This window comes from Furfurilactobacillus sp. WILCCON 0119, assembly GCF_053471565.1.
Genome location: NZ_JBPCCV010000001.1, coordinates 25,505 through 83,175 on the forward strand (window position 1 = coordinate 25,505; position 57,671 = coordinate 83,175).

Consider the following 57,671-nt stretch of genomic DNA (forward strand, 5'->3'; position numbering starts at 1 on the left):
CGTCCGACGGCGCACCATGGTCAGATAATGGGACGGCAAAGAATGCGGGCTTACTTCCAATTAGTGAAAACTCAGACCAGTTTGCTTACGAAGTTGATTTGAATGGGAATACAACGGGAAAGACTGGTGCTGAGCTAATTGCCCAACTGAAGGCTAATGGAACGATGACTTACCATGCAACGGTTAAAATTTACGGCATGAAGGATGGAAAGCCAGACCTTACCGATTTAATTAGTACAAAGGAAGTGAACGTTACGATAAACGTTTCTGCTGATGGGAGAATCACTGAAGCAATGAAACCAGCGTCATCTGAATCGGCGTCCAGTATGGGTGAAAAAGCAACTGCTGGTGCGTCAGTGACAACAGCTATGGGTGTTGGTAGTGGTGAAATGAGCCAACCGATCTCGAGTGCTGCGACGATGACAGCTAAACATTCAGCAAAGACTCTGGCAGCGAAGAATAGCTCAATGTCTGTAGCCAATTATGAAGCAGCGAAGAAACATTCTGAGTTGCCACAAACAGGTGAAACGAATCAGAATGCTTCTAACTTGATTGGTGTATTATTGCTGTCAATGTTGACTGCACTTGGCAGTGTTCTTGGCTTCAGAAAAAGAAATTTAAAGCACTAATAAGGTCGCTTTCTTCATAGAAGTGGAATGTTCTAGGAATTAATTTTAAAATAGTCAGATTCTTAAGCAATTTAAGGATCTGACTATTTCTATTACATTTTACCTTTATAGTTTAGATGTTGTTTTAAAGTGGGCAAAGGAATATGGCAGTATTGTACAAATCGATTATTGAGAGTACACCCAAAACGACAGATTAACAACGAAAAAGTAATTAATTTTCCATTGTTGAGTATTTACAAAAATAAACCAGTAAGGTCTGATTTGGAGATACCAAATTCAATTTGTTGAGATGCATCACATATATGGATTATCTTTAATGCGAAATATATTATTTAATTAATCTTCATTACTGAGTGATTTATATGAAAGAGGTTTTTTATGAAAAGAGCGCGTTATGAATGTGAAAACGGATGTTCAGTTGAGTCGACCTTGCAATTAATCTCTGGACGTTGGAAGAGTGTATTGTTGTATCATCTTATTTTTGATGGTGATTTGCGTTTTAGTGAGCTACAGAAAAAAATCCCGGGATTATCAAGGAGAATGTTATCGCATCAACTCAAAGAACTAGAAGATGATCATCTAGTGAATCGGAATGTTCAACAAGAAAAACCGTTGATGGTTTCGTACAGTGTATCTCACCTAGGCATGAGTCTTCGCAACGTTATCGCAAGCATGTATGCTTGGGGAAATGAGTTCAACGATCATAATCCGTCAATAGAAGAGTTCAACCTGGAAATACCGCAGTAATCAATGTATGAATCCTGTGATGCATTGTTACTTAGAAATCATTGAGTAAACCATCACAAAATAACCATTAGGGAAAATAAATTCCCTAATGGTTATTTTTTTTGCATGGTGATATTTTACATACGAAGGTTAAGTTAATCGTACTTAGCCAGCTTATTAAGATTAACAAATTATGTGAACACAAACGGAGGTAAGACTAATGGATTTTCCAAAAAAAATGAATGCAATTGGTTTCTTTGAGAATTTATCAATTGACAATGAACAAAGTTTTATTGATGCTGTTTTGCCAACGCCTGAACCACAAGAAAACGACCTTTTAGTTGAAGTTAAAGGGATTTCAATTAATCCAGTAGATACTAAAATTCGTGAAACTCTGGGAGTCACGCCTACTTTGCCGCCCATTGCAGGGTATGACCCATTTCACGATAGTAAAGATATTAAAGTGATTGGATATGATGCCATCGGAATAGTCCGTGCAAAAGGAATGGAAGTTACAAAATTCAATATTGGTGATCGTGTTTATTATTCTGGAACTACAAAGCGACCAGGTAGTCATGAACAGTTTCAATTAGTAGATGAAAATTTAGCCGCCGTGGCTCCTGATAGCTTAACAGATGCTGAGGCTGCAAGTTTGCCATTAACTTCTTTAGCAGCTTATGAATTACTTTTTGAAAAGCTCGGAGTTTCAGCAGATCAAGATGCCAATAAAGGCAAAAAAATCTTAATTATTAACGGTGCTGGGGGTGTTGGATCCATTTTGACACAATTAGCATCTTGGGCAGGCTTAGAAGTATTTGCAACTGGAGGATCTGAAAGTGTTAATTGGCTAGAAAAGTTAGGTGCTGACCATGCCATTGATTATCATCATGACCTAAAAGATGAACTAATAAAAGCTGGAACCGATAGAGTTGACTATATTGCTGTTTTGTATGATATCGCACCATATTTTAAACAGTTAGTGCAGTTGATCAAACCATTTGGCCATATTGGGACCATTGTAGGGACTAAGTCCGAACTGCCAATGACGTTATTAAAAAATTTATCGGTTAGCTTTGATTGGGAATATATGTTTGCTAAGTCCGATTATTCGTTTAATATGGCCAGTCAAGGAGAAATCTTAAGTCGAATTGCCACATTGATTGATAGCAAAAAAATCTTCCCAACGGTTTCAAAAAGCTACGATTCCGGAATTAACGCTACAAATATCAAAGCAGCGACAAAGGATGTGTTAAGTGGGCATATGCAAGGAAAAGTGGTAATTACAGGTCCATTCAACGGCAATTAAGTTGGTCGTAAGGAATGTGCGTGAATTAATCTTTACTGTGCTCACTAATTGTTAGCGAAAATGATTGGAGGAACTGTATTATGACAAAGATGACTGCAGCTGTTGCACTTGCAAAAGTATTGGAAAGCTGGCAAGTGGATCATGTGTATGGGATTACCGCTGACTCAATTAATAATACTGTGGACGGTTTTTTACCAAGAACGTGAATCGATTAAGTATATTCAAGTGAGACATGAAGAAGTTGGAGCTTTGGCGGCTAATGCCGATGCCAAGCTCACTTCAAAGCCACAAGTATAAATGTGAAGGCCCACGGTCTCAAAGCGGTTAAAAAGTCGGAAGCTTCCAAAATCACCAATAAATTCAAAGTGTCTTTTTATGGCTTGAACAAACGTGGATTTGTGCGTATTTCAAGTAAGCACTATGACGACTCCAGCGTTAGATTTAATGTTAAAAATAATGGGAAACTAAGAAATGGCGATAAAGTAAGCATTGCCGTCCCTTCTGAGTTGTTTGATAAAGAAGGTGTGAACTATACTGGGTCTCATTCGATTACTGCTACTGTAAGTGGCTTGGTTGATTCGGCTTCGATAAGGAATGTCGATAAGGTTAACGAGTTGACCGATTCTATAATTAATGATCATTTCAAAAGTGATGATTTTTCTAAATATTCTAATTGGCTAGTAAATATCTTTTTGGCAGCCCCGAGTGATTCAGATAAAAGCAGCGGATACGGATCATGGGGTTCTTCGACATCAAATCAAAATGATTCAGACGTGACTCTTAATGCCAAATCTTCCAGTTATAATGATGGGTACAAGGTGATTGCTTTATACCGGGTCACGAAATCTTATGATAATAGTTCAGACGAAGATAACTCTGAATTACATGAAGTTGTTTTATCAGATTTAAAGTTATCAGGTGGTCAGCTTAATGTTGGTGATATTTCTACTAAAGATGATAGCAATGTTAATGATGTTAGTGATTTACAATCCGTCGAATTACATGACTTAAATGCAAATGGTATTCAATAAAAACACCATAGCGATAATATAAAAGAGGCCATAGCAGTCATGAGCTGCTATGGCCTCTTTTTAAACAAATGTCGCCTACTATACGTCAGGTTAGGAATAGCGTCTGGTGATTACGGAGAATATAAAAACCGTTATGGCAGAAAAGTTAACTCGTTGGTTTAATGCTGGCTAAATGAAATAAAAACTATATTAATTATGCCAAGTAACGAAACCGCACCATTATAAATTAAGTGTGTTGCAATATTTTGCCAAATGTTTTTATGCGCCATAAGATAAACAATCTGGAAGATTATACCAGCTAAGAAATAGAAAATTAATGATGAATAATTTCCACTAACGTTATTGAAGTGTACGAGAGCAAACAACAGATTTGAAAATATTGAGACAACAATGTATAGAATTCTGTGCTGACTGAATGGCTCAATTAAAGCATGGTGGTATACAATTTCTTCAGTAAATGGCTGTAATAATGGTATTAAAAATACGATTATGGTAGGTAACGTGGCGGATAAGAAATCTATACTTTGCGGTCCGCTGTTCATGTCATGGTTAAGGTAAAGGCTTAAATATCTAGAAAGTGGAATGATAAGTAAAGTCATTAAGATGCTAGTACCTATGGCGTAAAGAAAATTACGCCATAGGTGACGTCGCCAGTGAGGCCAATCTTGCTTTAAAATGCCATCTGACCAGTAAAAAACGGCAATCAAAAAAAGTGGTACATAGATGAGCGCTGCAATGGCTACAGCCGTCCATGTAGCAAGCCCATTTGTTGATTGAACTTGCCAATGGGGAAATAACTGATCTGGTAAAAAAACTAGTGCAGGAATTAAAAGAAGTGCACTGAGCCATTTGATAATCGGATTTTTCATCAAGTTCATCATTTGTAGCGTACCTCCAAGAATTTTTGTGTAATGTTTTCCGCCTGGGAAATGAGATGGTGTAGTTCTGCTGATTTTACACATATATTGCATAGATAAACAAAACGTGTATAAAATGCTACTAAGTGGTTTTTAAAGAGGTTCGACCTCCATCGGTGGCATCTTGGGCTCCTTAATGAAGTCTTTCTTGAGCCTTGAAAAAGGCTTACCAGTTACTAAGGCCGATGTAACAGCGCCTGTAATCGTTTGGTGAAACAGGGTTATAAAAGGATGTTCTGAACCTGCACACTACTTATTTGACTGATCAGTAATAATGGATCATTTACTGAGGAACTTACGGATTGTGGACGATATGTTGTTTAATGATGGAGAATTACAAGGAATTGACGGGCTAATAGATAATTGGCATGGGTGAATATATATCCAGATCGTCAATGGTTGTACTTTGTACTTACTTAATAGAAGCGTTTTTGTTGACGTAATTTAGCGACAATACTACAATAACAGGATCCATCATTGATGGGCATGTAAGTATCTTTGCTATGGTCACAATAGCTAAAGATCGCTGAGGCTAATTAGGTGCCGTCTTTGACGTATCAATGCGGTTTTCAGTGGTGCTACCTGGATTTATACAGGAGGAAAACGAATGAAAAATGATTTAAGTGTTGCATACAGAAATCTTAAGAGCCCAAATATTAAGACCAGAAAAAAGGCCCTTCAGATCATCAAAAATCTAAGAAAAACCGGAAAATAATGTCAGGTCTTTCTTAGATTTTGCGCCATTGAAGGTTCAACGAAATTGTTTTTTTAGATGTTAGGTCGTCACCCATGAGGGGTGACGACCTTTTTTTAATAAATAACATAATCGGGTGTGCACAGCATTCGGAGGAACTTTCGGAAGTAATGAAAAGGGTCATTTTTAAGTTGTAAGGGCCTACTCGCTTTTATTCCTATCTGGTTTCTTTTAATAAAGCACCAGTGTGTTTGCCATATGGTTATCTTTTTGCGCGGATTATCTTTGTCCAGAAAGTAGCATAAAGGGAAACTCCGGTAATCATTTTCGTTGATCACAACAAAACAATCATGTTGCTAATGCGCACATGGATAAAGTTTGGTAAAGTAATGATTCGAGTAACGAATTAAAATGCTTTTAAAAAGACATCTTAGGTGGAGACGTAATGACAGCTCGAAAAGGAAAACGAGTTAAACCAATCCTGGTAAGTATATTTAAAGGATCAATGATTGCTAGTCCAATAGTGATCGTTATTTGCTTAGTTGGTGGTCTTGTAATAGCAATTTTTGCGGGTGTACTTGGTGGCAACGTGAAACCTGAACATTATCCATCTGCTGAAGCATTTAGGTCAGCAGTTCGGGCTGATTATGAGCCAGAAAAAATGGGTTCTTATTACCCAGAAAACTATGTGATTCCGGGAGATTATGGGAGGCTTTCACTGCCACAACGTGAAGGGAAGAATCTAACAAAAAATCGCCTGTCGAAGACAAAAATATTAAAAATGAACCCAGATGAACAAGTTGAGACGGTCGAACTTGTTGGAAGTAAGGGCGCAAAACATTGGCATGTGGAACGAGGGGCAATTGGACCATTAATTGCTAAAGAAATTGCTGATCAACAAACGCTGGAACGAGACTATAAAAAACAACCGTTTTTGACTAATCTCGCAGCATTGCTTGGAAAGTTGACTGGGATTCTTTGTTTTGTTTTTGCGATTGAAGTCCTTGTCTACGTTGGAGTTCATTGCATTACTAAAATTGGCAAGGTTTTGAGCAAGAAGTAGCTTTTTTTCAGATGATGGCAAAATAAAACCGGCAGAAAGGTCTACCGGTTTGCGTAAATTATAACTGCCGCAACGTTGCGGTCTGTGTTGCCGTTAGCTGGGCTTTTTTAGCGTCAAGGGCAAGGTGGTGGGCATCGTTTAGTGCAATCACCCGGTCCACGAGGGGAGCGGTTTTAACGTAGTCGTGGCTTGAGATGATTAACGTTTTGTTGTGATCATGGAGGGTTTTAAACAACGCTGTGAGTTGCTCCTGGTAGCCAATGGAGAGACCGTTAAAGGGCTCATCCAGGATAATTGTTTGCGGGGACATGGTGAGCACGCTCCCAAGGGCGACCAATTTCTTTTCACCACCAGATAACTGGTAGGGGACGCGGTCGCGTAACGCGGCGATGTTCAGCAAAGCCAACGTATCTGAAACTCGCTGATCGACTTCTTCAGTTGCAAGCCCAAGTTGCGTTGGTCCGAAAGCAAGTTCTTGTGCGACCGTGTCGTTAAATAACTGAATGTCGCTGTTTTGAAACACCAGGCCGACCGACTGACGAATGACGTTTAAATCTGGCTCCTGGTGATCAAAGGTGTAATGACCGTTTGTCGGTTTCAGCAGGCCACATAAAATTTTAAAAAGGGTCGATTTTCCGGAACCATTTGGCCCCATGATTGCAACGGCCTCGCCTTGACTGATGGTAAACGTCAGGTCCACTAAACCTGGGGTGGCGTCGTAATCGTAATTAACGTGTTCGAAGTTAAACAAGGCGGCCTCCTTTACTTTGCTAAAAAAATGGCAATGCCAATAAAGCAACCGGTTTGCACCAAAAGCAACCAGTCAGTCGGAACGATTCTAAAGTGACGACGGGCTGGTTTTTCTGTGTAGCCTCGTAGTAGCATGGCTTCATATAATTCGGTCGCTTGTTTTCGACACTGAAGGTACAAACAGCCAACCAGATTTGTGTAGATCTGAATGGGATGATGGATGGTGCCACAGCTTCGTAACCACACAGCTTGTAACCGGTCATGAAGATCCTGGCTGAGGACATGGCTGTATTTAATGGTAATGTCGAGGGTCAAAATAAAGATGCTCGAAACGCCAAGCTGGCGAAGAGCAACCACAAGTTGTGACCAGCCGACGCGGTGACGAAAAATTTGCAGGCTGAAGATGATCAGTACTAATTTTGCCAACCAGAGCCACGCCATCTGATTGTGATTAAAGAGAACACTCGGCCACACAATGAGGGCTCCAATGAGGGCACCACGTAACGTTTGGAAAAATGTTTCGGTAATTACCTTCGCCGGCATGAAAAGTGCGAGAAGGAGCTGAAATAGCGTCAAAAACCAGAGCAAGAAGAGGCTCCGGCAGGTAATCGTAATTAGAACCAGCGTTAGAAATGACAGTAACTCTGCCCATGCGCTGGCAAACGGTTTTGCGACGTGTGACGTTTTGTTAAAATGGGCCAGCATATGAGTCAGTGCACGAACGTTAGTACTGATGAAACGGTTGGCGGTTGCTGGACGTTGGTAAACGGTGGTCTCATCAAGCCACGCTGGTAGGTTATTCATGGCGTCTGGCCCCGATAAGGCGAACCGCCAGTGCGATGACGATCAAACAGGTCCCTGCGGAGAGTAAGTACCCCATAACCGGTGATAGCCCCGTCACACCGTAATTAGCGAACACTGCGTGATACTTGATTCCGTGGCTCATGCCCGCTGGAACCTTTGCCAGCATGTGATCGCTGCGTAAGTGGGCCATGATTTCCTGGTTGTTCCATTCGCCCCAAGCACTGCCCGACGCCAATAAACCAAGCGGCGAGAGGAGAGCAAGGATTCCTAAAACGGGGAATGTGACACGTTCAAGCCGTGATGTTGTTGGCAATGAGTAGAGATCTTCTGGTGCATGACGACTGACAAATTGATAGACCAAAAGCGTCACGAACGCTTCGATCCAGCCAATAACTAGTGCGTGCGCGCCAACCATGGCGGGGACACTGATTGATAGTGGGTAGGGACAATAGAGCGGCTGATGATTGGCAGTGTGGAAGAGAAGTGGCTGAAGGCCTAGTTCAATGCCAGCTGCTAGTGCCGCAATGTTAATGCTAACGTACCCTGCAACGAAACTTCCGGCGCGGGGGTGGCCGAGTCGTTTGCCAATTGAAAAGAGCAGGTAACCGACAAAGGGCATAATGAAGCCCATGTTAAAAACGTTTGCGCCATACGCCAAAATGCCGCCGTCACCAAAGATAAATGCTTGAAGCAATAGTGCGACGGAAATGGCCAAACAGGCTGCCCACGGACCTAACAAGATGGCAAGAAGCGCACCGCCGACAGCATGTGCTGTTGTACCACCGGGAATGGGCACATTAAACATCATAAGGAGAAAAGCAAAGGCAGCACCAGTCCCGATGAGGGGAACGGTCTGCTTTTTTTCTTTGATCTGGGCATGGACCTTCTTGATGGAAATTGCCCAGATGGGTGCCATGGTGGTGAGTAACGTTAGACAAGTGGTGGGACTGAGATAATTATCTGGAATGTGCATAAAGGGCTCCCGATTAATGAGTCATTATGAATTAAATTAATCGGCAATGTTATCCAAAAGGTAGCTAACGTCCTTGATGAGAAATTTATGGTCCGTTATTTCAATGACGTGATGATCACGCAAGGATTTAAGCATGCGGTTAACGCTACTGCGTGTGCTGATGCCAGTAAAGCCAACGATGTCTTCATTTGTCACGACGAAATCAATGAGAATCCCATCGTTTGTGTGAACACCAAATAAATCAATCAAGCTATATAAAAAGGCGCATAACGCACCGTTTTTCCCATTCATGACCATCCGTTGTAAACGATAGATATTTTCAGAGAGTTTCTTCCGATAGTAGTTCTTCACGTACTCCTGGAGTTCAGGTGTTGAATTGACGTAGTTCCAGAACGTGACCCGGTCGATTTGATAGAAGGTTGCTTCCTCAGATTCAATGCGAACGTTAAACGGTTGCTCGGTAAACTTAGAAATTTCATCTCGCAGCAACGAAATGACGTCTGGTTTCGCAATGTAAGAGATGTTGTACTCACGGCCATCTTGCAAAATGATCGAGTTCTTAATGACACCATTGATAAGAACATACGTAAAATGTTCTTCCAATCCATGGTAGGTCAAGTACGTGTGCCGTGATTTTTTGATTTTCATCACGTGTCGTTCTTCAAGAAAGTTAATTAAAAATTCTATATCTGTTAGCGCCATTACATACCTTATTAAGCCTTTCTTGCTGTTTAATTCATAATGCTGAACCTGATTATAGTGGTTTGGCAAAAGCAAAAGTTAACAAATGGTACACACTTATGATCCGTCCATTTGTTGTTGACGTTGGTTAATAACTGGGTGGTCTATATGCATTATAACAATAACGAACGACCACACATTCCAAATAAATTTCGGGAAGGAAGCAACATTTTGGTATCAATTAAATTACCATATGACCGTCAAACAATTACGGCCACCATTAGTGATGAAAATTTCGCTGGCAAGCTTGTTTCAGCTGCTGCAACTTATAAAGCAAGTAAGGGGGAGGCAGAATTAGTTGAAGCGTCGCTCGATAATCCAATTGCGAGTCCTAGTTTAGAGGAACTGGCTAAGGGGAAAACCAACATTGTCATTATTTCGAGTGATCATACCCGTCCTGTTCCGTCACACATCATTACACCGATTTTATTGAAACGAATCCGAAAAGTTTCACCAGATGCGCGGATCCGAATTTTAGTTGCCACCGGATTCCACCGGCCATCAACACATGAAGAATTGGTCAATAAATACGGGCAAGATATTGTTGATAATGAAGAAATCGTGATGCATGTCTCAACGGATGACGCGTCAATGGTTAAGTTAGGGAAGCTCCCATCTGGTGGTGACCTAATCGTAAACAAAGTTGCGGTTGAAGCCGATCTGCTAATTTCCGAAGGGTTCATTGAATCTCATTTCTTCGCTGGCTTTTCTGGTGGTCGGAAGGCTGTGTTGCCCGGTGTTGCCAGCTATAAAACAATTATGGCCAACCACAGTGGGGAATTTATTAACGACCAGCATTCACGGCCGGGGAGTTTGGACCACAACATGATTCATAAGGACATGTTGTATGCTGCTCAAAAAGTGGGGTTGAAGTTCATTTTAAACGTCGTTTTGGATGAAGATAAGCACATCATTGGGTCGTTTGCCGGGGACTTGGATAAGGCACACCGAACGGGTTGTGAATTTCTTGAAACATTATCACACGTTGACAAAATTGAATCTGATATCGCCGTTTCCACAAACGGTGGTTACCCACTTGATCAAAATATTTATCAGGCCGTTAAGGGGATGACCGCGGCCGAAGCCACCAACAAGAAGGGTGGCGTCATCATTATGGTTGCTGGTTGTCGCGATGGTCACGGTGGGGATGGTTTCTACCATAACATTGCGGACGTTAAGGACCCCCAGGAGTTTCTCGATCGCGCCGTTAATACACCACGGTTAGAAACGGTGCCTGATCAGTGGACGTCACAAATTTTGGCACGGATCTTGGTTAACCATCACGTCATCGTCGTGTCCGACCTGGTTGAGCCAGCGTTGATCACGAACATGCACATGGACTTAGCCAAAACCTTTGATGAAGCCTTGGAAAAGGCGTATGAAATCGAAGGTGCGGCGGCAAAGGTGACCGTCATTCCTGATGGTCTTGGCGTAATCGTCCAGTAATTGGAGTAAGGAGAAACTTTTGACAGGTGATGTTTTAAAACTATTACAAGCGGTGTCACAACATGAAATCAGTGTTGATGAAGCCTTAAAAACCGTTCAGGCACAAACGAGTGAAGACCTTGGTTTTGCAAAAGTTGACCTATCACGGGCCCAGCGAAATGGTGCGCCCGAAGTGATTTACGGTGCCGGGAAAACGGCGGCTCAGATCATTGACATTATGTCAGCCCTTAAGGACCACGGTCAAAACGTGCTCTGTACCCGGCTAAACAACGAGAAGTACCTTCAAATCAAGGATCATTTTCCCGAAGCAACATATCACCAAGACGCCCACATTTTGACACTGATGGTTCATGAGGTTGTTGAAACAAAGAGCACCATTGCCGTTGTGACGGCGGGGACCTCAGACATTCCGGTGGCTGAAGAGGCAGCCGTAACGGCCGCAATGTATGGTAACAAGGTCGACCGGATTTATGATGTTGGCGTTGCTGGAATTCACCGCTTGTTTGATCATTTACCGCAGATTCGTCAGGCCAAGGTCGTTATTGTGATTGCTGGCATGGAGGGCGCACTGGCAAGCGTGGTCGGTGGTCTCATCAGCACACCACTGATTGCGGTTCCCACCTCGATCGGTTACGGAACAAACTTTGGCGGGGTCACTGCGCTAATGACCATGCTCAATAGTTGTGCCTCAGGAATTACTGTTGTCAACGTCGACAACGGCTTTGGCGCGGCCTATTCTGCAAGCATGATCAATCACTTGTAAAGGGAGCAAGAAATGAAAACACTTTATTTGGACGTGATGTCAGGGATTTCTGGTGACATGTTTCTTGGGGCCTTACTGGATTTAGGCGTGGACCTTTCGGTGGTGACGGCCGAGTTAAACAAGTTGCCGCTCGATCACTATTCGGTGACTACTGAACGTGTGGCCAAGAGTGCCATTTATGGGACAAGTTTCAAGGTGACCGTGGCTAACGGAACGATCGATACAGGATTCACTGAGGAACATGAGCACCATGAGGGTGACCACGCACTGACGCCTGAAGAACCCGCGCATCCGTATGTGAAGCCAGAAGCCGGGCACCACGAACATCACCACCATCATCATGATGCCCGGCATTACGAAGACATTGTTCACATGATTACTGACGCTGACCTTAGTCCGTTTGTAAAAGGCCACGCGCTTGCAATTTTTAAGGAAATTGCGCTAGCCGAAGCGACGGTTCACCAGGTGGCGTTAGCCGACGTTCATTTTCATGAAGTCGGGGCGATTGATTCAATTATTGACATCGTGGGCGGATGTATTGCCTTAGAGCAGCTGCATGTTGACCGCGTCATTGCCAGTTCATTAGTTGACGGAACAGGCTTTATTAACGTTGCCCACGGGCGGATGCCGGTGCCGGTTCCCGCTGTGATGCAGATGCGGGCAGGCACGGCAATTCCCGTTCGGCAAAACGTTGATGTGCATACCGAACTCATCACGCCCACCGGCATGGGCATTGTTAAAACAATGGTGAAGTCTTTTGGACCGCTGCCAGGAAACATGGTCGTGGACAAGGTGGGTTACGGCTTTGGGACGCGTGAGATTGGGCAATTAAACGCCTTACGGGCGTTATTATGCACCAGCACATCACTAAGTGACCGGGTGGTGACCGATGATGCCGATGAAATCATCACGTTGGCGGCCAACATTGACGATCAAACGGCTGAAAGTTTAGCACCTGTCATTGACCAGTTGCTAGAAGCCGGTGCGTATGATGCTTACTTCGAGCCGATCCAAATGAAGAAGAACCGGCCAGCTGTGAAGTTAACGGTCATCGGTGCCGTTGCCGACCGGATGGCATTAACACGGGTGGTGTTAACCCAGACAAGCACGGCGGGGGTTCGTTACCAAACGATGACACGGTGCGTGATGGCACGAACGTTTACTTCCTTGATGACACAGTTTGGGCCAATTCGAATTAAGCACTTAACGTACCAAGACATTACCAAAATAAAGCCAGAGTTTGTTGATTGCCAAGCGGCTGCGATAGCACATGAGGTGCCACTTCGCGACGTCTATCAGGCGGTGTATCAACAATTTGGGACACAGACAGAAAATTAGACACTTTGGAGGAACTTTTCAGTGGGACATCAGTTACTAGCTGAATTCATGGGGACAGCGTTGATGGTTATATTTGGGGTCGGCGTTCACTGCGACACCGTATTAAACAAAACGAAGTACCATGGGTCAGGTCATTTATTCGCAATTTCAACATGGGGCTTCGGGATTTCGGTGGCTCTGTTTATTTTTGGCAATGTTTATCTCAATCCAGGAATGGTGTTAGCACAGTGTATTCTTGGGCACGTTTCATGGAGCCGGTTCATTCCGTATTCACTGGCTGAGGTCGTGGGCGGAATTGTTGGGTCAATCATCGTTTGGATCATGTACAAGGATCACTTTGATGCCTCTGCTGACAGCGTTGACCCCGTTGACATTCGCAACATTTTTTCAACGTCACCGGGAATTCGCGATTTACCACGCAACTTTTTCTCTGAATTTGTGGCAACGTTTATCTTCATTACCGGGATCTTAGCCATTGCGGCCACGAAAGAAACGGCCGGAATCGATATTGGTGTTGGGGTGCTTGTGTGGGCTGTCGGAATGGGCCTTGGTGGGACCACCGGGTTCGCGATGAACCTTGCTCGTGACATGGGCCCCCGAATTGCGCACGCGCTCTTGCCCATTAAAAACAAAACGGGAAATGATTGGCAGTACGGAATTTTAGTTCCAGGAATCGCACCATTTTTTGGGGCTGCAGCAGCAGCTCTGTTTATGAAAACATTTTGGGGTATGTAGTTAGTCACTTAGACAAGAAAGTCAGGAAATCATGATGACATTAACAGAAAAGAACCGGGTTTTAACAACAACTTTAGCAGATATGGGAACGGTCTTAGTTGCCTTTTCCGGCGGCATCGACTCCACGGTTGTTTTGAAAGCGGCCCTGGATACACTTGGTCAGGATAACGTTTTGGCTGTTGTCGCAAATTCAGAATTATTTACCGACGATGAATATAACAAAGCCATTCAGTTAGCTAAACAACTTGGGGCAAACGTTGAAGGCGTCACCCTGAACTACTTGAGTGATGAACACATTGAAAACAACACACCAGAAACCTGGTACTATTCAAAGAAAATGTTCTATCAACGGATGAATGAAATTGCTGCTGCCCATGATATTCACCACGTCTTGGATGGGATGATCATGGATGACAATGATGATTTCCGTCCTGGGTTAGTTGCTCGGAATGAAGCCGGGGCAGAATCAGTGTTACAACTGGCTGATTTCTATAAGACAGACGTTCGCGTAGCTGCACAAGAAATGGGTTTGACCAACTGGAACAAGGTTGCGTCATGCTCAGTTTCATCACGGTTTGAATACAACACGAAACTAACGTTGGCAAAAATCAACCGGGTTATGGCAGCTGAAAAGGCATTGCGGCAACTTGGTTTTCCAACGGTGCGGGTTCGTGACCACGGCGAAATTGCACGGGTTGAGGTTCCAAGTGACCAATTGGCCGACTTTACGGCACTTGCAGCAACGATCAATGATCAATTACAAGCATTCGGCTACGAATTTGTGACGCTAGATCTGGCTGGTTTTAAGTCAGGGCGGATGAATGAACAACTGGATGAAGCGACAAAAGTTGCCTTAATGGCCTAAAACGCATTAAATTCAAAAAAGCGATTCTTCTAATTAATTGGAAGAATCGTTTTTTTTTTGAATTTATTGTGCTAAACCAACTGTGGTCAGAAAAATTTAATGTGTTAAATGCTTCTGGATAAGCGTATTTCTTGAGTGCCCAATAAAAACTGATTATGATGTAACCAGTAAAGGAAATGGAGGTTATATGATGAAAAACATTTTATTAGGGATCAGTTTAGCTGCCAACGTTGCATTTTTGTACTCGCTCTTGCAAGATGATAATCGAATGAAAGAGATTCAGTCATCATTAGATAACCTAAGTGACCAAGCAGAGGGAAAAGTTAAGCAAGTCAAGGGTGCATTGACTGGGGATACTGGTGATAAGATTAGCGGCAATGTGGAAGAAGGCATTGGCAAATTGAAAGAAGATCTAAATTAATCACGGACGTTTAAAATCGCATTTAAGTGCGATTTTTTTATTGAGTTAACGATGGATTTTAAAACTGAACATTGTTAGAGGGTGTACGTGTAGTGAATGAACAAGACCAGATAAACACGCTGGCTAAGTTGATCTTAAATCCGGGAACGCGGGCGTGGGAACGTGAACAGTTAGTAACGACTAAGCAACAAATTGAAAATGGGGCCAATGTGAAAGCAAGTTTGGCCACCTTGGAAAGTAAACTCCGACCGTTAGCCGTGCGCGATAATTTGACCCCGGATTTAGCGGATTATTACGCGGAACTTACCCATAATCAACCACAAATTGCGGCTTACGATTTTGCCCGGCATGAGGCGGCTGTAAAGGATGCGCGGTATGATGTTGCCGTGTTTGCTGGCGGATGTTTTTGGTGCATGGTTGAACCATTTGAAACGCGGCCCGGAATTATTTCCGTTATGTCCGGGTATACCGGAGGTCATGTTGATTCGCCGACTTACGATCAGGTTATTTCACAGACAACGGGACACGTTGAAGCCGTTCAAATCGTGTTTGACCCCAAGGTGATGACTTACCAGGCACTGGTTGGACTCTTTTGGCAAATTATTGATCCGACCGATAACGCGGGGCAGATGAACGACCGCGGTGAGGAGTACCGCCCGATTATTTTTGTGCGTAATTCTGCACAACGGCAGGTGGCTGAGGCGTCAAAAGAACAGCTGATTGAATCTAAGCGGTATCACCGTCCGATTGTGACACCAATCGTTAACGCCAGCACGTTTTGGCCGGCAGAAAACTATCACCAACAATTTTACCTAAAACAGACAAAACGGTATCGCATGATGGAGCGGAGTCGCCACCAGTACTTTGCGTGGCAGCGGATGAAAAATTGGTTTAGTCGGCATGTCAGCCGTCCGTAGTGGATGATCAAAATAATCGAGAACGAATTTTTTTAATGGCGCTCGCTTCGTGATAGACTACTCCCATAATTAGGGAAGGAAGTCTTTACGATGTTAGACGTCATTGATTCCATTCACCGTTTGCAGTGGACGGTTGACCACCATTACGCTCATATTGAAGCCCAGCACGACTTTATGCGTGCTTGGGCCGTTCAATTTGAGTTAGCATACACTGATTTTCGCGTGATCCAAATGGCATTACAGTTGAGTGGTGAAAAGCAACATCCACTGTTAAAACAGTTTGCGGCCCAATATGAAGAAATTTATAAATATGAATATGTCTTTGCTGGGAAAGGCTTAGATGCATTTAATGACCAATTTGGCCGTGATTTGAGCGCCTATAAAGAAGCAGTTGCGGCTTTTGACGAGACCATCCAAGCCATTATTGCACTTCAGTGAGTTTTCGCAGACAGGACCATGGACACCTTAAAACTTAGCGAGCACAAATTTCCCAGTAGATTTTTAATTGAGGCTATACTGACGGTGTAGTTAATCGTTTAAATATTTTAGGAGGTATTGATTCATGGCAAACATCGGTATTAATGGTTTTGGTCGGATTGGTCGAGACTCATTTCGGCGCATGCTTGAAGTTAACGATCCTGATCTAAATGTTGTTGCAATTAATGATTTAACGAGCCCAGCAATGTTGGCTTACTTACTTAAATATGATTCCACGTTTGGCACCCTAAAAGCAGACGTTAGTTCAACTGAAGATTCTTTGATCGTCAACGGAAAGAAAATTCGGGTTTACTCAGAACGTGACGCTAAGAACATTCCGTGGGTCGGTAATGATGGCGTTGACATCGTCCTTGAATGTACCGGCTTCTACACGTCCGAAGCCAAATCACAAGCGCACCTTGAAGCAGGGGCCAAGAAGGTTGTCATTTCTGCGCCAGCTGGTCCAATGAAGACAATTGTGATGGGCGTTAACGACGACTTGATCAGCGCTGATGACAAAATCATCTCCGTGGGTTCTTGTACCACGAATGCGTTAGCACCAATGGCGTACTTCCTTAACAAGGAGTTTGGCATTCAGGTTGGGACCATTACTGCAATTCACGCATTTACAAGTTCGCAAATGATTTTGGATGGGCCTAAAGGGAACAAATTCCGGCCAAACCGGACCGCTTCCGCAAACACCATCCCACATTCAACGGGGGCAGCTAATGCCATTGGCCTTGTGATTCCTGAACTGGAAGGCCACTTAAACGGGCATGCACAACGGGTTGCAGTTGTGGATGGTTCTGTCTGTGAACTGGTCTCTGTTTTGGACAAAGAAGTCACAGCTGACCAAGTGAACGACGCAATCAAGCAATACACTGAGAACAATCCTGCCTTTGGTTGGAATGATGATGAGATTGTTTCCTCCGATATCATTGGGGATACTCACGGGGCAGTTTTTGACCCAACGCAAACGGAAGTGACGACAAACGGTGATTTCCAAGTGGTTAAGACAGCGACATGGTTCGATAATGAATACGGATTTGTTTGCAACATGATTCGGACACTGAAGGCTGAAGCAATTGCTTAATTCCGTGCAAAAGCATCCACATTGTGGGTGCTTTTTTAATTGGCCAGCGGAAAATCACAGGAAGAAGCGACACAAAAAAACGAAAGGTTATCGACAAAATGAGTGTTATCGGTGATGATTGAGGTGACAGGGTGTGCTTGTCAGTAGTCGATCGTTAATGCGAAAAATGCAGAGGGGAGATTGATGGGGACTGGGACCAAGGCCGGTGTTCTCGTCGAAGTGAAAATGAAACCGAAAGTCTTTTTAGAATTTGTTGAAATACAATCAATGGTTGCCAGTGTGTTGCCGTTTGTTCTGGGACTCCTATATGCCTGGTATAATTTTCATAGTTTTGTTCTTATAAACAGTTTGCTGTTTTTTGTGATTAACGAGTTGTTACACATGGCGGTGAATGCTAACGATAATCTTCAGGACTTTATCCACGCAAAAGATGAAGAAACGTTTAAAAAGGTGACAAACGTGGTGGGTCACTATGCGATTTCCAAGCGAACCGGGATCGGTGTCATCGTGACGTTAGTGACCACGGCAGCCGTTTTGGGTGTGGCGTTACTAAAGCTAACGTGGGGGCCCTTTAGCTGGCAACTCATTTTAATGGGGCTTTTTGGTTGCTTAATTGGTTACTTTTACGCTGGCGGAGCCCGACCAATTTCGACAACACCGTTTGGTGAAGCAGTTTCGGGACTAACCATGGGGTACGTCATTATGTTGGCGGCCGTTTATGTTAACATTGCCTCGGCGCGTCAGATGACGTGGACGGCTGCTGGCGAAATTTTGCTTGCGTCTGGTCTGGCAGTCTTTGCCATCAGCAACATTATGCTGGCGAATAATTTATGTGACGTTGAGGAAGATAAATTAAATGACCGAAAGACAATCGTCGTTTTGCTGGGTCAGCGAACAATGCTAACCGTTTGGCGAGTTAGTTATGGATTGGGCTATCTGTGCGTCATTGTGGCTGTTTTGATGGGAATTTTACCTAAGCTGGCCCTGCTAGTTTTGCTTTCGGCGCCGTTAATCCATCGAAACAATGTGGCATTTTCAGCGAAGATGATCAAGTCACAGAGTTTTGTTCTATCGGTTAAAAACTCGGTGTTACTCACAGTTTCGCTTGTTCTGGCGATTGGACTTGGCATCATTACTGGTATTTAGAAATAGTTATGAGAACGAAATCTTGCCGGTGACTGGCATTGTGCCTATACTGAACACATAAAAATTGTAAACAATTTAAATTAACGTGGGGTGACAGCTGATGAGTAAAATTCTTGAGAAGCAAGACATTGTTTATGATCAGGCTAACGAATTAGCGCTTGACGTGTATGCGGATGAAACCGTGGAACCACTAGGAACATTAATCGACATTCATGGTGGTGGTTGGTTTAGAGGCGATAAAGAAAAGGACCGCGACTGGGCGACGCGATTAGCAAACGATGGGTTTGTTGTGATTGTTCCAAACTATCGAATCACGCCAGCGGGTCACTATCCGGATCCGTTAACCGACATGGATCACGTGATGACATGGCTCAAAACAAGTCCCTATAATAACGAACACGTGGGCGTCGTTGGGTCATCAGCTGGTGGCAACATGGCTGTTGAAATGGGGCTGAAATATGGGCTCCCAACGGTGTCATTATCCGGAATCCTTGATATTGATGATTGGCTACGCGACCATCAAGACGTTGTTGCCCAGCAAGACACCGCTCAGGATTTTGTTCATTCGGCTAGTAGCCAGATCAACCAAACCGGGGCAAACGATGGTTTTTATAAATGGTTTGTCACGAATTATTTTGATGGTCAGACAGATCAATACACTGCGGCAACACCAGCAAAACATGTTTCTCAGACTGCTGGACCGATGTACCTTGCTAACTCGCTTAATGAATTTGTCCCGACAAGTGGGGTGATTGATTTAGTGAGGGCGCTAAACGCGGTTCAAGTTCCGACTGTGAGTCGCTTTTTGCCAGGCAGTCGTCACGCGAAGGGGTATCTGGACGACGTTTATGACGAAACGCTTGCGTTCTTAAAGACGAGCCTCAAAAAGTAATGGTGATAAAAATGGCGGATGACCTGATGTGATGATTGGGTCATCCGCCATTTTGTTTAATCGGCTAATAATGGACATTAGCGGGTCGAGATTGGTATCATGGGGGCGACTAAACAGTGGAGGTAGAGCGATATGACGCGTGAAGATGAACGGGCACTGGAGAAATTAGGAGCGTTTGAAATTAGTGACCGACTGATTGATTACGCCAAACGAGATCAGCGGGGCCACGTGTTTTTGAATGCGGGGCGGGGTAATCCGAACTGGATCAACGTGTCGGCCCGGTCAGCATTGATTAACCTGATGCGTTTTGGCCTCAACGAATCACAACGCACCATGAACACTGGTAACCTGGCTGGCTATATTCAGCCGGAGGGCATTGCAGAGCGGCTCCAAGCGTTCTGTGCGACCCTTTCAACGGCTGATGGGCACTTTTTGAGCGAATCGTTAACGTACGTGAAAGAGCACGTTACGACGGATCTTGATGCCGTAGTGGCTGAGTGGGTCGATGGGGTCATTGGAAACAACTATCCTGTTCCGCCACGTGTGCTACGGTATACGGAACCAATTATTACCCAGTACTTAGCGGCAACAATGGGCTTTGACGAAACGGTGACGGCGACGAACCTGTTTCCAACTGAAGGTGGGACGGCAGCGATTGTCGACATTTTTCATACGTTACGTGAAAATGGACTGATTGCACCTGGTGATAAAATCGCCATTAACACACCGATTTTCACACCGTACTTAGAAATCCCGACGTTAGATGATTATCAGCTGGTTGAGGTTGATTTACGGTCGACAGAGGCCCAAAACTGGGAGATTCAGCCAAGTGAAGTGGACAAGCTTAAGGATGATCAGGTTAAGCTATTGATCCTTGTTAATCCATCCAATCCAGGGGCAATGGCGCTTAACGAGGCGGCATTAGCTGCCTTACAAGACGTGGTGGCGGCCCGGCCTCAACTGATGATTATTACAGACGATGTGTACGGGACGTTTGTTCCCAATTTTAAGTCTGTCTACAGCGTTGTGCCCCATAACACAGTGCTCGTTTACTCATATTCCAAACTGTTTGGTGCCACTGGCTGGCGGTTAGGGGTGATCGCAGTTGCTCACGAAAATGTCTTTGATGCACTGATTTCACAGTTACCTGTCGAGCAAACGCAACGATTAAGAAAGCGTTACGGTCGCGTGGTGACACAACCGGACACACTGTCGTTTATTGAACGGCTAGTGGCGGACAGCCGGTCGGTGGGGTTATACGATACGGCGGGATTATCAACGCCTCAGCAAATCCTGATGGTCTTATTTTCATTAACGCACTTACTTGCAGGAAGCCCCGATTCGTACATTGATGAAGCAACACAACTGGTTGTGACCCGTGAACATGATCTCAATCAGGCGTTGGGGATTCCAGACAATGATTCACCTGATAACACCCATTATTATGAGCTGGTTGATATTTACCGGTTGGCCGAGAAACGTTATGGCAAACAATTTCGTGACTACCTAATGACGAATTTTGAAGAGGTCGATTTCTTGAAACAGCTTGCTGAAAAACGTGGTGTCGTGTTGATGGATGGCGTTGGTTTTGGGTCTTCAGCCGGCATTTTGCGGGTCTCACAGGCCAACTTACCAAACGCAGATTATGCCCAAATAGGGACCCAGATTCTGGCTGTCCTTGCTGATTATTATGCGGCCTTTTCAGCACAGGCATAGGCGCTAACAAAAAGAGGTAAAGTAAAAAGAAAATCCCTGTTACGATGAAGACCCCCCAGAGTTGGACAAAAGCCAGCTCTAGGGGGTTCTTGTAATTAAGTTGGGTTAGTTACCGTGATGTTGATCCCATATCATTAGGAGTAAGACGATTAGTAACGTGACGACAACACCAAGCAGTGATTGTGGGCCGATCAAGCGTGTTAACCAAGTTGAAACAAAGGCGCCGATTCCAAAACTCGCAGCCACCCAAAAACTGTCACGAAGCAAAACGTGATTCGTTGCCTTAGCACCATGACCAAGAAGAAGGTTAAACAACGCGGCACCAACTGTGCGAAGGTTACCAGTTGTCATGGTTGTGTTGTAAGGGTGGTTATTTAGAACACGAAATGTATGAACTTGGAACGCGGCAAATAGTGATAACCCGCTGGTGATTCCACGACTGGGAAGAATCGGTAACAAGAGATCAATGGCAAAAATACCGACGAGCTCTGCGATGATACTAATTTCCTGCCAAATGAGGTGGCCCGGTCGGTTGAACCGTTGCTCAATGAGGTTAGCCAACCCAGCACCAAGGATAAAGCACAGAATTGGGATGAGGTAGGCGATGGTCTTGGCAAAGTGCCCGTCTGCCAGGTTTAATCCAAGCAAAATGACGTTCCCAGATTGTAAGCTGGCAAAGACTTCACCGTGAAAAATGTATGTGTAGGCATCAAGGTAGCCGCCAACGCCGGCTAGCAAAACACCAATCAAGAGGGACTCGTAAATGGGCTGTTTTTTAAGTGATTGCATGTGAACACTTCCCTATGAGTTTAATAATTCAGTTCAGTATACGCCGTCATTAATAAAATGACTGGAAATGATATTTATGAACATGACGAGGAAATTTTGTTGTTAAAGCGAACGTACGTTTGTATAATGTAAATTGAAATCAAAACAGGGAGCGTGAGCAAATGGCAGACTATGACTATGATGTGGAACCACGCGGTGTCTTTTTCGCCGTTGACAATAAGTCTTTTTATGCCAGCGTTGAGGCCAGTATGCGTGGCTGGGATCCGCTAGATGTTTGCCTTGTGGTGATGAGCGAGCAGGAGAACACTAACGGTGGTCTCATCTTGGCCACGTCACCTGAAGCAAAACGGCGGTTTAATCTGCGGGCCAATGTCTCCCGTCAACGTGATTTGCCGGATGATGCCAGCATAAAGGTGGTGCCGCCGCGAATGAATTTATACATCAAACGTAACCTTGAAATTAATAACGTCTTTCGTCAGTTTGTGGCTGATGAAGACTTGTGGCCGTACTCAATTGATGAATCGATCTTAGACCTAACAAAGTCGTGGCGGCAGTTTGGGGCGTCACCCGTCGCAGTTGCGCAAGTGATTCAGCATACGGTTTATGAACGTTTTGGGCTTTACGTCACGGTTGGGATCGGTGAGAACCCGGCCCAGGCGAAGATTGCCCTAGACATTTATGCAAAGCATGCGGAGAACTTTATTGGTCAAATTAGTTATGCAACGGTCCCACAAACGATTTGGTGCATTAAAGAAATGACTTCTGTTTGGAGTATTGGTCGGCGCACAGCTGAGCATCTTCGACGGTTAGGAATTACCAACATGAACGAGTTAGCACATGCCAATCCGTACATGTTAAAGCAGGAAATGGGGATGATCGGTGCCCAACTGTTTGCACTATCATGGGGGATTGACCGGGCAGAATTGCGGGAGCGGGTTGATGTGAAATCAGCAGGCTTCAGTAATTCGCAAGTGTTACCAAGGGATTATGATGATCAGCACGAAATTGAACTGGTCATCAAAGAAATCGGGGAGCAGCTTGCCTCACGATTACGTGGCCATGAAAAGCTAACGGCCAGTGTTTCACTCAGTATTGGGTTTTCGTATGGCGTGAAGGAGAGGACCGGCCGCGGTGGGTTTCATCAACAATTACGGTTAGACGCAACCAATGATCATGAAGAAATCGTCCGTGGTCTGACCTACCTGTTTCGTAAACACTGGCACGGTGAAGCGGTTCGAAACATTGCGGTGGCGGGCGCAAATTTATCGGCTGCGACTTACCGGCAACTAAATTTATTTGTTGATCCTGAAGCACAGGAAAAAAAGCACCAGGTGGAAGCAACGATTGACGATCTGCGGCATCGGTTTGGTTTCAAGGCCCTGGTGTACGCACGGAGTACCGAAACTGGCGGGACGGCCCTTGACCGTGCAGCGCTGGTTGGTGGCCATAACGGAGGAAACGCCTATGATTGATGAAAGTCGGCTCATTTATGAGCGAATTGAGCCACTCTTTTTGCGGCAGCCGCACACCCGTTACTGGATTCTCGTTGCCGATGATCCGTACGACAAACAATATAATTTCTTTTTCAATTCGCTTAAACAGGGCCACCGGGAAAGATCAGTGCCATTGCATTCAGTGACCGATTACCAGTTAGCCTATTTAGAAGCGCTCATTGCTAAGTTACGGTTACGGACAAAGTTAACGCTTGTTTTTTTGAATTTTCAGCAGCAGCGGTGGCCCGAAAGCCAACGCTTAATTGAACGGAGGCGGCATCCCGATGAAGCCCGGTGAGTATGATCCAGAGTTGGTCAAGATGTTTTTCCATCATGATTATCAGGATCGTGGCATGCTTAAATGGCAGGGGTATTACTTGTCGGACCATACAAGCGCCCTTAATAAGCAAACGTTGGCTGAGAATGAACGTGATGCCCGTGTGACCGTTGACCCAATGGGCCAAGAAGCAATTTTTACGGCCGTGGGTCAGGCAATTTTGAAGCAAAAGGCAGTCGCCATTTTTCTGAACGAAATGAGTGTGGAAAATGGGTTGCCAGCTGTCATTGAAGGCAGAATTATGGGGCAAGGGCGTGAAGATGTGATTATTGTTGGGGAAACCAATGTGCACATGGAACAAATTAGGGCGGTTAAGGTATTGAATGAGTGAGGGCAGTTGAGAAGTGCCGGCAACATACAACGCTAAATGGAGTACAGCAATTGCTGATCGAACACATAAAAAAGAGGCCTCCAGTTGGATGCCTCTTTTTTATGGTCAGCCCTAACTTGCGTTTGGAACGTTTGCGAGTGTCCATGTAATCGTGGACTGGTACAAACCGGGTGAAACTAACGGTGTTGGGGCAATTTTTAGTGTTGACGGTGATAAATCTAAAGACGACGTTGCGGTACTCGTCGCTTGTTGTTGAAGAACCAACGTTTGTGAACCATCGTTACGAACGGCCACGTTATTGATTGCACCGTTTGATGAAAGGAGATTGAGGGTGATGCCCCCGTTAGCCCCCAACGCACTTTTATCAGTTGCATTGTTAAATGGAGTCATGCTAGCGTAGAGCGTCCACCCAGCACCGCTTCCACGCGGATCAGTAACTTGGAGGGCGCCCTTACCGTTCCCGTCATACGTTGTCTTGGGACCGGTGAATGGGGTTGTTGTGGTCAACGTTGTCCCCTGAACAATATCGTTAATTGGGACGGAGCGATTTGTTGACCCAAAGCTAAAGTCAGGGACGCCATCTAATGTGAGTGAGTTGGGAGTGACACTAAGGGTGGCTGTGTTCGTTTGATCTTTTTGAGCAGAGGTTCCAGGAACAGGCACCATTAATTCTGCGTAGTACGTACTTTTATCTTCCTTAATTGACGTTTTATCGAGGGTCAAAACACCGTTGCTAATGCCGGTGGCGGCGTCGGTTGAGACACTAACCTTGGTTCCATCAGCTAAGGTTTGCCCATCCTTAATGACTTCATCGGTACCGTTAGCCAGCTTATGGTGCCAAGCGCTGACTGTCGTGCCTTTGGTATAACCGTTGACTTCAAATGACGGATTGGTTTTCCCGTTTTCTAACGCCTTGGTGTCTTGTAACCCCCCGATAAACATTTTTAACGTCCGGGTGAGGCCACTTACCTGTGCGGTAACCACGACTGGGCCATATTTTGAGGTCTCACTGCTAGCCGTGACTAACCCAGTATCTGAAATGGTTGCTACGTTGGTGGCTGAACCATCTGGGTTAGCAATTGACCACGTGATTTTATCCGTTGCCTGGGCGGGGGTCAACGTCGGGTGGACGACTTCTGAATGCCCGTTAGGCAGGTTCGGGTTATCAACGCTTAACGAAAGGTCAGTAGCGTGAACGATCTCAGGTGAAATTTGAACTTTAACAACGTTCGAATAGTAGGTATTGGCACCAACACCGAACCAGCCACCGGAATAATGTAACTGAGCTTGGTAGTAAATCGTGTGTGATTTACCATCGTTTTTAAACGTGTTTGTTAACGACGAATTTTGATGGTTACTATCGGGATTATTAGCTGAAACGGTGGCAGTGCCAGACGAACCGGAACCATTGGTCACGGGCTTCCAAGCAGAGTTGTTTTCTGACCAATTCCAGGTAACGGTGGGATCCCCCTGATCGGCAGTGAGAAAAAACGTTGCCCGAACTGTACTCAGCTTTAGCGTATATGCAGTGTCTGCCACGGAATTTGTATCCACAGGCTGTTGTTGAAACCCACCGGTCCACTGAGAAAAGAATCCGGAAACGGGTGCCGCACTGGGTGGGTTGGTGTTTGGGTAATCAGCGGCGTTAACGGGAATACTAACTGATAGAAAAATAAACATCGTGGTTAATAAGCCGATTAACCATGGTAAATGGCGTTTATATTTCACGGGGCAATCCTCCTCCTTACTAGTTTGCTGAGTGATCGTTTTTATTTCTGCGACCTAACCAAAAGCTAATACCAGCAAGTAAGAGGGCGCCGAGAATCGCAAGCAGAACGTATAACCAAGTCCAATTATGTTTAACATTGGTCAGTTGCTTATTGTACTTATCGGCTTCCTTTTGTGAAATGGTAAAGTTTTTGGTGAATTTCCAGCTTCGTTTAGCTGATGTGGCCGTTAGTTTCAACGTGTACTTGCCGGCCTTTAACCGATGATGACCTGTGGAGATGGCGTAGTTGAAATTACTATTTGGTGCCATTGCGTAGTCATGCTTGGTGGTCTTGTATAACTGGTTCGAACTGTTGCGAGGATAAACCCGGCCCGTGATGGACATTTTCCCAAAGAGAACGGGGGCCTTGTTTTGTAGGTTTGCTAGCACGGCACCATCACCGGCAACTTCACCTGCACGAACTTGGTTCAAGGCCAGGTCGGGGGTAACCTTTTTATTGGGGTTTTCTTGTAACCGCACCCCAAGAACCATTGAGTAGCGGTTATTGATCTTAAAGCCCTTAGTTTGCCCTGTTGCCTTGTGGGTTGCGGGGTCAGAAACAAAGATACCGCCGAGGATTTGACCCTGGAAGCCTTTTTTGGGAATCTGGGTGGTAAACGTAATTGGTTTGGCCTCATTAGCGGCTAACTTGACGGTTACTGCCTTCGACGTTAGCTGTGTAAACGTGTACTTTGCGGATGAGTCGCGCTTTTTGTTTGGCGTATACACAACGACCCCGTTGTCCCCAGTTGTTGCGTTTGTCGGTTGAACCTTTAACGAGCGGGCCTGGTTTGTTTTATTAGCGACCACCACTGTCAGTTCCTGGGTCTGGTCGGGGGTAACCTTTAGGTCAAAGAAACCGGTCTCGTCTGGGAGCTGATTTTTGGGAAATTCTGGTGTGATGGTAAAGCCGGCACCAGTGGTTGGACTCGTTTCAGCGAAAACCGTTTGGGGGACGATTAAAAAGAGTGAAACAAAAAGGAGGGTGGTAAACACCCGTTTAATAGTCTGCATAGTTGATCTCCTGATGAAAAGAGCCGATTAACCAGTTGGTTATTCGGCTCTTTCGTATTAGTTCGCTGGTGTAGCAGTTGGAGCATTTTGCAACGTCCAGAATAAGTTTGCTTGGTACGTTGTTGGTTGAATGTCGTTTTGTTGCTTGATTGTCAACGTGTTGGCAGCAGAAACGAAGTCTTCCGTGTTGGTCCCTTCACCAGTGTTCTTATCAGTGCTCCAAAGGACAGAGGCAGTTGGCCACGTCGCTGCGTCAGCAGTTGCCGCAGAGTTCAAGCTAATGTTCTTTGCCGCAGCGGTGCCGCTAACTAAGGACTTTTGGTTGCTTGCACTTAAGTTCAACGTTGCGTTGTTGATCTTGCTAGCACCACTATTGCTAGTGAACTGACCAAGTGCGGCTAAGACCGTCCAACCATTGTTAGAACCAGTGTAGTCGGTAACGGATAAGGTTCCGCTGTTGTTCCCATCGAAGGCAGTACTGTTTTTACTGTCACCGCTACCTACAGTGTTGTCTTTCAGTGCCAATGTTTGGTCAGCACTTACGATGTTCGCAACTGATCCGTTTTGGAAGTTCATGTCAGGAACTTTATCCAAGGTTAATTGACCAGCATCAACCATAAATTGAGCAGTGGACTTACCTTCAGCGGCACCAGAAGCGTTACCGTTGTATGATGTTCCACTAGAAATGAATCCTTGGCCGACCTTTGTGGTTGCGCTAATGTTGTTCGTTGCATCCCCAGGGCCGTACTGGTTTGAAGCAGACCGGTCAGCGTGAGCAACCGTTGGCGCAGCAGCTAAAGCAAGGCTAGCCAAAGCGGTTAAGGCAATAAGACGTGTTGTTTTCATGTGAAGTCCCTCCATATTGTGGATCTACTAGTTGTTTTTAAAGGTGGTAATTAAGTAGATTGTTTATGTGATAGATCTTAAACCTCGTTAATTATATCAGAAATTAAATAATGTGCAATCTAATTTGAAAACTTGTTATGACGTACTTAATTCAGGTTTTAATCACTATTATTTGAAATAAACATCAGTGATATTCATTGTTTGCGGGTGGTGTAAATTTCCGAATAAACTTGTTGGCAAAATTTCAACGAAAGCGTTACGCTTACTTTGCCCTAACAAAAAGTAAGGAGATGCTGTCTTATGGCAAAAATGATTGCAGGTCAAGCATTAGTAAAAGTCTTAGAATCATGGGATGTTGATCACGTATATGGGATTCCGGGTGGTTCAATTAACCACACTGTTGAAGGTCTTTACTTAGAACAAGACAAGGTTAAGTACATTCAGGTCAGACATGAAGAAGTTGGGGCCATGGCTGCTTCGGCGGATGCGAAGCTGACAGGAAAGATCGGTGTTGCGTTTGGGTCAGCGGGTCCTGGTGCAACGCACCTCTTCAACGGCCTGTATGACGCAAAGATGGACCACGTTCCTGTCCTTGCGTTGGTTGGTCAAGTTGGCCAAGACATTATGAATACGAACTACTTCCAAGAGATGGATGAAGGACCAATGTTTGCGGACGTTGCTGTTTACAACAGAACGGTAACAACAGCGGACCAAATTCCGTATGTGATCAACCAAGCGATTCGTGAAGCTTACCGGTTGAAGGGCGTTGCGGTGGTCACTATTCCTGAAAACCTCTCTGCGGAAGAAATCGACTTTTCACTGCCAAAAACACCAGCAACGGTTTCAGCTTCATTTACTGAAACCATTGATCCAGAGGTCGTTAAGGACACCGTTAAACTTATTCAGGACGCAAATCACCCATTATTTTATGTTGGAACTGGGTTGAAGGGCGCTCGAAAAGAACTAGACGCAGTGTCAGAGCAGTTTGACATTCCTGTTGTTTCTACGGTTCCGGCAACCGGAATCATGGAAACAAACCATCCTAACTATCTTGGAACGAATGGTCGTTTAGGTTCGAAATCAGGTTACGAAGCCGTCCAAGAAGCGGACTTAATTATTTTTATCGGTTCAGAATATCCGTTTGCACGGTTCTGGCCAAAGGACGTTAAGATTATTCAAGTAAACGATAATAGCTTTGATATTGGTAAGGTTGTTCCCGTTGATTACACGGTCATTAGCGATGGAAAAACGTATCTGCAAGCCCTTATAGACAGTGGCGCAACAGCAACCAACGAAGCGTGGATCAGTGCTAACCGTAAGAACCGGGAAAACTGGCTCAACTGGCTTGATGCCCGTGCCCAAGACGAAAGCACTGGCTTGCAACCTGAGGCTGTCATGAAGCAGGTTCGAGCATTGGCTGGTCCAAATGATACGTATGGTGTGGACACTGGGAATGTTTCTGAATTTGCCGTTCGTGGTGTCAAAATGGACGAAAACCAGAAATTTGTTCTTTCAGGCTTGTTTGCAACCATGGGTTACGGGTTACCAGCAGGACTTGCTGGGGCGTTGAGCTTCCCAGATTCACAAGCATGGACGTTCTCCGGTGACGGGGGCATCGCCATGGTTATCCAAGATTTGCTTACCGAAGTTCGGTACGAACTGCCCGTTGTTAACATCGTCTTTTCAAACGAACGGTTTGGTTTCATTTGGTATGAACAGCAACAAACAAAACAGCATTTCTATGGCGTTGATCTGACAGAGACGGACTGGGCAAAGGTTGCTGATGGGTTCGGTGCAATCGGGTTTAACGTTTCCACGTTAGCCGAACTGGAAACAACGTTTAAAGAAATCAAGCGGTTGCAGGAAGCTGGCAACAAAAAGCCAATCCTTCTGAACGCGCAAATTGATCCATCAGATCCAATTGCGACCGGCTTCATGCCACTGGATCCAGATAAGTACAGTCAAACGCAAATTGATGATTACGCTAAACAGTACAAGATCAACACAAAGGATCAACCAGCGCTCGGCACGTTGCTTAAAGAAGCTGAGCATTAATCATTAGTTCAATTCAGTTCTTGTCGGTTTATAAAGGAGCGGATAGGCGATGAATGCAAAATCTTTATATCATACGACCGTGACAAACAAAGATGGTCTCGTTGGTGAAAGCTACGTTGAAGGAAATGAAGGACTTGCGCTGGGGGTTAGTAGTTCGCTTGTTGATGCACCCGGAACGAACCCAGAACAATTCATCGGCTTTGCGTTAAGCACCTGTTTCAACGCAACGCTGCAAATTGTTGAAAAGCGCCACCACATTGTTCCAGACACAGAGATCAGCACCCGTGTTGATATTTTGAAAGACACCGTTGGCTATAAGTTTGATGTGAGTGCCAAAATTATTTTTAGAGATACCGACTATGGGACGGCGCAACCGCTAGTTGATGAAGCACTGGACGAATGTCCGGTTGCCAAGTTGCTAAAGGATAATGAGAACGTGAAGTTTATCATTGTCGGCGGCCCTGACGATAGTGCCACGACCTTTGGTGAGTAACCAGGACTAAAAGTGAATCACAATTAAAAATAGTGAACGGCTTGGCTTCGAATTTTTTCGACGTCAAGCCGTTTTTAGATTTAATGAATGTTAGTTTAATGATAAAAACGAGTGAAATAGCATCTATGATATAATAATCTTCAGCATAATTTAGAAGACAAGCAATGACCGGTCCTTTGTAGACTAGTTAGTCGTAAAATGGGTTAGAAATTCATGTAAGAATCGTGGAGGGTGAAAACGGGGTTATGAAGAGAATTGAATGGATCGATGTGGTCCGCGGGATGGCGATACTTTTGATTATCATTGGTCATTCGCTGTATGTGTATTCATTTTCGAATCTTGCTAAAGTCATATTTGCAGTTCATGTACCAGTTTTCTTCGTCCTTTCTGGATACTTATTTAAAGAACGTGACTGGAAAAAAACGACAACTGGATTGTCCACAAATGTCTTATTACCGTATTTTGGAACTTCAATAATTATTGTGGCAATTTCCTGGATTGCATTATCATTTCCCGGCATTAAAGGACTTACTGGTTTTGATAGCCTAACGCATGCGATTTTAGCAGCATTATATGGCATCGGGACACCCAGCAAACTTCCTGGTAGCCAGGGGCTTATTGTTCCCGCAATTGGCGCAATTTGGTTCTTGCTAGCAATGTTTGTTGGTAATTTAATGTTTAATTTAACGTTAAAGGTAACGAAGCGGGCCAAGGCACAACTTGTATGGATGTTAGTGATTGCCGTTGTGTTAGCAACGATTGGGTTTGGAACCGTTAAATTTATCTTGCTCCCCTGGTCGATAAACGCTGCGTTGATTAGTCAGGTCTTTTATTGGTTTGGCTACGCACTAAAACAGTATGACCTGGTAGAGCGATGGTACTGGTCCTACTTAGTTGGTGGGATAATTCTATGGGCGTTGTCAGCGTGGTCAGGCTTCTTCTATCTCAACGTTGGGTTTGCAGCAAACCCGATTTTGGCAAGTCTTGGCGGGATGGGCGGAAGTTATGGGTTGATTCTCCTTGCAAAATTTATTGCTGAAAAGACGCCACGGATGTCGTGGACATGGCTAACGTGGTTTGGCCGTGAATCACTCATTGTTATGTGTTTTCATGATGTTGACTTAGATAATTTTAAAATTGCTGGTAAGCTTTTCACACTCAGTAGCTCACACCTGAATAATGTGATTGGCGTAATTATTGTGATTATCTACCACGTCATTTTTGTCAGTGTGGTAATTCTCTTAATTCCTCATCTTCCAATTGTTCGGAGTGTTTACATGCACCGACAGTTTAGTTTTGGCCGTCGGAAAAAGCAGCCCGCATAAAGGCGGGCCTTATAACAAATTTAAAAGACAGACCATGGTGACTATGTTTCAGCTTAGTCACCATGGTCTGTCTTTTATTTAAAGTGTGATGAATTTTTAATTTATCCAAGTGCCAATGATTTTCATAAACTAGTTTAGTGCTAATACACGAATGAAAGGGTTGCGTGGTATAATTTCCGTTGTATTCAATTTGTACGAAATGAGGGCTTAAACGAACCATGATGACTTTTAAAGAACTGGACGAGGCGGCGTACCTAGCGTTCGAACAGCAACATCCACAGGGTAGTTACACTCAGATTCCTGAGCAAAAGAAGGTTCTTGCTCAGCGGAGCTGGACCTCGGCCTACGTTGGGGTGGTTGATGAAAACGACCATATTCTTGCAGCGGGCTTGTTAAACTGGCGAAAGCTACACCTCGGCTATTTATTTGAAGTCGCTGGTGGTCCGATGATGGATTATAACGATGCGGCACTCGTTAAGACGATGACAGATGGGATCGTGGCCTTTGCTAAGGCCCGTCACGGCCTTGTTCTGCGGTGGCTTCCCAACGTTGTTCACCGTGAATTCGGTGATGATGGAACGGTTTTGGCCACTGAAAATGAACAAGCCATTACCAACCTAACAACGGCAGGATTTACCCGGATTCCGTTTACACCCGGGTTTTCAACGTTAGCTGTGGGCTATCAATTTGTTAAGAAACTGACGGGCTTAACCCCAGACACGTTGGTCAAGAGTTATCAAAAGGATGCGCAGTATGCGTTAAAGAAAACGCAACAATTTGGGATCACACTGCGGGAATTAAGCTACGATGACTTACCGCGGTTTAAAGAATTTACGCAAGCAACGGCTGACCGGCTCAACTTTCATGATAAGCCGTTGGATTATTACCAAAAGACGTACAAGGCCTTTGGGGAACACGTTAAGTTTATTTTTGCAGAACTGAACTTTAAGACCTACATGGCAAGTCAGCGGGCCCAAGCGGACAAACTCCAGGGTGAGGTGGATAAGTTAGACGCCCAGCTGGTGGAGAAACCCCACAATAAGCATTTGAAGGGACAACGCCGTGAATTGGCTGATCAGATCAAGCAGCATGAGAAGCGGATTAAGGAAGCTCAGCAGTTTGAACAGGCGGATGGGTCGACGACGGTTCTGTCCGGGGCGATGTTTTTTGTTCAGCCGCAAGAAGTGGCGTACATGTTTAGCTTTACTAATGAAGCGTTTAAGAAATTTTACGCACCGTATATGATCCAGGATCACATGATGCGGGTTGCGGTGGACAACGGGTGCCGGTTGTATAACTTCTATGGTGTTTCGGGTGTATTTGATGGCTCCGACGGTGTGTTGAAGTTTAAACAGTCGTTTAACGGGGTTACGCAAGAAATGCTGGGGACGTTTGTTAAACCGATCCGGCCGGTCCAGTACCGACTGTATGAATTATTGAAACGCGTTCTTGGCCGTGGTGCCGACGATTAATAAGAGAATGTTGTAGTGCGACCGGTTTTCCAAACGTTTGGGACGCCGGTCGTTTTACGTTAAGCAGACAATTTTGATCCATATGGGTTGCCTTAAAGTGAACTTGAGGGTTTAGACTGGTTTTATTGAAGCACTTTTTTAAAGAACATGATGATTGAAAATGTGGAGGAACAGGATGAAAACAGCAGTTTTTGTAAAACCAGGACAGATGGAAGTTCAGCAATTACCTAAACCAACAGTTAAACACGATACCGACGCCGTGATTCGGGTGGTTCGGGCCTGCGTGTGCGGGTCAGATCTATGGTGGTACCGGGGCATTTCGCAACGTCCGTTGAACACGCCGGCAGGCCACGAGGCGATCGGGGTGGTTGAACAGGTGGGAAATGCGGTCACGGCTGTTACACCAGGGGACTTTGTGATTGTACCGTTTACTCACGGATGTGGGCATTGCGCAGCCTGCAAGGCCGGTTATGATGGAAATTGTTTAAACGCTGGCGAACTGGATGACGAAGTGGTTGGTTATCAAAGCGAATTTCTTCGTTTTAAAAATGCAAATTGGGCGCTGGTTAAAATTCCCGGGCAACCGGCAGATTATACGGACGATCAGTTAAATGATCTCTTGAGTTTGGCCGATGTTATGGCGACGGGGTACCACGCGGCAACCAGTGCTGGCGTAACGGCCGGCGATACGGTGGTTGTAATGGGTGATGGTGCTGTTGGTCTGTGCGGCGTAATCGCGGCAAAGATGCTCGGCGCAACCCGGATCATTGCCATGAGTCGGCATGAAGATCGGCAGGCGCTAACAAAAGAATTCGGCGCAACGGACATCGTTTCTGAACGTGGTGATGAAGCGGTGGCCCGCGTTCAAGCATTGACGGACGGCGGGGCAGATGCCGTGTTGGAATGTGTCGGCACGGAACAGTCAGTTGCGACAGCAGTGGCCGTTGGTCGGCCCGGCGCAATCGTGGGCCGGGTTGGTGTGCCCCAAAAGGCAGAGATGAACACAAATGCGTTATTCTGGCGGAATGTTGGCCTGCGCGGTGGGATTGCATCCGTTACAACGGATGACCGGGCTGTGTTACTTGATGCCGTTTTAACCGGGACCATCCATCCGGGGCGTGTCTTTACCCAGCGGTTTGGCTTAGACGAGGTTGAAGCAGCGTATGAAGCAATGGATCAACGAACAGCCATTAAGTCATTACTCGTTGTGTCAGATTAAACCGGCACGCAAGAAAATATAGGTGATCATACAGCACTAACAAACCGGTCATTCGCCACCACGTACAGTTGCGCGATGGCGAATGACCGGTTTACGTTAAGCAGCGAATTATTGGTATGAACGTGGAGATCTTAAGCAAACGAATTTAGAAGTAAGAATGCTTAACAAATGTGAGGGACGAGTGGCATACTTATTAATAGTAAGTAAGAAGGGAAGTCTTAATCATGACAGTAGTAAATGGATATGAACAAAGTGATCGTGAAGAGAAGCTAACAATCGTTAATTTGGAGTCACTTGAAGCACGTGCAAAGGAAATCATGCCAACGGGTGGTTTTGGTTACGTTGCTGGTGGGGCAGAAAATGAGTGGACAATGCATGAAAACCGGGATGCGTTTAATCACCGGCAAATTGCACCACGCGCATTAAGCAACATCGAGAATCCAGACTTATCGACGGAAGTATTTGGGATCAAGCTGAAGACGCCAATCATGATGGCGCCAACGGCTGCTCAGGGGTTGGCTCACTCCCAAGGGGAAGTAGATACAGCACGCGGACTGGCTGCCGTTGGTGGGTTGATGGCCCAAAGTACTTATTCTTCTAAATCAATTTCAGAGACTGCTGCCGCTGCTCCTGAGGCGCCTCAGTTCTTCCAACTGTACATGAGTAAGGACTGGGACTTTAACCATCACTTACTTGATGAGGCTGTTAAAGCAGGGGTCAAAGCCATTATTTTAACGGTTGACGCCACGTTGGGCGGCTACCGTGAAGCTGATATTGTTAATGATTTTGCCTTCCCAATTCCGATGTCAAACCTGGTTAGTTACAGTAATGGGACCGGCCAAGGCAAAGGAATCAGCGAAATTTATGCTTCAGCTGCGCAAAAGATTGGTCCTGATGATGTAAAACGAATTGCTGATTACACCCACCTTCCAGTAATCGTTAAGGGGATTCAAACACCAGAAGATGCTCGTTTAGCCATTGCGGCGGGCGCACAAGGTGTCTGGGTTTCTAATCATGGTGGCCGGCAACTAAATGGTGGCCCAGCATCCTTTGATGTGTTGGAAGATGTTGCCAAGGCAGTTGAGGGTGAAGTACCAGTTGTTTTTGATAGCGGTGTTCGGCGCGGTTCGGATGCGTTTAAGGCACTCGCCAGTGGCGCCGATTTGGTCGCATTTGGCCGGCCAACAATTTATGGTCTGGCACTTGGTGGTGCATTAGGTGTTCAATCTGTTTATGAACATATTAATGAAGAATTGCAGATTGTGATGCAATTGGCTGGCACAAAAACGATTCAAGATGTTAAAAAGACCGACTTACTGAAGCTTCAGTATTAGGTCAATCGTGAAATAAACGGTTTGAGCAGTGCTTTTGGCACAGGGCTCAAACCGTTTTTAGTTGGTGTGGTTCACGGGGCGACGACGGAACCGGGGCAATATTGGCAACGATTTTCGGGGGCTTATAGGTTCAATACTGGTGTAAATGACGTATAATGAGAATATTCTAATTTAGATGAGAGGATATATTATGGCTGAAATAACCCGCTTTTATGATCAGTTCCAACCAACGAACTACCAAGTTTTCTTAGAGATTGACCGTGAGCAAAAGCTCATCAGCGGCCGGACCGTTATTATGGGCTCGGCAGTAACACCAAACATTGCGGTTCATCAAAAGAATCTGCATGTAACTGCTGTTAAAGCAGATGAAGTTGCTGTTCCGTTTACCGTCGATGATTCGGCTGACGCCCTGAACATCGAACTATCAGAAGCAGGGGTCGTTGGGCTAACCATTACGTATACGGCACCACTGACGGATACGATGATGGGCATTTATCCGTCTTATTACAACGTGGATGGTGAACAAAAGGAAATCATCGGAACCCAGTTTGAGACAACGTTTGCACGCCAGGCCTTTCCGTGTGTGGATGAACCTGAGGCAAAGGCAACGTTTGATCTAGCCATCAAGTTTGATGAACAACCAGGTGAGACCATTTTAAGCAACATGCCAGAAGTGCGGCATGAGGATGGAGTTCACTACTTCGATACAACCATGCGGATGTCAACGTACCTTGTTGCCTTTGCGTTTGGTGACCTACAAAGTAAGCAAACGACAACGACCAGCGGTGTCCAAGTCGGTGTGTTCTCAACTAAGGCTCATAAAGAAAATGAGCTTGATTTCGCATTGGACATTGCAAAACGCTCAATTGAATTTTATGAAGATTTTTACCAAACACCATATCCATTGCCGCATTCATGGCAGTTAGCGCTGCCTGATTTTTCGGCGGGGGCCATGGAGAACTGGGGCCTTGTGACCTATCGTGAAGCATATTTGGTGCTTGATCCTGACAACACAGCGTTAGCGACAAAGCAATTAGTGGCCACGGTGATTGCCCATGAACTTGCCCACCAGTGGTTTGGTGATTTAGTGACCATGAAGTGGTGGGATGATCTGTGGTTAAACGAAAGTTTTGCCAACATGATGGAATATGTGGCCATTGATGCGCTTGAACCAGAATGGCACATCTGGGATAGTTTCCAAGCCGGGGATGTTCCAGCGGCCTTGCAACGGGACGCAACGGCTGGGGTTCAGTCAGTTCACGTTCAGGTGAATGATCCAGCGGAAATTGACGCCCTGTTTGACGCTGCAATCGTGTACGCAAAGGGAGCCCGGATGCTGGTCATGGTTCGTGCGTTGATCGGTGATGACGCGCTTCGTGCTGGCTTAGCCGCGTACTTTGAAGCGCACCATTTCGACAATGCGACCGGCGCAGATCTATGGGCTGCGTTAGGCACCGCTGCAAAGATGGATGTTGGGGCAATCATGACCTCATGGTTAGAACAACCGGGGTACCCCGTTGTGCATGCAGCGGTGGTTGATGGTCAATTGACGATCTCACAAGAACAGTTCTTTATCGGAGAAAAGCAGGATGCTGGTCGTTTGTGGCAAATTCCGCTCAGCAGTAATTACGAGCAAGTTCCGACGTTATTCACACAACCAACGCAACAACTGGGGGACTATGAACAACTTCGCCAACAAAACGGCAAGCCATTCCGGTTAAACGTGGGGAACAATGCCCATTTCGTCGTTGATTACGACGACACATTAATGACTGATCTGTTGAACCATCCAGCGGACCTTGATGCCAACGCACAACTGCAATTATTGCAGGACGCTCGGTTATTGGCTGATGGGCAACAGATTAGCTCTGCGACGATCATTCCGTTACTGCAACGGTTCAGTGGGAGTGAACAGGCAATTGTGACGGATGCCTTAAATCAGGGGGCAAATAATCTGAAAAAATTTGTCGAACCGGAAACAACGGCTGAAACAAGCCTCCAGTTGTTCTTTAATCATTTGAGCGCTGGTGCGGTGAGTCGCCTCGGGTGGTCAGCAAAAGCAACGGATTCAAACGACGATCAGTTGAGCCGACCACTGGTGTTGAGCGCGGCATTGTACGGTCAAAACGCCGACGCAATTGCGGCAGCCCACCAATTATTTACTGACAATGAAGCGCATTTGGATCAACTACCAGCCGCCATTCGGCCACTAGTTCTTCGTAATGAAGTTAAACACTTCAACCGGCAAGAATTATTTGATCAACTTTTGCAAGCTTATCAAGATAGCTCAGATGCAAGCTATAAGGGGGCCCTTTGCAGTGCCTTGACCAGCACAACAGAACCCACCCAAATTGCGGCGTTGATTGCTGTATTTGAAAATGCGGCGGTCATTAAACCACAAGATTTGCGTGCTTGGTATGCTGGTGTTTTGAGTAATCCTGCTGGCCAACAGGCGGCATGGGACTGGTTACGAAATGACTGGGCATGGTTGGATAAAACGGTTGGTGGCGACATGGAATTTGCCACGTTCATTACGGTGACGGCACGTGCGTTTAGAACGGCGACACGGTTGGCTGAGTTTAAGGCCTTCTTTGAACCGAAACTGACTGTTCCAGGGCTCACTCGTGAAATTGAGATGGACATCAAGGTGATTGAAGGACGCGTAAAGCTTATTGATGATGAGCAAGCGGCCGTTAATGATGCAATTACAACGGCCTTGACGCAGTTCTAATGGAGGAAATTGAAATGGTGACACGGTGTGACTGGGCGGATTCGTCACCACTGATGCAGGCGTATCACGATCATGAGTGGGGGAAACCACTGCATGATGATCATGCGTTATTTGAACTGATGTGCATGGAAACGTATCAGGCCGGATTGTCGTGGCAAACGGTGTTGAATAAACGGGCAGCATTTAATGAGGACTTTAAGGGCTATGACGTTGCTGTCGTTGCCGAGATGAGTCCGGAAGATTGGGAACCATTTTTGCAGGATGAGCGAATCATTCGGCACCGGGGTAAGCTGGCGGCGACGGTGAACAATGCGCAGGCGTTTCAACGGATTCAGGCAGCGTTTGGATCATTTGCAACGTATTGGTGGGCCTTTGTGGATAACCAGACCCAAATGAACGATGTGCCAACTATGACGGCAGTTCCGGGAAAAACGGATCTGTCCGTGGCGATTGCGAAGGATCTGAAAAAGCGGGGCTTTAAGTTTATGGGCCCCGTGGCAACATATGCGTACATGCAGGCAACAGGCATGGTGAATGATCACCTGAATGACTGCGAATTCAAAAATTAAGAGCGAAAAAATCTGCGTTGAGGCCCCCTCTGTTAACCCCACCACCATTAATGGGTGATTTTCCCATAAATGGCGGTGGGGTTAACAGAGAGCGGACCTGCGGATTTTTTCGCGTTTAAGGCAGTTCACCACCATTAATGGGTGATTTTCCCATAAATGGCGGTGGGGTTAACGGAGAGTGGGTCTGCGGATTTTTTCGCGTTTAAGGCAGTTCACCACCATTAATGGGTGATTTTCCCATAAATGGCGGTGGAGTTAACAGAGAGCGGGTCTGCGGATTTTTTTGTGTTTAAGGCAGTTCACCACCATTAATGGATGATTTTCAAAATAAGCATGTAAGCAAACAAAAAATGCCTAGCTCCCGTTGTGAGGGGACTAGGCATTTTGATTAGGCAAAAACGAGGAGCAGATAACAAACCAACTCAAACAACATGTAGGCAGTTGGAACGTATTTCTGTTTGAGCGCCGGGAAGTTATTCATAAACAGGTAGGTTACTGCAATGACACCAATAGCGCACACCCCAATCAATGATCGGCGCAACCACAAAGTGACGAGGATCAGCAAGACACCACTGATGAGGGCAGTTACGTTACGGCGCCGGGATTCAGTTTCAAAAATCGGGACCGTAAAGAAGGTTTGGCAGGCAAGCAGTGGGAGCAAATTGAGTAAAAACGTGGGTGACAAATATTGGTTTTGAAAGAAGAAGATGGCGCTGGAAACGGGAAACGTCGAGAGGATCGCATAAATAATCAATCCCCAAACGTTTTGAAGTTTTAACCACCGCATTTCGACGGCGAGCCAGAAGCCGGAAAACATCAAAAGCATCACCAAAATTTCGATGTTTCCTCGAATGATGCCTGAGAACGCCAGAAGTAGGCTAACTAAAATGGGAACGTGAGCCCAAAGTGATTTAAAGTTTGCTTGGAACATCAAAAAACTGGTCGCACTAATTGTGATTGTATAGGCCAGTAATAGCAATTGGCTGCCTTGAAAGGTGCCGCCAGTGATCCGGCCGTAGTGAAGTGGATAACTCCACCAGATGAGGTTTTGGGCAATGACAAAAATGAGGGTCAATTGCCAGGGCAGGTTGGTGAACCAGTCTGTGACGGTTCGGGAAGAACGTGTTTCAGTTGGCATGGTGACTCCTTTGCTGAACATAATATCTCTTCCCATGCTAATCAACTTTATTGAGTTGGTCAACGGGCAGTCGCTTTTTTTAATGATTAGAACGTGTTAGTATATGTAAGTTATAAGTTTCGTTCCCGATAGGATAAGCCGCTAGCTCGCGAATGCCTGCTAGTCGACTTAGAGGCCTTGTAACCGGAAAAAAAGATGGGGGAAATTAAAGTATGCAAGAGCGTCATTTATTTACATCTGAATCTGTTTCAGAGGGCCACCCAGATAAAATTGCTGATCAAATTAGCGATGCCATTCTGGATGCCATTTTAGCGCAAGATCCAACCGCACGGGTCGCGTGTGAAACGTCCGTGACGACCGGCTTGGTGCTGGTCTTTGGAGAAATCTCAACGTCTGCGTATGTTGACATTCAAAAGACCGTTCGGGACACAATTAAAGGCATCGGCTATAACGATGCTAGCATTGGTTTCGATGGCGACACTTGTGCCGTGTTAGTGGCAATTGATGAACAATCACCAGATATTGCCCAGGGGGTCGACGACGCCCTAGAACACCGTGATGGTGAAGTTGATCCACTGGACCAAATTGGGGCTGGTGATCAAGGGATGATGTTTGGTTATGCCATTGACGAAACACCGGAGTTAATGCCGTTACCAATCGCATTAAGCCACGCCTTAATGCGCCAGATTGCGCGACTACGTAAGGATGGAACCATTAGCTACTTACGGCCAGACGCAAAGGCGCAAGTGACTGTGGAATATGACGATGACAACCAACCGGTCCGTGTTGATACGGTGGTGTTATCCACGCAACATGATGAAGATGTCACGCTGGATCAGATTCATGATGACATCATCGAAAAAGTTGTTAAGGCTGTGATCCCGGCGAAGTTATTGGATGATCAAACAAAGTATCTGATTAACCCAACGGGCCGGTTTGTAATCGGTGGTCCACAAGGCGACGCTGGTTTGACGGGGCGGAAGGTCATTGTTGACACCTATGGTGGGTTTGCTCGCCATGGTGGCGGTGCCTTTTCTGGAAAGGATGCCACTAAGGTTGACCGCTCGGCCTCATACGCAGCCCGTTACATTGCAAAAAACATTGTGGCTGCTGGGTTAGCGCACCGGGTCGAAGTTCAGTTGGCCTATGCCATTGGGGTGGCCCAACCCGTTTCCATTTCTGTCGATACGTTTGGAACAGGGCGTGTTAGTGAGGCAACGCTGGCTGCTGCGATTCGCGACGTCTTCGATCTTCGACCTGCCGGCATCATTAAGATGCTGGATCTCCAACGGCCAATCTACAAGCAGACGGCGGCATACGGCCACTTTGGCCGGCCTGACTTGAACCTGCCGTGGGAACAAACGGACAAGGTGACTGCGTTAACAGAAGCCGTTGCAAAGCACTAACATTAACTAAATTATTGGATTTGAACCACGATCCCCGGTAGACTGGACGACTACAGCTACCAGGGGTCTTTTTTTAATCAAGGAGGATTTTATGGCGAAACGCACGAACACAACGAACGTGACGCTGGTAACGGTGGCCATTTTTGTTGCAACGTTTATGTCGGCAGTCGAAGGGACCATTGTGTCAACGGCGATGCCAACGATTATTGGTGATTTACACGGAGTGACCCTGATGAACTGGGTCTTCTCCATCTATTTACTGACGAATTCACTGGCAACGCCAATTTACGGAAAACTCTCGGATCGAATTGGGCGAAAGCCCGTTTTCTTATTTGGGCTGGCGGTCTTCATTTTTGGGTCGATGATGAGTGGCCTGTCGAATTCCATGATGACCTTGATCTTCTGGCGGGCGATTCAGGGAATTGGTGCCGGAACCATTATGCCGGTCTCGTTCACGATCATTGCGGATATTTATCCGTTTGAAAAACGGGCACAGGTGGCCGGGTTAAACGGAGCGGCATGGGGCATTGCTTCCGTTGTTGCGCCGTTACTTGGTGGTTTTATCGTTGATCAATTGAGTTGGCACTGGGTCTTTTTCATTAACATTCCGATCGGGCTATTGACCATGTTAATGATCATGGTTTACCTCCACGAACCGCGTCAAGAACGGCCAACGGCACCGTTAGATCTGGCGGGGAGCGCGTGGTTGACCTTGATGCTATTAGGGTTGATGTATGGGTTTCAGGTTCTTGGCGAGGCGCCGCTTTCGTGGTGGCTTGTTGGAACAAGCTTTTTGTTAGCGGCGGTGGGGCTCATCGGCTTCATTCACCAGGAACGGCGGGCTGAGGATCCAATTATTGATTTAGCGCTGTTTAATAACCGAACGTTTGTGATTCAAAACTTAACGGCTGCGTTGGTCAGCGGCTACCTTGTATGTTTTGATGTGTACATTCCAACCTGGACGCAAGGACTATTGGGGCTGCGGGCGTCCGAAGCTGGATTTGCGATCACACCATCGTCTGTCATGTGGATCGTTGGTTCGTTTATTGCGGGTAAAATTATGGGAAAACTGACACCGCGCCAGGTGGTGTCGATCAGCACGACCATTGTGTTAGTTGGGGCGATTGTTCTGGTTCTTCTCCCCGTGCAACCGGCGTTCTGGGTCTTCCTAGTTATTTCCGCGGAACTAGGTGTTGGGTTTGGCTTAACGATCACCAGTACCTCTGTGACGACCCAACACTTAGTCGATCCCAAAATTATCGGCATGGCGACATCGTTCAATACACTGTCCAGAAGTTTGGGGCAAACGTTTATGCTAGCCGTGTATGGCATCGTAATGAATACAACACTAGCGCATGGTGCAGAGACGCACGCCCATGTCAGTGTGGGGATGTTAAATGATCTAATTAATCCACAGACAGCGCGTGACTTGCCGGCTCATTTGTTGCCGACGCTCCGTCAGATTATGAGTCAGGGTGTGCACAACGTCTTCTGGGTGGCCCTGGGGTTAGTCGTTGTGGCATTACTCGCAAACATTATTTTTGATCGCCCAAAAGCAACGGTCGCTGATCCAAAATAAGTTAAAAAAATCCGGCTATCAGGACGCATTGATTGTCCTGGCAACCGGATTTTTAGTGGTTATCGTTTTTCAATGGCGAGCAAATAAGGGGGCTGATGCTGCTGGTTAATAAAGCCGTAGTGAAGCACCTGAAACTGCCTTTGTGGTAGGTGGCGGACAAAGTCGGTGACAAGATCGGCCTCCGTTTGCCCACCAGGATGGCCAGTGTAAACCACAATGGTAATGAGGCCACCACGGCGTAAATGATCACAACAGGTTTGAAGGGCCGCGATGGTCGTTTGCCCGCGTGTAATCAAACTATGATCCCCACCCGGAAGGTAACCGAGGTTAAACATGGCCGCACTGATTATTGTGTTGTCATTAATGTGGTCAACCAGATGTTCATGACCATCGTGAATGAGCGCCACCTGGGGCCGCAATCCGGTTAAAGTTAGCATGGTTGCCGTTTCATCCAGCGCGGCTTGCTGAATGTCAAAGGCCAGGACGTGGCCTGTTTTGCCAACCCGTGCTGCTAAGAAGCGGGTATCATTTCCCTGGCCCACCGTGGCGTCAACAACGGTATCACCCAGTTGAATTGTGGGTTCTAAAAGCTGATGACTAAACGAAAGCGCGTTATTAAGTGGCATGAGCAAATCTCCTTACCAAATTTTGATTGCAGGAACCGTTGTTGTTTTAAAGAATGCGTAACGAACGCAGAACAATTCGCAGAGTGCAAGACCCACGCCGGCTGCAACATCACTTGGATAATGGACACCAAGGTAAATCCGACTGAGACACACACCGATAATGGCAAGAATCAACAGGGTGTCGAAGACAAGGCGAAGGGCGAGGCGATCCACATACAGGTTGCACAGGAGAATGAGGGACCCGTACATGAGCGTCACGTTCATGGCGTGACCACTGGGGAAACTATAGCCAGACGCACTGACAAGATGAAACAGCGTTGGCCGGGGCCGCTCGACAAGTTGTTTGGCAATTTGATTGATAATGAGGGCGCCGACCCCCACGTTGACCAAAAAGAACGCCCCACCAAGCCGCTTTTTCCGCCACCATAATCCGGCAAAGAAGACGAGCATCACGAATAAGGTAATGTGCGGATTGCCCAAGCGGGTAACGCTTTGAAAGAACCATGTCCGTTCTGGGGTTACGGGTTGGCGGATGAGGTGCGTTAATTGATGATCGAATTCGGCAAGCCAGTGGGCATCTGTGAGGACGCCGCTCAGTAACAAAATGAAAATGACGGCACCACCACCAGCAAACGCCCAGCGCCAGCGTTGCCATTGGGAACGAGAAAATATTAAGATAATTATGACCCCCAGTTTTATCTCTTAGTATAGCATGATGTTTTCTGGCCTGACTTGCCAAGCCTCCGCGAATTTGCTATGCTATGAACAATAATTTTAACAGGTTAACAGTGACGGATCAGTAGTGAACGACCAGACCTTAAGCGAGCTGACGGGGGTGCGAGTCAGTGGTTTGATGTTTACGAACTCGCCGGGATTCACTGAGCGATTGAACCCGCGTTAAGCGGTGTGTAGACCACTTCGTTTGTCAGCGTTAATGACTAAAGTGTTCACCAGCAATGGTGAAAAGATAGGTGGCACCGCGGAGAGATTCGCCCTATTGGTTGTGATGAGACAACCAGTAGGGCTTTTTTTGTCCAGTTTGACCTGTATGAAATGTCATGAAGGAGGCACAATATGCCGTACGATCATAATGAGATTGAAAAAAAGTGGCAAAAATTTTGGGATAAGGATAAGACCTTTAAAACACCTGATTTTGCCGATAAACCAAAGTATTACGCGTTAGATATGTTCCCTTACCCATCTGGTCAGGGGTTACACGTTGGTCATCCGGAAGGGTACACAGCAACGGATGCAATGAGCCGGTTGAAGCGGATGCAAGGGTTTAACGTGCTCCACCCAATGGGCTGGGATGCCTTTGGTTTGCCCGCAGAACAGTACGCACTAAAGACGGGGCACAACCCCAAGGGCTTTACGGATCAAAACGTTGATGTTTTTCGGCGTCAGGTGAAATCATTAGGGTTCTCATACGACTGGGATCGGGAAATTAACACGACAGACCCGGCCTACTACAAGTGGACGCAATGGATTTTTGAACAGCTGTACAAACGTGGTTTAGCTTACGAAGACGAAATTATGGTCAATTGGGCCCCTGACTTCATGGGTGGAACGGTTGTCGCTAACGAAGAGGTCGTGGACGGCAAGACCGAACGTGGTGGCTACCCCGTATACCGGGTCCCAATGCGGCAGTGGGTGCTAAAAATCACGGCTTACGCTGACCGGTTAATTGATGACTTGGAAGACCTTGATTGGCCTGAAAGTATCAAAGAACAACAACGTAACTGGATCGGCCGTTCCGAAGGGGCCAGTGTTTTCTTTGACGTTGATGGCGCCGATGAAACAAAGATCGAGGTGTTTACGACGCGCGCCGACACGCTTTTTGGGGTCTCATACCTTGTTTTAGCACCTGAACACCCATTGGTCGACCAAATTACAACGCCGGAACAAAAAGCGGCTGTGCTGGCCTACCACAAAGAAATCGAATCTAAATCTGACCTTGAACGGACAGACTTAAATAAGGATAAAACTGGTGTGTTCACCGGTGCTTACGGAATCAACCCAATCAACGGTGAACGGTTACCAATTTGGATCGCCGACTATGTGTTGGCGTCTTACGGAACGGGTGCTGTAATGGCAGTCCCAGCGCATGATCCTCGTGATTACGAGTTTGCAATGAAGTTTAACCTGCCGTTGAAGGAAGTTATTGAAGGCGGCGACCTAAGCCAGGAAGTTTACACAGGCGATGGGAAGCACATCAATTCTGGCTTTTTGGACGGCATGGATAAAGCAACGGCCATTAAGGCAGCCATCGAATGGATCACTGAACATCACGTTGGGGCCAAGAAGGTGAACTACCGGCTTCGGGACTGGATTTTCAGTCGCCAACGTTACTGGGGTGAACCAATTCCCGTTATCCACTGGGATGACGGCGAAACAACGTTGGTTCCCGAAAATGAATTGCCATTGACGTTACCTGACACCGATCAATTGGAACCTTCCGGCACGGGTGAAAGTCCACTGGCAAACATTGACGACTGGGTGAACGTTACTGATGAAAACGGGCGTCACGGAAAACGGGATACCAACACCATGCCACAATGGGCTGGCTCATCATGGTACTTCTTGCGCTACATTGATCCACATAACGATCAAGCGTTGGCAGATCCAGAAAAACTCAAGTATTGGTTGCCGGTTGACCTCTACATTGGTGGGGCTGAACACGCGGTGCTTCACTTGTTGTACGCTCGGTTCTGGCATAAAGTGCTGTATGACCTGGGTGTCGTGCCAACCAAGGAACCCTTCCAAAAGTTGATTAACCAGGGCATGATTCTTGGTGATAACCATGAAAAGATGTCGAAATCAAAGGGGAACGTGATCAACCCTGATGAAATCGTCGATAAGTACGGGGCCGATACTTTACGGCTGTACGAAATGTTCATGGGACCACTGGAAGAATCGAAGCCATGGAGTGAGGACGGCATTAACGGGTCATACAAGTGGATTCAACGGGTATGGCGGTTGATGATCGATGAAAACAACCATCTGCGTGACCGGGTCACGACCATTAATGACGGTAAACTGGATAAAGTTTACAACGAAACGGTCAAAAAGGTCACTGAGGACTACGAGCGGATGCACTTTAACACCGCGATTTCGCAGATGATGGTTTTTGTAAACGAAGCCAACAAGGTGGACGCGCTTCCAGTTGAGTACATGGAAGGCTTCATTAAAATGTTAGCGCCGTTGGTACCACACGTTGCTGAAGAACTGTGGAGTTACTTCCATGTTTCTGACACAATTAGTTACCAACCATGGCCAACGTTTGATGAAAGCAAACTTGTGGAAGCAACGGTTGAAGTTGTCTTGCAAGTTAATGGAAAAGTGAAGGGGCACGCAACGGTTGATAAGGACATCAGTAAAGATGACCTTGAAGCCATTGCCATGGCTGATGAGCATATGCAAAAGGCATTAGCTGGATTAACAATCCGAAAAACCATCGTTGTCCCAGGCAAACTGGTCAACGTTGTGGCCAACTAACGTAAGATAATGAAACGACTAATTTCCTGTGTTCGGGAAGTTAGCCGTTTTTGTTTGGTCTGTAGTGGTGGGGGATTTTAGTTAGCGGAATGGTGCGGCAATTTCCCGAAAGCACGTTATTTTTGCTTAAAATCAAGTATAATTAAAGCACTGATTTTTATGGACCTTAAGTGGCCGAGAATCTGGTAAACTGATAAAGCTTGTGTTTTCCTAAAGCTTATTTACATGAATTTTTTTAGCAATAAAGCGCGGTACACTAGTAGCTTAGAGCAACGTTCGAATTTAAAAAAGAATTGAGAAGTTTATGTCTAAAAAAGAGTCAACAACAAACGATGAACAATTACCGACTAGAAAGCAGTATCGCCGGCGTCAACAACGACGGGAACTGTTTGGTCGCTTTGGATTATACGGGGAGTCAAAGGCAGCTGAAACGGAAGAAACGCCGGTTGAACCTGAATCCGAAGCAAATGACACGGTGTCATTAGCAGAGGAACAGGCGGAAGAACATAAGGCTGCGGCAACTCCAGAGGCTGTGAATGAACCCGCTAAAGAAGCGGAATCAGCTGCGACAATGGCGAGTGCGGCCGCAGATAAGCCAACTGCGACGGCGTCAACGGCAGAACATGATGACCACCAAGCGATGTCAGCTGCCGTGTCTGCGGCAAAGACACCACACGTCATTTCCAACCAATGGGCTGGTTATGGCGATCAAGCGACGCCACAAAGTGTCACCAGTGAAGCACCACGTCCGCTGGAGGATCTGCTGAACGGGACGCAGGTGATTACACCGGTGACAAAACACATGGTGGATGAGGCAACGTCAGCGGCGAAACCAGCTGATAGCGCGGCAACCGTGGTGACACCAACATCAGGAAACGAGCAGGCTGACGGTGACAAACCGGTCACGTCTGCCGAACCTGTGCAGCACCAGCAGGCGTCACCAGTTGTCCCTCAAGCAGAGGTGACTGAGGCGCCCGTTGAGGCGGTGACATCGACATTGTCTGAACCAGATGAACCGTTGCGGACGGTTCCAAAGGCAACGGTCCATGATGAAGATCTGGGCGCCATTGTTGAACAACCGGGGTTTGAAGCGGGGAATGTTTCTGACCAAGAGCAGATCCTTCGTGGAACCGGGTGGATGACCGCGGCCAGCATCACATCACGGGTGTTGGGCGCTTTGTACATCATTCCCTGGGTTATGTGGTTTGGAACGTTTTATAACCAAGCGAACGCACTGTTTTCAAAAGGGTACAACGTGTACTCTATTGTGTTAATGGTGTCGACGGCGGGGATTCCTGCCGCAATTTCAAAGTTGATTGCCCATTATAATGCCCTGAATGAGTATGGGGTGGGGTTCCGGTTGTTTAAACGGGGGATGATGCTCTCCCTCATTACCGGGATCGTGGCTGCTTTGTTATTGTGGATCTTGGCACCATCACAGCTATTGACCACCGGTGATCCGAATGTCATTCCGGTCTTGCGCTCACTCACGTTAGCAGTCTTTGTTTTCCCAACGTTGTCCATGATGCGCGGCATGTTCCAGGGGTATCACATGATGGCCCCCAGTGCGATTTCGCAGTTCATTGAACAAGTTGTCCGGGTCATTTATATGCTGTTAACAGCCTACTTGATTATGGAAGTGGGTAACGCACCGGCGAAAAACTGGCCACACGCAGTTGTGCAATCAACATTTGCAGCCGGACTAGGTGCCATTGTTGCCGTTGGCGTTTTGGCTTACCAGATGTGGCGCTATCGTGGTTACTTCAGAAATAAAATCGCGGGCTCGCAAGAAGGTATCATCATGTCCACGCCACAATTGCTGAAGCAGATCATTTGGCAGGCGATTCCGTTTACGATCGTGCCAAGTGCCATTGCGATTTATCAATTATTTGATCAAATGACGTTCTTTAAAATTATGCACGTTACGTCAAACTTGAGCTATGCGGCGCAAAATACGCTGTATGCGTACTTTGATTTTAATGCCAACAAGATCATCATGATCACGGTTTCGTTGGCCTCGGCCTTAGCGGCAACGGCGATTCCGTTATTGACGGAGGCGCACACGTTAAAGGATAATTCCGGGACGAGCAAGCAAATTAACTTTACGCTGGAACTGTTTAGTTTCATCATGATTCCCGCATCACTTGGCATGGCAGCCATTGCGGTGCCTCTGTACACCGTTTTCTATCGGTATTCACTGGCTGGTTCTGTGATTCTTGAATTTTCGGCCTACTTGGGCATTTTATTCGGATTGTTCACGGTGCTTTCAACGGTGATGCAAGGGGTTGATGAAAACCGTGCGGTCATTTGGTACATGGTTGTGGGCTTAATTGTGAAGATGGTGCTCCAATTTCCAATGGTGGCGTTGGCACAACCAATGGGGCCATTACTGGCCACCACCGCTGGCTTTGGCGTATCATGTTTCCTGATTTTCCGTAATTTGGATCACCACTTTGACATTGATTACGATGGCCTATTACAAAAGGTGAACCAGATTATTATCTTCTCGTTGGCAACCTTTGTGGTGGCGCGGTTATCCGTTTGGGGCTTGGACCACGTGATGAATACGCAGTTTAAATCATTAGCCTTTCTTGAAGTGCTAATCGCCATGCTTTTAGGTGGCGGTGTTTACATTTATCTTGCGTTACGAACACGGTTAGCAGATGAGATGCTTGGTGATCGGGTGGCCGGTTTACGGCAACGTTTACACATTAAGTAGGTTACTGGAGGGAACGAGTTGGCGAAGACAACACGTTTAGACAAGTACTTAAAAGAGATGCGGGTGGCAACGCGTAGTGAAGCCCACGGGTTGATTCGTGATGGTCATGTTACGGTCAACGGTGTTGTGGCGTCACAGGCACGGCAACCGGTGGATCCGGCAATTGACATTGTTGCTGTTGGCGGTGGGGCCATTGATTATCAGCGGTATTACTACTTTTTAATGAACAAACCGGTTGCGGTCGTGACGGCAACGACAGATAAAACGGCGCAAACCGTGATGGATCTTTTTAACCCAACGGATTATCGGGATGATTTGTTTCCAGTGGGGCGTTTGGATAAGGATACGACTGGGGCACTGCTCATCACAAATGATGGCGACCTTGGCCACCGGTTAACGAGTCCAAAGCACCACGTTGAGAAGGTTTATGAAGCGCACATTACGGGCACGTTATCGAAGGATGACGTGGCCAAAGTGGCGGCAGGCGTTACATTAAAGGACGGGACCACCGTTCGTCCAGCCAAGCTTGTGTTGGGTGACTATGATGTGGCGTTAGACCAGACGACGATTCAATTGACGTTAACAGAAGGCAAGTACCATCAGGTCAAACGGATGGTGGGGAGCCTGGGGCAACGGGTGGTGACGCTATCACGGTTGTCATTTGGGCCCTTGAATGTGACGGCAGGCTTGCTACCGGGGCATTATCGTGCATTAAGCCAAGATGAGGTTATGGCATTACGAGACGCAAGTGAAAAGACACGCGTTTAGGCCATTAAAAAAGATCGCCATTGACGAATTTTTGTCAATGGCGATCTTTTTACGTTAGGAAATGATCACAATGTGTTAGTTAATTGCTGGCAAAGAGTATTGTTTCATGTACCACGGAATCTCTTCCGCAATCTGGGTGGGGAGCACCACGTAGGCGTTATGGGCCAGATCATCCGCAATTTGACTGTGGATGTACACGGCGGCCAGCACCGCGTGAAGCTGATCAGCAAACTGAGCAGTGAACCCGCCGACCATGCCGGCCAAGGTGTCACCCATCCCACCGGTGGCCATGGCTGGGGTTCCGCCAGGATTATCAAAGACTTGTTGTTGATAAATAACCTGAGTATGGTGCTTTTTTAGAACCACAATGCCACCAAGTTGCTGGGCCGCGGCTAGGTTGTTTGCTAGTGTCTGCTGTGAAATGGCGACGCCTGATAACCGTTGCCATTCCATTTCATGAGGTGTGAAGATTAATTTTGCGGCTGGTAAGGCAAGATCATGGGTGGCAATTAAATCAATCGCTGAGCCGTCAATGGTAACGGACTGTTCAGGTGTGACGGTCGCAAACACGCGTTTTAACACGGCTAAACTGGTGGCGTCTGTGCCAAGGCCAGGGCCAATAACGATGCTGGTTGCCTGGTGAACAAGTTGTTCAAGTTGGGTGGGGTCGTGAAAATCAGCGACCATTGCTTCGGGCATGCGCGTATGTAAAGCAGTGATGTTAATAGGATCAGTAAGGGTCGTAGTGAGACCGGCGCCTGAATAAATTCCGGCGGTTGTGGCCATGATGATGGCGCCACCGTACTGTGCGTTTCCACCAATAAGAACAAGCCGGCCGTACGTTCCTTTATGGCTATCGGCTGCCCGGGCGGTAATCGTTTCGTGGAGTAAGGTTTCGGTAATGGGTTGACTGGACATAACAACGCCTCCTTCACCAAAGTATAGCATTTACGTGGTTCAAGCGGGTGTCACAGTGATGAATATGGTAAACTATGGACTGTTAATGATATTTACAAACGGAGTCTTTAATCCAGAATGGAGCGATATTAATGACAGATTGGCGAGCAGAAGTTGATCAACGAAAGGACGCGTTTTTGAGCGACCTGGAAACAATGTTAAAGGTTCCTAGTGTCCGTGACGACAGTCAGGCCACAGAAGATGCCCCACTGGGCCCCGGCCCAAAAGCAGGGCTAGACGCATTTTTGGCCATTGCAAAGCGTGATGGTTTCCGCGTTAAGAATATTGATAATGTTGTGGGCTATGTTGAAGTGGGTGATCCCGACGCAGACGAAACACTGGCAGTCTTGGCCCACGTTGACGTGATGCCGGCTGGTAACGGTTGGGAAACAGATCCGTTTACACCAACAATTAAAGATGATGGGTTCCTGTATGCCCGTGGCGCATCCGATGATAAGGGGCCAGGGATGGCAGCTTACTACGGACTGAAAATTGTGTCCGAACTGGGCTTACCGTTGAAGCGGAAGGTGCGGTTTATCGTTGGGACAGACGAAGAGTCTGATTGGACGGGAATGACCCGCTACTTTGAAGTGGAACCCGCACCAACATTGGGCTTTTCACCCGATGCTGAATTCCCCATCATTAATGGTGAAAAGGGAAACATCACGTTAACCACAACGTTTGCGGGTGAACAGGATTCATCCGCTGTGAATACGTTGGTTCGTTTTGAATCTGGTGAACGGGATAACATGGTCCCAGCAGAAGCCGATGCCGTGGTGAACAGTACAGATGCTGACACATTGGTTGCAGCCTTTGAAGCCTACGTTGCCGCACAACCCGTTGAGGGGACTGCTAGTGTTGAAGCTGACGGTGTGCACCTTCACGTGGATGGTAAGGCGTCTCACGGTGCCTGGCCAGAAAACGGGATCAATGCGGGAACGTATTTGGGGGCCTTTTTAGCCACCCAACCGTTTAGTGGGAGCGCGTTAAACTTCGTATCGTTTATTATGGACGATGTGCACGATGATACCGTTGCAACGCATTTAGACTTAGCCATTACGGATGATGTCATGGGTGCGCTATCCATGAACATTGGGATCATGAAGTATGCTGACGGCAAGGGTGACGTGACCTTAAACTTCCGGTACCCTAAGAACACAACTGCTGAAGCAATTACTGAGGGTGTGACGGCGGCCGCAACAGCGCATCACGGTTCAACCGTTGCTGGTCGGGCCATGGTGCCACACTACGTTTCTGCGGATGATCCGTTGGTTAAGACCCTTCTGAACGTGTACCATGAACAGACTGGACTACCTGCCAAGGAAGAAGTTGTCGGTGGTGGGACGTATGGCCGGTTGATGAAACGTGGGGTTGCCTTTGGGGCCATGTTCCCAGGCGCACCGGACACCATGCATCAGCCAAACGAATGCATTCCTGTTGAAGACTTGTACCGTTCAGCAGCGATCTACGCACAAGGAATCGCTGAATTGGCTGCCCAAGAAGATTAATTAACAGCAATAAAAAACCGCTTGCCCATTTGAGGCAAGCGGTTTTTTTGTAAAATTTAGCGGATGGCAGCTAAGTGGTCGTCGATGTCGGCGAGGACTTCTTTGACGTTCTTAGGGTCTTCTAAATCATACTTTTGTAAGTCGATCTTCATTTTTGGTGACGCGTCGTATTCGCTGTACCATGTCCGGTAAGCAGACCACATCTTGTAGTAGTAATCACGCAGGGATGGATCATCGTCGAATTGTTCGTAGTCTCGACCACGCTTTTTGATCCGGTAAAGGATCGTTTCGAAGTCTGTCTCAGAATATACCATCAAATCTGGGGCCTTCTTTGGCAATTCTTGCAATTCGTTCATCATGTTATCCAGAAGGTTCAGATAAACTTCTAACTCGGTGTTAGAAATGTTTCCCTCTTTGTTATTTTCCCGTGTGAACAAAGCATCTTCGTAAATGGAACGATCGAGCACGTTATTATCATCTGCCAACGCCTTTTTGATCATTGAAAACCGCTTGTTCAAAAAGAAAATTTGCAACAGGAAACCATATTGTTTAGGATCCCGATAGTAAAGGGGTAAAACTGGATTGTCACCAACGGGTTCGAAGAACGCCTTGGTATCTAAGTGGTCTGCGATTAAACCTGTAAGGGTGGTTTTCCCAACCCCAATCATGCCTGCGGTAATTATCACCATAATATCTCCTCGTTCAAAGTTTTAAATGCTACGTTACATCTTACAACATTTTGGCAGGCGATGGGGGACTGATTGTAGACAAGTTATGTGGTTGTAAGCACCAAAAAGCGGCGGACAAGTTCTGCCCGTCGCTAATGAAAATAAATGATTATTTATCTGTGGTGGTCGTTGGTTCTTGGACTGTTGATGAAGCAGGTTTCACTGGGTGACCGTTTGCAATGCGGAGCTCGTCACGAATTTCTGTCAGCAGTAAATCGGTCTTGGCGTCCGCCTTTTCTGTCTCCGTTTTTGGCATGAGCTTGTTAATGGCTTTGACCAATAGAAAGACAACAAAGGCGATGATGAGGAAGTTGATGACTGCATTAATGAAACTTCCCAACTTGAAACTTGCACCGCCAGCCTTAACGATCCAATTGGAAAAATCAATGCCCCCGGTAAAGATACCTAGTAGTGGGTTAATTAAGGTGTTGACCAGCGCGGTCACAATTCCTGTGAACGCGGATCCAATAATCACACCAACGGCTAAATCAATAACGTTTCCACGTGAGATGAACGTTTTAAACTCTTTCCACATAATGGAACCCCCTTTGAAAGTTTAGTAAATTAGGCATCTTCAATTTTACCATGTTTAATTTTAGGAGTGAAAAAAGGTGGCTTTTGATTAATCATCTGAATTGTCGAAATCGGTTACATGATTGTCAAAGCAGGATTTTTTCGGTATGCTGAACGTAACAAGTGAGGAGTGGGTGCGGTGATTAAATTAATTGCGAGCGACTTAGACGAAACGTTGTTGAATACGGACGGAACCCTCGGCCAAAAGAACATTGCGGCCATTAAACGAGCCAGTGCGGCTGGGGTTTACTTTGTTCCAAACTCTGGGCGTGGGTACGCGTCGTTTGAAGATAACCTTCGTGATTTGGGGCTAGCCCAACAGGCGGGTCAATATAAGATTTCTTATAACGGTGCGGCAATTTTGGAGAACAAGGATGATCATGTCCTGGCGACAAATGGCCTGCCGTTTGCGTTGGCGAAGGGCGTCTTTGATACCGGGCGGACGTTTGATGACGTGAGTTGCCACGTTTACTTACTGGATGAGCTGTTTATTTATCACCAAACACCAACGGATGCAGCGTACATGGCCTCTCGACAAGTGCCGTTTGAAAAGATGGAAACACCGGATCTTGATTTTATTAAAGAGCGGCCGATTATGAAAGTCATCTTTGAAACGCCGGATGTGGCACGGCAACATGAACTGGCCGATAAAGTGATGGCGAGTTACGGCGATGAGGTGGACGTGACGTTTTCTTCAGGCCGCTACATTGAGTTTAATCGTAAGGGTATTAATAAGGGGCGCGCATTACTGCAATTGGCTGATTTGCTTGGAATCGATCACGCCGAGACCATGGCCGTTGGGGATAACTTTAATGATTTACCAATGATTGAGGCTGCTGGTGTTGGTGTTGCCGTGGCAAACGCGGTGCCCGAAGTTGCCGCAAAAGCAGATGTCCAGACGGTGGCGACTAATGATGATGGCGCACTAGCCGAACTGATTGATCAGTATGTATTTGGAAAGGATGTTAATGGCAACAATTGATGAGCAGCTGGATCGTGCACAGGCACGCCAGCAACTGATTGCGGTATACAACTTTGTGGATGAAGGGACGTTTTCCGTTGGCTATGTGCTTCAGCAGGATGAGACCCATGTGTTACTGAAGGTGATTGATCCCAACGGGTCCATTAATGGCTTACAGTTGATTAGTAAAGCGTTTATTGACCGGGTCGTAATGCGATCGGATTATTTGCGGAGTAGCGAGGTGTGGCAGCATGTGGCTGAAACAAACGGCTATGCTGATCCATGGCACCTAGCGACAACGCAGCAACGCTTAACATTAACACCGACTAAACTGATGACATCGCTGTTACGAGACGCCTTGCAGCAAAAGCTCATCGTTAACCTTGGCACGATTCGTCAGTTAGAAGATGATGAGGTGGAGGATGCCAGTTTTACCGGCTTTGTTGGCGATTATGTAGGTGAGGCGGTTGCACTAAACTACTTGGATCCGTGGAATTTAACGGATGCCTGGCAAATTGACATTGAGGTTTCTGCCATTAGTTATGTCCGCGTTGGTGCCGGCGAATGTGTCAAAATGCAGGCGTTAATGGAGCAGTACACAGATGAAACGTTTTAATGATTTCATTTAGTTAACCCGCGTTGTTTATTTGATAAAAATTCCGATTAAAACTAGAAAAAAGGCTTGCCGCCGGGCGTGAGTTCGTGTAAACTTATACTTTGTTGAGAGATTACATCAACATGCCCCTGTGGCGGAATTGGCAGACGCGCAGCGTTCAGGTCGCTGTTCACCTTGGTGAGTACTGGTTCGAATCCAGCCAGGGGCACTCGGAGCTCCATTACGAATCATTGAAATATCGCTTCTAACGTTGATATGCCAGCGTTTAGAAGCGATATTTTTTTGCTGTTTTTTTCATAGAATTTCATGAAATTTCACGAAATTGAGAGCGTTTTGAGAGCAAGATTGGTTACTGCGAGCAAAGTTGGTGGTTGCTCGCAGCTAATTAATGCTGCTTCGATTAAGCCCACGATCAATAAATTTTGTCCGTGAAAAGGCAGCACTCACTTTTTGGTTTTGCTGTGCCTTAAACTCTTGCTGTAAATGTGAGTAGATGTTCAGGGTGGTCGTAAAGTTCTTATGGCCTAACCGCTCACTGATCTCATAGATTGAGACATCTTGTGAGAGCAAGTAACTGGCGTGAGTATGGCGGAGGGCATGAAAGGTTACTTCTTTGATGTGTAGTTTCTGACATGCAGATTTCAAGACCTTGTTAACGCCATTATTTGAGGGTACTACGCCATTCTCATTTACGAACAGTAACTTATTCGGGTTATGAATTTCTAGCGCTTGTTGGGCCTGAAAGAGGGCGGCGAGACGGGTAGACAGCTCATCATTGATACTGATCGTCCGCCGTGACTGAACATTCTTAGTTGGCTTAAAACCATGGGTTGTCCAGTCATACGTGTTCTCTACTCGAAGCGTTTGATTAATAACGTCGAAGTCCTGCTCTTGTAAACCTGCCACTTCGGCAATGCGCATTCCTGTGAAAAGGGCAGTGAGGATCATCGCATAACTGGGCGCTTCAGGAGTGATTTTTGTTTCACTATAATTGATGAGCTTCCACATCGAAGCCCCGTCAAGATACTTCAATGCTTTATCTTTCCCATCGTTACCAGTAATTGATGTGTGCGCTGTAAAATCACGCCTTAGTAGACCATCATCCATAGCTGACCGCACTGCCATCTTGACGTGGGTATCAACTTTCATGCTACTCTCACGACTGTGTGTTGCTCCGAATTCGTTGAGAAACTGTTGGTAACCGCTACGTTTGCTGGCAACAAGCTTGGTTCGGCCAAAGTTCTCCTTAATAATACGTTGTGTGTTTCGATACCATTGTTGAGTGGCTGGGGCGATTTTAGATTCTTCATAAGTTTCGTACCATTCCATGAAGTAATCATAAAAGGACTGTTTGCTTTCAACAATCCCGTCATCAACG

At 46.2% G+C, this 57,671-nt stretch carries 53 protein-coding genes, 1 tRNA gene, 1 pseudogene, 1 riboswitch and 1 other annotated feature (1 of these 57 cut by a window edge); of the genes and pseudogenes, 39 read left to right on the top strand and 16 right to left on the bottom strand.

Features of this window, described 5'->3' with window-relative positions; translation table 11 throughout:
• The 5 genes and pseudogenes from ACRYI5_RS00195 to ACRYI5_RS00215 all read left to right on the top strand — a co-directional run.
• Positions 1–629: SSURE domain-containing protein (locus ACRYI5_RS00195; protein ID WP_448223817.1), on the top strand; the 629-nt coding region annotated here is incomplete at its 5' end.
• Positions 630–1,007: 378 nt separating this feature from the next.
• On the top strand, positions 1,008–1,376 hold the full coding sequence (locus tag ACRYI5_RS00200; protein ID WP_448223818.1) for a winged helix-turn-helix transcriptional regulator: 369 nt from the start codon (positions 1,008–1,010) through the stop codon (positions 1,374–1,376).
• Positions 1,377–1,575: 199 nt separating this feature from the next.
• Positions 1,576–2,661, top strand: coding sequence for a zinc-binding alcohol dehydrogenase family protein (locus ACRYI5_RS00205; RefSeq protein WP_448223819.1), 1,086 nt, complete (start codon positions 1,576–1,578; stop codon positions 2,659–2,661).
• Positions 2,662–2,741: 80 nt separating this feature from the next.
• Positions 2,742–2,946, top strand: a pseudogene (locus ACRYI5_RS00210) (thiamine pyrophosphate-binding protein); the annotation flags it as partial.
• Between the two features lie 14 nt (positions 2,947–2,960).
• Positions 2,961–3,692: a hypothetical protein gene (locus tag ACRYI5_RS00215; RefSeq protein WP_448223820.1), complete on the top strand. Its 732-nt coding sequence runs from the start codon at positions 2,961–2,963 to the stop codon at positions 3,690–3,692.
• Positions 3,693–3,850: 158 nt separating this feature from the next.
• On the opposite strand, the gene ACRYI5_RS00220 is transcribed toward ACRYI5_RS00215, so the two are convergent.
• Positions 3,851–4,573, bottom strand: a complete 723-nt coding sequence (locus ACRYI5_RS00220) for a CPBP family glutamic-type intramembrane protease (RefSeq protein WP_448223821.1) — start codon at positions 4,571–4,573, stop codon at positions 3,851–3,853.
• Between the two features lie 643 nt (positions 4,574–5,216).
• On the opposite strand from ACRYI5_RS00220, the gene ACRYI5_RS00225 reads away from it, so the two are divergent.
• Both ACRYI5_RS00225 and ACRYI5_RS00230 read left to right on the top strand, forming a co-directional pair.
• The gene (locus ACRYI5_RS00225) at positions 5,217–5,324 is read left to right on the top strand and encodes a putative metal homeostasis protein (protein ID WP_407880868.1); all 108 of its coding nucleotides are present in this window, start codon (positions 5,217–5,219) and stop codon (positions 5,322–5,324) included.
• A 424-nt stretch (positions 5,325–5,748) separates the two neighbouring features.
• A complete protein-coding gene (locus tag ACRYI5_RS00230; protein WP_448223822.1) occupies positions 5,749–6,366 on the top strand; it encodes a hypothetical protein in 618 nt (205 codons plus the stop codon).
• Between the two features lie 58 nt (positions 6,367–6,424).
• Here the strand turns inward: ACRYI5_RS00230 and ACRYI5_RS00235 are convergent, their stop codons facing one another.
• Genes ACRYI5_RS00235 through ACRYI5_RS00250 form a run of 4 tightly spaced genes read right to left on the bottom strand, consistent with a single transcriptional unit; the run spans position 6,425 to position 9,595 of the window.
• Complete coding sequence (locus ACRYI5_RS00235; protein ID WP_407880866.1) at positions 6,425–7,117, bottom strand: energy-coupling factor ABC transporter ATP-binding protein; 693 nt, start codon at positions 7,115–7,117, stop codon at positions 6,425–6,427.
• Positions 7,118–7,128: 11 nt separating this feature from the next.
• Entirely contained in the window at positions 7,129–7,920 is a 792-nt protein-coding gene (locus ACRYI5_RS00240) for a hypothetical protein (RefSeq protein WP_448223823.1), read from the bottom strand.
• Positions 7,913–8,893, bottom strand: coding sequence for a cobalt transporter CbiM (gene cbiM, locus ACRYI5_RS00245; RefSeq protein ID WP_448223824.1), 981 nt, complete (start codon positions 8,891–8,893; stop codon positions 7,913–7,915). The genes ACRYI5_RS00240 and cbiM overlap by 8 nt, the downstream gene beginning before the upstream one ends.
• A 36-nt stretch (positions 8,894–8,929) precedes the next feature.
• Positions 8,930–9,595 carry a Crp/Fnr family transcriptional regulator gene (locus ACRYI5_RS00250; protein WP_407880862.1) on the bottom strand — a complete coding sequence of 222 codons (666 nt, stop codon included), beginning with the start codon at positions 9,593–9,595 and terminating at the stop codon, positions 8,930–8,932.
• 210 nt (positions 9,596–9,805) lie between these two features.
• Here ACRYI5_RS00250 and larA point away from each other — a divergent pair, with 210 nt between their 5' ends.
• The 12 genes from larA (at position 9,806) to ACRYI5_RS00310 (ending at position 21,443) form a co-directional block, all read left to right on the top strand.
• Positions 9,806–11,080 carry a nickel-dependent lactate racemase gene (gene larA / locus ACRYI5_RS00255; RefSeq protein WP_407880860.1) on the top strand — a complete coding sequence of 425 codons (1,275 nt, stop codon included), beginning with the start codon at positions 9,806–9,808 and terminating at the stop codon, positions 11,078–11,080.
• A 19-nt stretch (positions 11,081–11,099) separates the two neighbouring features.
• Positions 11,100–11,843, top strand: coding sequence for a nickel pincer cofactor biosynthesis protein LarB (gene larB, locus ACRYI5_RS00260; RefSeq protein ID WP_448223825.1), 744 nt, complete (start codon positions 11,100–11,102; stop codon positions 11,841–11,843).
• A gap of 12 nt (positions 11,844–11,855) precedes the next feature.
• The gene (larC, locus tag ACRYI5_RS00265) at positions 11,856–13,181 is read left to right on the top strand and encodes a nickel pincer cofactor biosynthesis protein LarC (protein ID WP_448223826.1); all 1,326 of its coding nucleotides are present in this window, start codon (positions 11,856–11,858) and stop codon (positions 13,179–13,181) included.
• 21 nt (positions 13,182–13,202) lie between these two features.
• Positions 13,203–13,916 (top strand): D/L-lactic acid transporter LarD, encoded by a 714-nt coding sequence (gene larD, locus ACRYI5_RS00270; protein WP_448223827.1) that lies wholly within the window; start codon positions 13,203–13,205, stop codon positions 13,914–13,916.
• Positions 13,917–13,947: 31 nt separating this feature from the next.
• Positions 13,948–14,781 (top strand): ATP-dependent sacrificial sulfur transferase LarE, encoded by an 834-nt coding sequence (gene larE, locus ACRYI5_RS00275; protein ID WP_448223828.1) that lies wholly within the window; start codon positions 13,948–13,950, stop codon positions 14,779–14,781.
• 190 nt (positions 14,782–14,971) lie between these two features.
• Entirely contained in the window at positions 14,972–15,202 is a 231-nt protein-coding gene (locus tag ACRYI5_RS00280) for a CsbD family protein (RefSeq protein WP_407880852.1), read from the top strand.
• A 92-nt stretch (positions 15,203–15,294) separates the two neighbouring features.
• Positions 15,295–16,119 carry a peptide-methionine (S)-S-oxide reductase MsrA gene (gene msrA, locus ACRYI5_RS00285; protein WP_448223829.1) on the top strand — a complete coding sequence of 275 codons (825 nt, stop codon included), beginning with the start codon at positions 15,295–15,297 and terminating at the stop codon, positions 16,117–16,119.
• A gap of 90 nt (positions 16,120–16,209) precedes the next feature.
• A complete protein-coding gene (locus tag ACRYI5_RS00290) occupies positions 16,210–16,557 on the top strand; it encodes a hypothetical protein (RefSeq protein WP_448223830.1) in 348 nt (115 codons plus the stop codon).
• A 124-nt stretch (positions 16,558–16,681) separates the two neighbouring features.
• Positions 16,682–17,689: a type I glyceraldehyde-3-phosphate dehydrogenase gene (gene gap, locus ACRYI5_RS00295; protein WP_448223831.1), complete on the top strand. Its 1,008-nt coding sequence runs from the start codon at positions 16,682–16,684 to the stop codon at positions 17,687–17,689.
• A 183-nt stretch (positions 17,690–17,872) separates the two neighbouring features.
• Entirely contained in the window at positions 17,873–18,835 is a 963-nt protein-coding gene (locus tag ACRYI5_RS00300) for a UbiA family prenyltransferase (RefSeq protein ID WP_448223832.1), read from the top strand.
• Positions 18,836–18,935: 100 nt separating this feature from the next.
• Positions 18,936–19,727: an alpha/beta hydrolase gene (locus ACRYI5_RS00305; RefSeq protein ID WP_407880842.1), complete on the top strand. Its 792-nt coding sequence runs from the start codon at positions 18,936–18,938 to the stop codon at positions 19,725–19,727.
• Between the two features lie 132 nt (positions 19,728–19,859).
• Entirely contained in the window at positions 19,860–21,443 is a 1,584-nt protein-coding gene (locus ACRYI5_RS00310; RefSeq protein WP_448223833.1) for a bifunctional aspartate transaminase/aspartate 4-decarboxylase, read from the top strand.
• 105 nt (positions 21,444–21,548) lie between these two features.
• On the opposite strand, the gene ACRYI5_RS00315 is transcribed toward ACRYI5_RS00310, so the two are convergent.
• Positions 21,549–22,232 (bottom strand): YoaK family protein, encoded by a 684-nt coding sequence (locus ACRYI5_RS00315; protein WP_448223834.1) that lies wholly within the window; start codon positions 22,230–22,232, stop codon positions 21,549–21,551.
• Positions 22,233–22,393: 161 nt separating this feature from the next.
• On the opposite strand from ACRYI5_RS00315, the gene ACRYI5_RS00320 reads away from it, so the two are divergent.
• Genes ACRYI5_RS00320 through ACRYI5_RS00330 form a run of 3 tightly spaced genes read left to right on the top strand, consistent with a single transcriptional unit; the run spans position 22,394 to position 24,393 of the window.
• Complete coding sequence (locus ACRYI5_RS00320; RefSeq protein WP_448223835.1) at positions 22,394–23,704, top strand: Y-family DNA polymerase; 1,311 nt, start codon at positions 22,394–22,396, stop codon at positions 23,702–23,704.
• Positions 23,697–24,023 (top strand): acetyl-CoA carboxylase, encoded by a 327-nt coding sequence (locus ACRYI5_RS00325; protein WP_407880838.1) that lies wholly within the window; start codon positions 23,697–23,699, stop codon positions 24,021–24,023. Before ACRYI5_RS00320 ends, ACRYI5_RS00325 begins: the two co-directional genes overlap by 8 nt.
• Positions 24,010–24,393, top strand: coding sequence for a hypothetical protein (locus ACRYI5_RS00330; protein ID WP_448223836.1), 384 nt, complete (start codon positions 24,010–24,012; stop codon positions 24,391–24,393). The genes ACRYI5_RS00325 and ACRYI5_RS00330 overlap by 14 nt, the downstream gene beginning before the upstream one ends.
• A gap of 111 nt (positions 24,394–24,504) precedes the next feature.
• On the opposite strand, the gene ACRYI5_RS00335 is transcribed toward ACRYI5_RS00330, so the two are convergent.
• From ACRYI5_RS00335 to ACRYI5_RS00345, 3 genes are read right to left on the bottom strand one after another with little or no spacing between them, the layout of a single operon-like run.
• The gene (locus tag ACRYI5_RS00335) at positions 24,505–26,121 is read right to left on the bottom strand and encodes a WxL domain-containing protein (RefSeq protein ID WP_448223837.1); all 1,617 of its coding nucleotides are present in this window, start codon (positions 26,119–26,121) and stop codon (positions 24,505–24,507) included.
• Between the two features lie 19 nt (positions 26,122–26,140).
• Positions 26,141–27,175 carry a DUF916 and DUF3324 domain-containing protein gene (locus ACRYI5_RS00340; RefSeq protein WP_448223838.1) on the bottom strand — a complete coding sequence of 345 codons (1,035 nt, stop codon included), beginning with the start codon at positions 27,173–27,175 and terminating at the stop codon, positions 26,141–26,143.
• Positions 27,176–27,232: 57 nt separating this feature from the next.
• Positions 27,233–28,021: a WxL domain-containing protein gene (locus tag ACRYI5_RS00345; protein WP_448223839.1), complete on the bottom strand. Its 789-nt coding sequence runs from the start codon at positions 28,019–28,021 to the stop codon at positions 27,233–27,235.
• Positions 28,022–28,321: 300 nt separating this feature from the next.
• On the opposite strand from ACRYI5_RS00345, the gene spxB reads away from it, so the two are divergent.
• From spxB to ACRYI5_RS00385, 8 genes are all read left to right on the top strand, one after another.
• Positions 28,322–30,076, top strand: a complete 1,755-nt coding sequence (gene spxB, locus ACRYI5_RS00350; RefSeq protein ID WP_448223840.1) for a pyruvate oxidase — start codon at positions 28,322–28,324, stop codon at positions 30,074–30,076.
• Between the two features lie 49 nt (positions 30,077–30,125).
• The gene (locus ACRYI5_RS00355; protein ID WP_407880831.1) at positions 30,126–30,569 is read left to right on the top strand and encodes an OsmC family protein; all 444 of its coding nucleotides are present in this window, start codon (positions 30,126–30,128) and stop codon (positions 30,567–30,569) included.
• Between the two features lie 245 nt (positions 30,570–30,814).
• Positions 30,815–31,894 carry an acyltransferase family protein gene (locus ACRYI5_RS00360; protein WP_448223841.1) on the top strand — a complete coding sequence of 360 codons (1,080 nt, stop codon included), beginning with the start codon at positions 30,815–30,817 and terminating at the stop codon, positions 31,892–31,894.
• 218 nt (positions 31,895–32,112) lie between these two features.
• The gene (locus ACRYI5_RS00365) at positions 32,113–33,366 is read left to right on the top strand and encodes an aminoacyltransferase (RefSeq protein WP_448223842.1); all 1,254 of its coding nucleotides are present in this window, start codon (positions 32,113–32,115) and stop codon (positions 33,364–33,366) included.
• Between the two features lie 175 nt (positions 33,367–33,541).
• Positions 33,542–34,585: a zinc-binding dehydrogenase gene (locus ACRYI5_RS00370; protein ID WP_448223843.1), complete on the top strand. Its 1,044-nt coding sequence runs from the start codon at positions 33,542–33,544 to the stop codon at positions 34,583–34,585.
• Between the two features lie 224 nt (positions 34,586–34,809).
• Positions 34,810–35,919: a lactate oxidase gene (locus ACRYI5_RS00375; protein ID WP_448223844.1), complete on the top strand. Its 1,110-nt coding sequence runs from the start codon at positions 34,810–34,812 to the stop codon at positions 35,917–35,919.
• Positions 35,920–36,109: 190 nt separating this feature from the next.
• Entirely contained in the window at positions 36,110–38,650 is a 2,541-nt protein-coding gene (locus tag ACRYI5_RS00380) for a M1 family metallopeptidase (RefSeq protein ID WP_448223845.1), read from the top strand.
• Between the two features lie 14 nt (positions 38,651–38,664).
• The gene (locus tag ACRYI5_RS00385) at positions 38,665–39,219 is read left to right on the top strand and encodes a DNA-3-methyladenine glycosylase I (RefSeq protein ID WP_407880821.1); all 555 of its coding nucleotides are present in this window, start codon (positions 38,665–38,667) and stop codon (positions 39,217–39,219) included.
• 388 nt (positions 39,220–39,607) lie between these two features.
• Here ACRYI5_RS00385 and ACRYI5_RS00390 read toward each other — a convergent pair whose 3' ends face one another.
• The gene (locus ACRYI5_RS00390) at positions 39,608–40,357 is read right to left on the bottom strand and encodes a hypothetical protein (protein WP_448223846.1); all 750 of its coding nucleotides are present in this window, start codon (positions 40,355–40,357) and stop codon (positions 39,608–39,610) included.
• Positions 40,358–40,462: 105 nt separating this feature from the next.
• Positions 40,463–40,572: riboswitch (SMK box riboswitch) on the top strand.
• On the opposite strand from ACRYI5_RS00390, the gene metK reads away from it, so the two are divergent.
• Both metK and ACRYI5_RS00400 read left to right on the top strand, forming a co-directional pair.
• Positions 40,570–41,763 carry a methionine adenosyltransferase gene (gene metK / locus ACRYI5_RS00395; RefSeq protein ID WP_448223847.1) on the top strand — a complete coding sequence of 398 codons (1,194 nt, stop codon included), beginning with the start codon at positions 40,570–40,572 and terminating at the stop codon, positions 41,761–41,763. Its footprint overlaps the riboswitch before it by 3 nt.
• Positions 41,764–41,854: 91 nt before the next feature.
• Positions 41,855–43,342, top strand: a complete 1,488-nt coding sequence (locus ACRYI5_RS00400) for an MDR family MFS transporter (protein WP_448223848.1) — start codon at positions 41,855–41,857, stop codon at positions 43,340–43,342.
• A gap of 59 nt (positions 43,343–43,401) precedes the next feature.
• Here the strand turns inward: ACRYI5_RS00400 and ACRYI5_RS00405 are convergent, their stop codons facing one another.
• Together ACRYI5_RS00405 and ACRYI5_RS00410 are read right to left on the bottom strand one after the other, a co-directional pair.
• Complete coding sequence (locus tag ACRYI5_RS00405; protein WP_448223849.1) at positions 43,402–43,968, bottom strand: class I SAM-dependent methyltransferase; 567 nt, start codon at positions 43,966–43,968, stop codon at positions 43,402–43,404.
• Between the two features lie 12 nt (positions 43,969–43,980).
• Positions 43,981–44,571, bottom strand: coding sequence for a phosphatase PAP2 family protein (locus ACRYI5_RS00410; protein ID WP_448223850.1), 591 nt, complete (start codon positions 44,569–44,571; stop codon positions 43,981–43,983).
• A gap of 179 nt (positions 44,572–44,750) precedes the next feature.
• Positions 44,751–44,968: a binding site (T-box leader), on the top strand.
• A gap of 74 nt (positions 44,969–45,042) precedes the next feature.
• On the opposite strand from ACRYI5_RS00410, the gene leuS reads away from it, so the two are divergent.
• The 3 genes from leuS (at position 45,043) to ACRYI5_RS00425 (ending at position 50,950) form a co-directional block, all read left to right on the top strand.
• Positions 45,043–47,463, top strand: coding sequence for a leucine--tRNA ligase (leuS, locus tag ACRYI5_RS00415; protein ID WP_448223851.1), 2,421 nt, complete (start codon positions 45,043–45,045; stop codon positions 47,461–47,463).
• A 304-nt stretch (positions 47,464–47,767) separates the two neighbouring features.
• Positions 47,768–50,182: an oligosaccharide flippase family protein gene (locus ACRYI5_RS00420; protein WP_448223852.1), complete on the top strand. Its 2,415-nt coding sequence runs from the start codon at positions 47,768–47,770 to the stop codon at positions 50,180–50,182.
• A gap of 18 nt (positions 50,183–50,200) precedes the next feature.
• Complete coding sequence (locus ACRYI5_RS00425) at positions 50,201–50,950, top strand: pseudouridine synthase (RefSeq protein WP_448223853.1); 750 nt, start codon at positions 50,201–50,203, stop codon at positions 50,948–50,950.
• 75 nt (positions 50,951–51,025) lie between these two features.
• On the opposite strand, the gene ACRYI5_RS00430 is transcribed toward ACRYI5_RS00425, so the two are convergent.
• On the bottom strand, positions 51,026–51,868 hold the full coding sequence (locus ACRYI5_RS00430; RefSeq protein ID WP_448223854.1) for an NAD(P)H-hydrate dehydratase: 843 nt from the start codon (positions 51,866–51,868) through the stop codon (positions 51,026–51,028).
• 131 nt (positions 51,869–51,999) lie between these two features.
• Between ACRYI5_RS00430 and pepV the strand changes: the two genes are divergently transcribed.
• Positions 52,000–53,415 carry a dipeptidase PepV gene (pepV, locus tag ACRYI5_RS00435; protein WP_448223855.1) on the top strand — a complete coding sequence of 472 codons (1,416 nt, stop codon included), beginning with the start codon at positions 52,000–52,002 and terminating at the stop codon, positions 53,413–53,415.
• A gap of 56 nt (positions 53,416–53,471) precedes the next feature.
• Here the strand turns inward: pepV and ACRYI5_RS00440 are convergent, their stop codons facing one another.
• Positions 53,472–54,104: a deoxynucleoside kinase gene (locus ACRYI5_RS00440; protein WP_448223856.1), complete on the bottom strand. Its 633-nt coding sequence runs from the start codon at positions 54,102–54,104 to the stop codon at positions 53,472–53,474.
• A gap of 148 nt (positions 54,105–54,252) precedes the next feature.
• Positions 54,253–54,678, bottom strand: a complete 426-nt coding sequence (mscL, locus tag ACRYI5_RS00445; protein WP_448223857.1) for a large-conductance mechanosensitive channel protein MscL — start codon at positions 54,676–54,678, stop codon at positions 54,253–54,255.
• Between the two features lie 177 nt (positions 54,679–54,855).
• On the opposite strand from mscL, the gene ACRYI5_RS00450 reads away from it, so the two are divergent.
• The 3 genes from ACRYI5_RS00450 to ACRYI5_RS00460 all read left to right on the top strand — a co-directional run bounded on the left by ACRYI5_RS00450 (position 54,856) and on the right by ACRYI5_RS00460 (position 56,501).
• Positions 54,856–55,698: a Cof-type HAD-IIB family hydrolase gene (locus ACRYI5_RS00450; protein WP_448223858.1), complete on the top strand. Its 843-nt coding sequence runs from the start codon at positions 54,856–54,858 to the stop codon at positions 55,696–55,698.
• Complete coding sequence (locus tag ACRYI5_RS00455; RefSeq protein ID WP_448223859.1) at positions 55,685–56,293, top strand: hypothetical protein; 609 nt, start codon at positions 55,685–55,687, stop codon at positions 56,291–56,293. The genes ACRYI5_RS00450 and ACRYI5_RS00455 overlap by 14 nt, the downstream gene beginning before the upstream one ends.
• Positions 56,294–56,417: 124 nt before the next feature.
• A tRNA-Leu gene (locus tag ACRYI5_RS00460) sits at positions 56,418–56,501 on the top strand.
• A gap of 173 nt (positions 56,502–56,674) precedes the next feature.
• On the opposite strand, the gene ACRYI5_RS00465 is transcribed toward ACRYI5_RS00460, so the two are convergent.
• Positions 56,675–57,671: the 3' portion of a site-specific integrase gene (locus ACRYI5_RS00465; protein ID WP_448223860.1), read on the bottom strand. 149 nt of this gene lie beyond the right edge of the window; 997 of the gene's 1,146 nt are visible here — the last part of the coding sequence; its start codon lies off the right edge, out of view — the gene reads right to left on this strand; it ends in the stop codon at positions 56,675–56,677.

Bases quoted from the DNA above. Each gene is read 5' to 3' on its own strand.
- ACRYI5_RS00200 (WP_448223818.1), top strand. From the start codon at position 1,008: ATGAAAAGAGCGCGTTATGAATGTGAAAACGGATGTTCAGTTGAGTCG.
- ACRYI5_RS00205 (WP_448223819.1), top strand. From the start codon at position 1,576: ATGGATTTTCCAAAAAAAATGAATGCAATTGGTTTCTTTGAGAATTTA.
- ACRYI5_RS00220 (WP_448223821.1), bottom strand. From the start codon at position 4,573: ATGATGAACTTGATGAAAAATCCGATTATCAAATGGCTCAGTGCACTT.
- ACRYI5_RS00225 (WP_407880868.1), top strand. From the start codon at position 5,217: ATGAAAAATGATTTAAGTGTTGCATACAGAAATCTTAAGAGCCCAAAT.
- ACRYI5_RS00230 (WP_448223822.1), top strand. From the start codon at position 5,749: ATGACAGCTCGAAAAGGAAAACGAGTTAAACCAATCCTGGTAAGTATA.
- ACRYI5_RS00240 (WP_448223823.1), bottom strand. From the start codon at position 7,920: ATGAATAACCTACCAGCGTGGCTTGATGAGACCACCGTTTACCAACGT.
- cbiM (WP_448223824.1), bottom strand. From the start codon at position 8,893: ATGCACATTCCAGATAATTATCTCAGTCCCACCACTTGTCTAACGTTA.
- ACRYI5_RS00250 (WP_407880862.1), bottom strand. From the start codon at position 9,595: ATGGCGCTAACAGATATAGAATTTTTAATTAACTTTCTTGAAGAACGA.
- larC (WP_448223826.1), top strand. From the start codon at position 11,856: ATGAAAACACTTTATTTGGACGTGATGTCAGGGATTTCTGGTGACATG.
- larE (WP_448223828.1), top strand. From the start codon at position 13,948: ATGATGACATTAACAGAAAAGAACCGGGTTTTAACAACAACTTTAGCA.
- ACRYI5_RS00280 (WP_407880852.1), top strand. From the start codon at position 14,972: ATGAAAAACATTTTATTAGGGATCAGTTTAGCTGCCAACGTTGCATTT.
- ACRYI5_RS00290 (WP_448223830.1), top strand. From the start codon at position 16,210: ATGTTAGACGTCATTGATTCCATTCACCGTTTGCAGTGGACGGTTGAC.
- gap (WP_448223831.1), top strand. From the start codon at position 16,682: ATGGCAAACATCGGTATTAATGGTTTTGGTCGGATTGGTCGAGACTCA.
- ACRYI5_RS00300 (WP_448223832.1), top strand. From the start codon at position 17,873: ATGGGGACTGGGACCAAGGCCGGTGTTCTCGTCGAAGTGAAAATGAAA.
- ACRYI5_RS00305 (WP_407880842.1), top strand. From the start codon at position 18,936: ATGAGTAAAATTCTTGAGAAGCAAGACATTGTTTATGATCAGGCTAAC.
- ACRYI5_RS00310 (WP_448223833.1), top strand. From the start codon at position 19,860: ATGACGCGTGAAGATGAACGGGCACTGGAGAAATTAGGAGCGTTTGAA.
- ACRYI5_RS00315 (WP_448223834.1), bottom strand. From the start codon at position 22,232: ATGCAATCACTTAAAAAACAGCCCATTTACGAGTCCCTCTTGATTGGT.
- ACRYI5_RS00320 (WP_448223835.1), top strand. From the start codon at position 22,394: ATGGCAGACTATGACTATGATGTGGAACCACGCGGTGTCTTTTTCGCC.
- ACRYI5_RS00325 (WP_407880838.1), top strand. From the start codon at position 23,697: ATGATTGATGAAAGTCGGCTCATTTATGAGCGAATTGAGCCACTCTTT.
- ACRYI5_RS00330 (WP_448223836.1), top strand. From the start codon at position 24,010: ATGAAGCCCGGTGAGTATGATCCAGAGTTGGTCAAGATGTTTTTCCAT.
- ACRYI5_RS00340 (WP_448223838.1), bottom strand. From the start codon at position 27,175: ATGCAGACTATTAAACGGGTGTTTACCACCCTCCTTTTTGTTTCACTC.
- ACRYI5_RS00345 (WP_448223839.1), bottom strand. From the start codon at position 28,021: ATGAAAACAACACGTCTTATTGCCTTAACCGCTTTGGCTAGCCTTGCT.
- spxB (WP_448223840.1), top strand. From the start codon at position 28,322: ATGGCAAAAATGATTGCAGGTCAAGCATTAGTAAAAGTCTTAGAATCA.
- ACRYI5_RS00355 (WP_407880831.1), top strand. From the start codon at position 30,126: ATGAATGCAAAATCTTTATATCATACGACCGTGACAAACAAAGATGGT.
- ACRYI5_RS00360 (WP_448223841.1), top strand. From the start codon at position 30,815: ATGAAGAGAATTGAATGGATCGATGTGGTCCGCGGGATGGCGATACTT.
- ACRYI5_RS00365 (WP_448223842.1), top strand. From the start codon at position 32,113: ATGATGACTTTTAAAGAACTGGACGAGGCGGCGTACCTAGCGTTCGAA.
- ACRYI5_RS00370 (WP_448223843.1), top strand. From the start codon at position 33,542: ATGAAAACAGCAGTTTTTGTAAAACCAGGACAGATGGAAGTTCAGCAA.
- ACRYI5_RS00375 (WP_448223844.1), top strand. From the start codon at position 34,810: ATGACAGTAGTAAATGGATATGAACAAAGTGATCGTGAAGAGAAGCTA.
- ACRYI5_RS00380 (WP_448223845.1), top strand. From the start codon at position 36,110: ATGGCTGAAATAACCCGCTTTTATGATCAGTTCCAACCAACGAACTAC.
- ACRYI5_RS00385 (WP_407880821.1), top strand. From the start codon at position 38,665: ATGGTGACACGGTGTGACTGGGCGGATTCGTCACCACTGATGCAGGCG.
- ACRYI5_RS00390 (WP_448223846.1), bottom strand. From the start codon at position 40,357: ATGCCAACTGAAACACGTTCTTCCCGAACCGTCACAGACTGGTTCACC.
- metK (WP_448223847.1), top strand. From the start codon at position 40,570: ATGCAAGAGCGTCATTTATTTACATCTGAATCTGTTTCAGAGGGCCAC.
- ACRYI5_RS00400 (WP_448223848.1), top strand. From the start codon at position 41,855: ATGGCGAAACGCACGAACACAACGAACGTGACGCTGGTAACGGTGGCC.
- ACRYI5_RS00405 (WP_448223849.1), bottom strand. From the start codon at position 43,968: ATGCCACTTAATAACGCGCTTTCGTTTAGTCATCAGCTTTTAGAACCC.
- leuS (WP_448223851.1), top strand. From the start codon at position 45,043: ATGCCGTACGATCATAATGAGATTGAAAAAAAGTGGCAAAAATTTTGG.
- ACRYI5_RS00420 (WP_448223852.1), top strand. From the start codon at position 47,768: ATGTCTAAAAAAGAGTCAACAACAAACGATGAACAATTACCGACTAGA.
- ACRYI5_RS00430 (WP_448223854.1), bottom strand. From the start codon at position 51,868: ATGTCCAGTCAACCCATTACCGAAACCTTACTCCACGAAACGATTACC.
- pepV (WP_448223855.1), top strand. From the start codon at position 52,000: ATGACAGATTGGCGAGCAGAAGTTGATCAACGAAAGGACGCGTTTTTG.
- ACRYI5_RS00440 (WP_448223856.1), bottom strand. From the start codon at position 54,104: ATGGTGATAATTACCGCAGGCATGATTGGGGTTGGGAAAACCACCCTT.
- mscL (WP_448223857.1), bottom strand. From the start codon at position 54,678: ATGTGGAAAGAGTTTAAAACGTTCATCTCACGTGGAAACGTTATTGAT.
- ACRYI5_RS00455 (WP_448223859.1), top strand. From the start codon at position 55,685: ATGGCAACAATTGATGAGCAGCTGGATCGTGCACAGGCACGCCAGCAA.